This window comes from Thermococcus alcaliphilus (genome assembly GCF_024054535.1).
Taxonomy (GTDB): Archaea; Methanobacteriota_B; Thermococci; order Thermococcales; family Thermococcaceae; genus Thermococcus_A; species Thermococcus_A alcaliphilus.
In genome coordinates this window covers 1-55844 of record NZ_JAMXLV010000012.1, presented here as the reverse complement: position 1 = coordinate 55844, position 55844 = coordinate 1, and the positions used below count along the sequence as shown (strand labels likewise).

At 43.0% G+C, this 55844-nt stretch carries 58 protein-coding genes, 9 tRNA genes and 1 pseudogene (1 of these 68 running past the window's edge); 46 read left to right on the top strand and 22 right to left on the bottom strand.

The window, feature by feature from the left end:
* On the top strand, nt 1-2147 hold the 3' portion of the coding sequence (locus NF859_RS00985) for a PKD domain-containing protein (protein WP_289846368.1). Its footprint begins 994 nt before the window's first position; only the last 2147 of its 3141 coding nucleotides appear in the window; the start codon falls outside the window, past its left edge; it ends in the stop codon at nt 2145-2147.
* Nucleotides 2148-2222: 75 nt separating this feature from the next.
* Nucleotides 2223-2795 (top strand): PH domain-containing protein, encoded by a 573-nt coding sequence (locus NF859_RS00980; RefSeq protein WP_252742602.1) that lies wholly within the window; start codon nt 2223-2225, stop codon nt 2793-2795.
* 11 nt (nt 2796-2806) lie between these two features.
* Here the strand turns inward: NF859_RS00980 and NF859_RS00975 are convergent, their stop codons facing one another.
* Nucleotides 2807-3259 (bottom strand): GNAT family N-acetyltransferase, encoded by a 453-nt coding sequence (locus tag NF859_RS00975; RefSeq protein ID WP_252742601.1) that lies wholly within the window; start codon nt 3257-3259, stop codon nt 2807-2809.
* A 71-nt stretch (nt 3260-3330) separates the two neighbouring features.
* Here NF859_RS00975 and NF859_RS00970 point away from each other — a divergent pair, with 71 nt between their 5' ends.
* Nucleotides 3331-3504 carry a hypothetical protein gene (locus NF859_RS00970; protein ID WP_252742600.1) on the top strand — a complete coding sequence of 58 codons (174 nt, stop codon included), beginning with the start codon at nt 3331-3333 and terminating at the stop codon, nt 3502-3504.
* Nucleotides 3505-3526: 22 nt separating this feature from the next.
* On the opposite strand, the gene NF859_RS00965 is transcribed toward NF859_RS00970, so the two are convergent.
* Nucleotides 3527-4114, bottom strand: coding sequence for an RNA ligase partner protein (locus NF859_RS00965; protein WP_252742615.1), 588 nt, complete (start codon nt 4112-4114; stop codon nt 3527-3529).
* Between the two features lie 85 nt (nt 4115-4199).
* Between NF859_RS00965 and NF859_RS00960 the strand changes: the two genes are divergently transcribed.
* The 3 genes from NF859_RS00960 (at nt 4200) to NF859_RS00950 (ending at nt 5800) form a co-directional block, all read left to right on the top strand.
* Nucleotides 4200-5396: an L-arabinose isomerase family protein gene (locus NF859_RS00960; RefSeq protein WP_252742599.1), complete on the top strand. Its 1197-nt coding sequence runs from the start codon at nt 4200-4202 to the stop codon at nt 5394-5396.
* A gap of 67 nt (nt 5397-5463) precedes the next feature.
* Nucleotides 5464-5613, top strand: coding sequence for a hypothetical protein (locus tag NF859_RS00955; RefSeq protein WP_252742598.1), 150 nt, complete (start codon nt 5464-5466; stop codon nt 5611-5613).
* A 4-nt stretch (nt 5614-5617) separates the two neighbouring features.
* Entirely contained in the window at nt 5618-5800 is a 183-nt protein-coding gene (locus NF859_RS00950) for a class III signal peptide-containing protein (RefSeq protein ID WP_004066292.1), read from the top strand.
* On the opposite strand, the gene NF859_RS00945 is transcribed toward NF859_RS00950, so the two are convergent.
* Genes NF859_RS00945 through NF859_RS00935 form a run of 3 tightly spaced genes read right to left on the bottom strand, consistent with a single transcriptional unit; the run spans nt 5790 to nt 9530 of the window.
* The gene (locus tag NF859_RS00945; protein ID WP_252742597.1) at nt 5790-8090 is read right to left on the bottom strand and encodes a TRAP transporter permease; all 2301 of its coding nucleotides are present in this window, start codon (nt 8088-8090) and stop codon (nt 5790-5792) included. The genes NF859_RS00950 and NF859_RS00945 overlap by 11 nt on opposite strands.
* A 1-nt stretch (nt 8091) precedes the next feature.
* Nucleotides 8092-8541 carry a DUF1850 domain-containing protein gene (locus tag NF859_RS00940; protein ID WP_252742596.1) on the bottom strand — a complete coding sequence of 150 codons (450 nt, stop codon included), beginning with the start codon at nt 8539-8541 and terminating at the stop codon, nt 8092-8094.
* Nucleotides 8538-9530, bottom strand: a complete 993-nt coding sequence (locus NF859_RS00935; RefSeq protein WP_252742595.1) for a TAXI family TRAP transporter solute-binding subunit — start codon at nt 9528-9530, stop codon at nt 8538-8540. Before NF859_RS00935 ends, NF859_RS00940 begins: the two co-directional genes overlap by 4 nt.
* Before the next feature lie 313 nt (nt 9531-9843).
* Here NF859_RS00935 and NF859_RS00930 point away from each other — a divergent pair, with 313 nt between their 5' ends.
* The 8 genes from NF859_RS00930 to rpl12p all read left to right on the top strand — a co-directional run bounded on the left by NF859_RS00930 (nt 9844) and on the right by rpl12p (nt 15332).
* Nucleotides 9844-10662, top strand: a complete 819-nt coding sequence (locus NF859_RS00930; RefSeq protein WP_252742594.1) for a D-aminoacyl-tRNA deacylase — start codon at nt 9844-9846, stop codon at nt 10660-10662.
* A 133-nt stretch (nt 10663-10795) separates the two neighbouring features.
* Entirely contained in the window at nt 10796-11917 is a 1122-nt protein-coding gene (gene ftsZ / locus NF859_RS00925; RefSeq protein ID WP_252742593.1) for a cell division protein FtsZ, read from the top strand.
* Nucleotides 11918-12042: 125 nt separating this feature from the next.
* The gene (locus NF859_RS00920; protein WP_252742592.1) at nt 12043-12234 is read left to right on the top strand and encodes a protein translocase SEC61 complex subunit gamma; all 192 of its coding nucleotides are present in this window, start codon (nt 12043-12045) and stop codon (nt 12232-12234) included.
* Nucleotides 12235-12251: 17 nt separating this feature from the next.
* Nucleotides 12252-12707 carry a transcription elongation factor Spt5 gene (locus NF859_RS00915; protein ID WP_004066285.1) on the top strand — a complete coding sequence of 152 codons (456 nt, stop codon included), beginning with the start codon at nt 12252-12254 and terminating at the stop codon, nt 12705-12707.
* A gap of 13 nt (nt 12708-12720) precedes the next feature.
* Nucleotides 12721-13212 carry a 50S ribosomal protein L11 gene (locus NF859_RS00910; RefSeq protein ID WP_004066283.1) on the top strand — a complete coding sequence of 164 codons (492 nt, stop codon included), beginning with the start codon at nt 12721-12723 and terminating at the stop codon, nt 13210-13212.
* 82 nt (nt 13213-13294) lie between these two features.
* A complete protein-coding gene (locus NF859_RS00905) occupies nt 13295-13945 on the top strand; it encodes a 50S ribosomal protein L1 (RefSeq protein ID WP_004066281.1) in 651 nt (216 codons plus the stop codon).
* 5 nt (nt 13946-13950) lie between these two features.
* The gene (locus NF859_RS00900; RefSeq protein ID WP_252742591.1) at nt 13951-14970 is read left to right on the top strand and encodes a 50S ribosomal protein L10; all 1020 of its coding nucleotides are present in this window, start codon (nt 13951-13953) and stop codon (nt 14968-14970) included.
* Nucleotides 14971-15017: 47 nt separating this feature from the next.
* On the top strand, nt 15018-15332 hold the full coding sequence (rpl12p, locus tag NF859_RS00895; RefSeq protein WP_004066279.1) for a 50S ribosomal protein P1: 315 nt from the start codon (nt 15018-15020) through the stop codon (nt 15330-15332).
* Between the two features lie 82 nt (nt 15333-15414).
* Here the strand turns inward: rpl12p and dcd are convergent, their stop codons facing one another.
* A complete protein-coding gene (dcd, locus tag NF859_RS00890; RefSeq protein ID WP_252742590.1) occupies nt 15415-15888 on the bottom strand; it encodes a dCTP deaminase in 474 nt (157 codons plus the stop codon).
* Nucleotides 15889-15934: 46 nt separating this feature from the next.
* Between dcd and NF859_RS00885 the strand changes: the two genes are divergently transcribed.
* Nucleotides 15935-16010: transfer RNA gene (locus NF859_RS00885), tRNA-Arg, on the top strand.
* A 428-nt stretch (nt 16011-16438) separates the two neighbouring features.
* Here the strand turns inward: NF859_RS00885 and NF859_RS00880 are convergent.
* A tRNA-Ile gene (locus NF859_RS00880) sits at nt 16439-16516 on the bottom strand.
* Between the two features lie 8 nt (nt 16517-16524).
* Nucleotides 16525-16600, bottom strand: a tRNA-Asn gene (locus NF859_RS00875).
* A gap of 97 nt (nt 16601-16697) precedes the next feature.
* On the opposite strand from NF859_RS00875, the gene NF859_RS00870 reads away from it, so the two are divergent.
* From NF859_RS00870 to NF859_RS00815, 12 genes are all read left to right on the top strand, one after another.
* A tRNA-Thr gene (locus NF859_RS00870) sits at nt 16698-16774 on the top strand.
* A gap of 7 nt (nt 16775-16781) precedes the next feature.
* Nucleotides 16782-16859 (top strand) — tRNA-Pro (locus NF859_RS00865).
* A gap of 182 nt (nt 16860-17041) precedes the next feature.
* The gene (locus NF859_RS00860; protein WP_004068069.1) at nt 17042-17290 is read left to right on the top strand and encodes a DNA-directed RNA polymerase subunit H; all 249 of its coding nucleotides are present in this window, start codon (nt 17042-17044) and stop codon (nt 17288-17290) included.
* Between the two features lie 18 nt (nt 17291-17308).
* On the top strand, nt 17309-20665 hold the full coding sequence (locus NF859_RS00855) for a DNA-directed RNA polymerase subunit B (protein ID WP_252742589.1): 3357 nt from the start codon (nt 17309-17311) through the stop codon (nt 20663-20665).
* 4 nt (nt 20666-20669) lie between these two features.
* Nucleotides 20670-23387, top strand: coding sequence for a DNA-directed RNA polymerase subunit A' (locus tag NF859_RS00850; RefSeq protein ID WP_252742588.1), 2718 nt, complete (start codon nt 20670-20672; stop codon nt 23385-23387).
* Nucleotides 23388-23393: 6 nt separating this feature from the next.
* Nucleotides 23394-24578, top strand: coding sequence for a DNA-directed RNA polymerase subunit A'' (gene rpoA2, locus NF859_RS00845; RefSeq protein ID WP_087036732.1), 1185 nt, complete (start codon nt 23394-23396; stop codon nt 24576-24578).
* A gap of 13 nt (nt 24579-24591) precedes the next feature.
* Nucleotides 24592-24894, top strand: coding sequence for a 50S ribosomal protein L30e (locus NF859_RS00840; RefSeq protein WP_004068065.1), 303 nt, complete (start codon nt 24592-24594; stop codon nt 24892-24894).
* Between the two features lie 2 nt (nt 24895-24896).
* Nucleotides 24897-25334 (top strand): NusA-like transcription termination signal-binding factor, encoded by a 438-nt coding sequence (locus tag NF859_RS00835; RefSeq protein ID WP_087036730.1) that lies wholly within the window; start codon nt 24897-24899, stop codon nt 25332-25334.
* A 10-nt stretch (nt 25335-25344) separates the two neighbouring features.
* Nucleotides 25345-25788: a 30S ribosomal protein S12 gene (locus tag NF859_RS00830; RefSeq protein ID WP_004068063.1), complete on the top strand. Its 444-nt coding sequence runs from the start codon at nt 25345-25347 to the stop codon at nt 25786-25788.
* Between the two features lie 5 nt (nt 25789-25793).
* Entirely contained in the window at nt 25794-26441 is a 648-nt protein-coding gene (locus tag NF859_RS00825; RefSeq protein ID WP_087036728.1) for a 30S ribosomal protein S7, read from the top strand.
* 99 nt (nt 26442-26540) lie between these two features.
* Nucleotides 26541-26777, top strand: a complete 237-nt coding sequence (locus NF859_RS00820; RefSeq protein WP_252742587.1) for an AbrB/MazE/SpoVT family DNA-binding domain-containing protein — start codon at nt 26541-26543, stop codon at nt 26775-26777.
* Nucleotides 26774-27169, top strand: coding sequence for a type II toxin-antitoxin system VapC family toxin (locus NF859_RS00815; RefSeq protein WP_252742586.1), 396 nt, complete (start codon nt 26774-26776; stop codon nt 27167-27169). Before NF859_RS00820 ends, NF859_RS00815 begins: the two co-directional genes overlap by 4 nt.
* A gap of 99 nt (nt 27170-27268) precedes the next feature.
* Here the strand turns inward: NF859_RS00815 and NF859_RS00810 are convergent, their stop codons facing one another.
* The 3 genes from NF859_RS00810 to NF859_RS00800 all read right to left on the bottom strand — a co-directional run bounded on the left by NF859_RS00810 (nt 27269) and on the right by NF859_RS00800 (nt 30639).
* Nucleotides 27269-28399: an alkaline phosphatase family protein gene (locus tag NF859_RS00810; RefSeq protein ID WP_252742585.1), complete on the bottom strand. Its 1131-nt coding sequence runs from the start codon at nt 28397-28399 to the stop codon at nt 27269-27271.
* A gap of 45 nt (nt 28400-28444) precedes the next feature.
* The gene (locus NF859_RS00805) at nt 28445-29329 is read right to left on the bottom strand and encodes a DUF835 domain-containing protein (RefSeq protein ID WP_252742584.1); all 885 of its coding nucleotides are present in this window, start codon (nt 29327-29329) and stop codon (nt 28445-28447) included.
* Between the two features lie 80 nt (nt 29330-29409).
* A complete protein-coding gene (locus tag NF859_RS00800) occupies nt 29410-30639 on the bottom strand; it encodes an Nre family DNA repair protein (protein ID WP_252742614.1) in 1230 nt (409 codons plus the stop codon).
* Nucleotides 30640-30733: 94 nt separating this feature from the next.
* On the opposite strand from NF859_RS00800, the gene NF859_RS00795 reads away from it, so the two are divergent.
* Both NF859_RS00795 and NF859_RS00790 read left to right on the top strand, forming a co-directional pair.
* Nucleotides 30734-30820, top strand: a tRNA-Ser gene (locus NF859_RS00795).
* 22 nt (nt 30821-30842) lie between these two features.
* Nucleotides 30843-30917: transfer RNA gene (locus NF859_RS00790), tRNA-Cys, on the top strand.
* Here the strand turns inward: NF859_RS00790 and NF859_RS00785 are convergent.
* On the bottom strand, nt 30918-31964 hold the full coding sequence (locus NF859_RS00785) for a pyridoxal-phosphate dependent enzyme (RefSeq protein ID WP_252742583.1): 1047 nt from the start codon (nt 31962-31964) through the stop codon (nt 30918-30920).
* Between the two features lie 70 nt (nt 31965-32034).
* On the opposite strand from NF859_RS00785, the gene udp reads away from it, so the two are divergent.
* Nucleotides 32035-32868 (top strand): uridine phosphorylase, encoded by an 834-nt coding sequence (udp, locus tag NF859_RS00780; protein ID WP_252742582.1) that lies wholly within the window; start codon nt 32035-32037, stop codon nt 32866-32868.
* On the opposite strand, the gene NF859_RS00775 is transcribed toward udp, so the two are convergent.
* Nucleotides 32865-33566, bottom strand: coding sequence for a DUF257 family protein (locus NF859_RS00775; protein WP_252742581.1), 702 nt, complete (start codon nt 33564-33566; stop codon nt 32865-32867). The two genes, udp and NF859_RS00775, sit on opposite strands and share 4 nt — an antisense overlap.
* A gap of 313 nt (nt 33567-33879) precedes the next feature.
* Here NF859_RS00775 and NF859_RS00770 point away from each other — a divergent pair, with 313 nt between their 5' ends.
* Nucleotides 33880-34572, top strand: a complete 693-nt coding sequence (locus tag NF859_RS00770; RefSeq protein WP_252742580.1) for a DUF257 family protein — start codon at nt 33880-33882, stop codon at nt 34570-34572.
* A gap of 66 nt (nt 34573-34638) precedes the next feature.
* Here the strand turns inward: NF859_RS00770 and NF859_RS00765 are convergent.
* Nucleotides 34639-34726, bottom strand: a tRNA-Leu gene (locus tag NF859_RS00765).
* Between the two features lie 112 nt (nt 34727-34838).
* Here NF859_RS00765 and NF859_RS00760 point away from each other — a divergent pair.
* The gene (locus tag NF859_RS00760; protein ID WP_004068056.1) at nt 34839-34997 is read left to right on the top strand and encodes a 50S ribosomal protein L40e; all 159 of its coding nucleotides are present in this window, start codon (nt 34839-34841) and stop codon (nt 34995-34997) included.
* Nucleotides 34998-34999: 2 nt separating this feature from the next.
* Here NF859_RS00760 and NF859_RS00755 read toward each other — a convergent pair whose 3' ends face one another.
* A complete protein-coding gene (locus NF859_RS00755) occupies nt 35000-35323 on the bottom strand; it encodes a PadR family transcriptional regulator (RefSeq protein ID WP_087036713.1) in 324 nt (107 codons plus the stop codon).
* Between the two features lie 154 nt (nt 35324-35477).
* Here NF859_RS00755 and NF859_RS00750 point away from each other — a divergent pair, with 154 nt between their 5' ends.
* Together NF859_RS00750 and NF859_RS00745 are read left to right on the top strand one after the other, a co-directional pair.
* Nucleotides 35478-35777 (top strand): FUN14 domain-containing protein, encoded by a 300-nt coding sequence (locus NF859_RS00750; protein WP_252742579.1) that lies wholly within the window; start codon nt 35478-35480, stop codon nt 35775-35777.
* Nucleotides 35778-35802: 25 nt separating this feature from the next.
* Nucleotides 35803-37125, top strand: coding sequence for a lipopolysaccharide biosynthesis protein (locus NF859_RS00745; RefSeq protein ID WP_252742578.1), 1323 nt, complete (start codon nt 35803-35805; stop codon nt 37123-37125).
* Here NF859_RS00745 and NF859_RS00740 read toward each other — a convergent pair.
* A complete protein-coding gene (locus tag NF859_RS00740) occupies nt 37097-37852 on the bottom strand; it encodes a metallophosphoesterase family protein (protein ID WP_252742577.1) in 756 nt (251 codons plus the stop codon). The genes NF859_RS00745 and NF859_RS00740 overlap by 29 nt on opposite strands.
* A 292-nt stretch (nt 37853-38144) precedes the next feature.
* Nucleotides 38145-38222, bottom strand: a tRNA-Arg gene (locus NF859_RS00735).
* A gap of 74 nt (nt 38223-38296) precedes the next feature.
* Here NF859_RS00735 and NF859_RS00730 point away from each other — a divergent pair.
* Nucleotides 38297-39361: a M24 family metallopeptidase gene (locus tag NF859_RS00730; protein ID WP_252742613.1), complete on the top strand. Its 1065-nt coding sequence runs from the start codon at nt 38297-38299 to the stop codon at nt 39359-39361.
* Here NF859_RS00730 and NF859_RS00725 read toward each other — a convergent pair.
* Nucleotides 39347-40864 (bottom strand): amidohydrolase, encoded by a 1518-nt coding sequence (locus NF859_RS00725; protein ID WP_289846366.1) that lies wholly within the window; start codon nt 40862-40864, stop codon nt 39347-39349. The two genes, NF859_RS00730 and NF859_RS00725, sit on opposite strands and share 15 nt — an antisense overlap.
* A gap of 196 nt (nt 40865-41060) precedes the next feature.
* Between NF859_RS00725 and ftsY the strand changes: the two genes are divergently transcribed.
* The 5 genes from ftsY to rnhB are packed head-to-tail and all read left to right on the top strand — an operon-like array spanning nt 41061 to nt 44926.
* The gene (gene ftsY, locus NF859_RS00720) at nt 41061-41963 is read left to right on the top strand and encodes a signal recognition particle-docking protein FtsY (RefSeq protein ID WP_252742576.1); all 903 of its coding nucleotides are present in this window, start codon (nt 41061-41063) and stop codon (nt 41961-41963) included.
* Between the two features lie 2 nt (nt 41964-41965).
* Nucleotides 41966-42598, top strand: coding sequence for a neutral amino acid NAAT transporter SnatA (gene snatA, locus NF859_RS00715; RefSeq protein ID WP_252742575.1), 633 nt, complete (start codon nt 41966-41968; stop codon nt 42596-42598).
* Between the two features lie 36 nt (nt 42599-42634).
* On the top strand, nt 42635-43429 hold the full coding sequence (locus NF859_RS00710) for a metal ABC transporter ATP-binding protein (protein WP_252742574.1): 795 nt from the start codon (nt 42635-42637) through the stop codon (nt 43427-43429).
* Entirely contained in the window at nt 43426-44247 is an 822-nt protein-coding gene (locus tag NF859_RS00705; RefSeq protein WP_252742573.1) for a metal ABC transporter permease, read from the top strand. Before NF859_RS00710 ends, NF859_RS00705 begins: the two co-directional genes overlap by 4 nt.
* Nucleotides 44248-44251: 4 nt before the next feature.
* A complete protein-coding gene (gene rnhB, locus NF859_RS00700; RefSeq protein WP_252742572.1) occupies nt 44252-44926 on the top strand; it encodes a ribonuclease HII in 675 nt (224 codons plus the stop codon).
* Here the strand turns inward: rnhB and NF859_RS00695 are convergent.
* Nucleotides 44898-46445: a dolichyl-phosphate-mannose--protein mannosyltransferase gene (locus NF859_RS00695; protein WP_252742571.1), complete on the bottom strand. Its 1548-nt coding sequence runs from the start codon at nt 46443-46445 to the stop codon at nt 44898-44900. The genes rnhB and NF859_RS00695 overlap by 29 nt on opposite strands.
* Before the next feature lie 89 nt (nt 46446-46534).
* Between NF859_RS00695 and NF859_RS00690 the strand changes: the two genes are divergently transcribed.
* Complete coding sequence (locus NF859_RS00690) at nt 46535-47680, top strand: methyltransferase domain-containing protein (protein ID WP_252742570.1); 1146 nt, start codon at nt 46535-46537, stop codon at nt 47678-47680.
* Here the strand turns inward: NF859_RS00690 and NF859_RS00685 are convergent.
* Nucleotides 47677-47880, bottom strand: coding sequence for a PCNA-inhibitor (locus NF859_RS00685; protein WP_252742569.1), 204 nt, complete (start codon nt 47878-47880; stop codon nt 47677-47679). The genes NF859_RS00690 and NF859_RS00685 overlap by 4 nt on opposite strands.
* 254 nt (nt 47881-48134) lie before the next feature.
* Between NF859_RS00685 and glmS the strand changes: the two genes are divergently transcribed.
* The 5 genes from glmS (at nt 48135) to NF859_RS00660 (ending at nt 53777) form a co-directional block, all read left to right on the top strand.
* Nucleotides 48135-49940 (top strand): glutamine--fructose-6-phosphate transaminase (isomerizing), encoded by a 1806-nt coding sequence (gene glmS / locus NF859_RS00680; protein WP_252742568.1) that lies wholly within the window; start codon nt 48135-48137, stop codon nt 49938-49940.
* A gap of 10 nt (nt 49941-49950) precedes the next feature.
* Complete coding sequence (locus NF859_RS00675; protein ID WP_252742567.1) at nt 49951-52809, top strand: peptide transporter; 2859 nt, start codon at nt 49951-49953, stop codon at nt 52807-52809.
* Nucleotides 52810-52918: 109 nt separating this feature from the next.
* Nucleotides 52919-53290, top strand: coding sequence for a 50S ribosomal protein L7Ae (rpl7ae, locus tag NF859_RS00670; protein WP_004067237.1), 372 nt, complete (start codon nt 52919-52921; stop codon nt 53288-53290).
* 68 nt (nt 53291-53358) lie between these two features.
* Nucleotides 53359-53571 carry a 30S ribosomal protein S28e gene (locus NF859_RS00665; RefSeq protein WP_004067238.1) on the top strand — a complete coding sequence of 71 codons (213 nt, stop codon included), beginning with the start codon at nt 53359-53361 and terminating at the stop codon, nt 53569-53571.
* Between the two features lie 5 nt (nt 53572-53576).
* Nucleotides 53577-53777, top strand: coding sequence for a 50S ribosomal protein L24e (locus tag NF859_RS00660; protein ID WP_004067239.1), 201 nt, complete (start codon nt 53577-53579; stop codon nt 53775-53777).
* 73 nt (nt 53778-53850) lie between these two features.
* Here the strand turns inward: NF859_RS00660 and dnaG are convergent, their stop codons facing one another.
* Together dnaG and NF859_RS00650 are read right to left on the bottom strand one after the other, a co-directional pair.
* Nucleotides 53851-55245 carry a DNA primase DnaG gene (dnaG, locus tag NF859_RS00655; protein ID WP_252742611.1) on the bottom strand — a complete coding sequence of 465 codons (1395 nt, stop codon included), beginning with the start codon at nt 55243-55245 and terminating at the stop codon, nt 53851-53853.
* A gap of 6 nt (nt 55246-55251) precedes the next feature.
* Nucleotides 55252-55648 (bottom strand): annotated as a pseudogene (locus NF859_RS00650) (toprim domain-containing protein); the annotation flags it as partial.
* Between the last annotated feature and the right edge of the window lie 196 nt (nt 55649-55844).

Below are 55844 nucleotides of genomic sequence, written 5' to 3'. Positions count from 1 at the left end.
TTTATGACATGGAGGGAAACCTACTGAACGGACCTAACGGTTTGAAGACAGAATTCACATATGGTGCCGGTCTGGCCGTTGGGGACGTGAATGGAGACTCCATAGTTGTGGGCCCTCCTAATAAAGCCACCCTCCACGTTGTGAATCAGGTCATTGCGGTGATAAACTCTCCACCCGTGGACTATGACGCCATAAACGAGACCGGGAAGTTCTACGCCGAGTACACGAGCAAGCAGACGGAAGAGTCAGTTGCATCAATCAAATCTACCCATGACGTGAAGCTCACTATTGACCTCCGGTACAAGCAGGGAATGCCCGGTCTCTTAACTACCGAAGCAGGGCTGAAGACATCGCTTGGTTACAAGCTCCAGCGCGAGAGGGGGGAGGTGTATGAAACAGCAATAACCCAAAAGATGCTCGCGGACATGGCAGATGGTGCGATATACGTGAGCACTGACTACGATCTCTACGAGTTCCCCATAATCTCACCACCTGAGCTCGCTGTAGTAAACGGCAAGCGGCAGTACATTCTTGTGTCAATCCCTAAGGGACCACCCAATGTTCACTTCGAGAGTTACGACTCGGCCCTTCATGAGATAGGAGATATCAACACGTACCCCACTAGGATAACAGACCTCAAAAACTACGAGCCTGCTAATGTCCTTGGAATGTTCACGATAGAGGCAAGTGACGTTCAGAGTTCCTATGAACACTATACTAAGCAGCTCAATTGGGAAGGTAGTACAAACACGTTTTCAGTTGGAGTTTCTCTCTACGTGAAAGCTTCTCTTGGAAGCAGGGTTATAGCAGGAGTTGAAGGTTCGGTTCAGGGTGATTACGGCTACGAGAAAGTCACAACCCATGAGGTAAAGTTTTCGGATGAAACTTCGGTGCTGGTAGCGTATGGGGGGAGGATTGAGGACAGAAACAAATGGTACAACGCAACGGGGGTTATTTACACGGACAGCGAGGATGGACATTTAGTCCTCGACTTCTACGTTCCGAGCAAGGGGATCTACTACGAACAGAGGGAACAGAGCCCGATTTTCATAAACATGGGCTTTTTCAAGATAAACTTTGACGTGCTGAGGATGATTAACAAGCCGCCGGAGTGCTCTATAAATGCAACTCCCAGTACTGGTAAGATGCCCCTCCATGTTGGCTTCAACTTACACCTTAATGACCCTGAAAATGGCTCAATGAGATGGGAAATTAACTTTGGTGATGGTTACACTCTGGAGGGTAACTACACCGAGCTAAGGCATGTTTACGAAGATAAGGGGACTTTCCCCGTGACTCTAACGGTCTACGATCCATGGAATGCTAATTCGACGTGCACAGCAACGATCAATGTACAGCACAATGAAAAACCGAATGCCTTTTTCAGCTACTCACCGTCGGAGATAAAGGAAGGCGAGGAAGTGAGCTTCATGGACAGCTCCACAGACCCAGATGGGAGCGTTGCTGGCTGGAGCTGGAACTTTGGAGATGGAACTTTCTCTAGCGATAGAAACCCCAAGCATGTCTACTCTACACCTGGAACTTACACCGTCATGCTAACCGTAGAGGATGAGAGTGGACTTAAGGGGAGTTACACGAAGGAGATAAAGGTCGAGCCGAAGAACTACCTCCCAACCGCGGACTTTACCTTCCTGCCCAAGGAGCCGAAGGCCGGAGAGGAGGTAAGCTTCGCCGATAAGTCCACTGACAGGGACGGGAGCATAGTGAGCTGGAGCTGGGACTTTGGAGATGGGAGCACCTCAACGGATTCCGAGCCAAGCCACGTTTATGCGAACGGGGGCAACTACACGGTAACGCTGACTGTAAGAGACGATAAAGGAGGAGAGGACGTGAAGCGGGTTACGATTACAGTGAAAGAGGCTCAAGCCCCCACACCCACGGAAACGACGACAACCTCTACTCCAAGTGAGACCACAACTTCGAGCCCTCCTTCCCCAACCCCCTCTACTCCTGAGACCACATCAAGCTCACCATCTCCATCTACAACTTCTTCATCAACCACTCAAGAAACTTCAAGCACTTCACCAACACAAACCCAAACGTCAAGTGCAGCCGGGGGAACATGTGGTGTAGGATTACTTGCAATATTATCTCTTGTTCCCCTGCTTTTGAGGAGAAGGAGGTAACTGCCTTTTTATTTTATTTTTTGCAATGAACAAAGTTATATAGTTTCTAAGCGAAAAGTGAAGGAGGTGAGCTGCATGGAAGAAAAGCTTCCAAAGGGAATCTTGGAAAATCTTTCTCCCGATGAGAAAGTCCTGTATGCTATAAAAAAGAAGTTCAGCCTAGAGGCCAAACCAAAATGGCTTGTTGTTACAGACAGGAGAATAATGTATATCGATGAGAAAATCCTGGGGAGGTATGAACTAACGGCCATCCCCTATGAGAAACTGGAGCAAGTGTACGTTAAAGTCGGCAAGCTGTATTCCGAGTTTCTGATTAAAAAGGAAGATGGTAGCGAGATTAGACTTCAAAGAATGGATAAGGAAGAAGCGAGAAAAGCTATAGAATCGATAAGGGATGCATTAAACGAAGTTGCGGTTGAACCAGTCTCAATCGAAAGGAAAAAGCATTTGATGAGCGAAGAGTGGACTATTCACAAGCCAAAGGAAGTTGTGAGTAGAGGCATACGTATGGAAAGAGGAATTAAAGCCCCTAAATCTCAAGAAGATCCTCTAGAAAAACTCAAAAAGCTTAAAGAGCTTCATGATATGGGAGTTCTTTCCCAAGAGGAATATGAAGAGAAACGTAAAAAGCTTCTTGATCAGATTTGAGCTTTTCTTTTTCAATCCAAATCCATTTCTAATAAGATTCCAACCTCTTCGAAGCCCATGCTTTTGTAGAATTCCCTCGCCTTGAGGTTACTAATCTCCGTGCTCACTTCAATCTCGGCGCATCTCAGCTCTTTACATAGTTCCATAGCGGCTTTTATCAATTTTCTTCCTATTCCTTGGTTCCTAAGTTCTTTAGATACAACGAGTTCATCAATTAGTGCAGAAGGTGCAGAGTGGAGAATTGTTCTACGGATGTTTAAATGGAGAGCTCCTACCACCTTTCCGTTCAACTCTGCAACTAGTAAATATGCATTTGGAGTCGTTAGAAGTTTTTTGCAGTTCTCAAATACAGCATTTTCATCTATGCCCTCTTGGCTTTCTAGAGTTTCAATGAGTTCTATCATGAGGCTTTTGATTTCAGTCAAATCTGACTCTTGGGCTTTTCTAATAATGAGATTGCTCATTTTTTCACCTGAAGATGTTTTTTGCACTCCCTATAAAAACTTTCATATATCTAAAGATCTAATCTAAAATCATGAACGAAAAACAAAAGAAGATTCTGGTCTTTATCATGCTCCTCATTCTAACCGGCCCGTTTGCATTCTTATGGCTTGCTTTAATGAGCCATAAGGAAGAACCTAAGGTAGAGATTGATGAGATCCAAGAGAAAAAAGATGAATTTGAGTGGAAGAGCATCTGGGAGGAGTGATCATTTAGATTCTCTGGACTATTTACCCTATCTTTTCTACGAGTTCATCCAGAACCTCCTTAAACCTTGCCGCATCTATCCACTTAATCCCCATCTTTTGAGCCCACGTTAAGATTCCAATATCTGCAGAAACAATTGTGGCATCAAGTTCTTTAGCCAGAAGAATAAGCTCAAAATCTTCTTTACTATCCACAATTCCCTCTCGTAGAGCCCTTCTGTAGTTTCTCCTAAGTCTCTGGATTATTGCGTCCACATTTTGCGTGTCTATTACACTCTCTCTCACAGCCTTTTCAGCAACCCTAAGGCCTTTGTCTATCCTCCTTCTAATATCGTCAATGAGTTCATAAACGACAAAAGCAGGTATTTTAATGTCATGTACGTTGGGAGGCTTTTTGATTATATAAAGCTCAATATCGGGAGAAACTTCTTCGAGTTCAACAAAATGAGTTACCTCTTTGTAGATACCCGGAGGCATGTAGAATTCAACCCTACCAAAAAGCCTCTCCGCGTACTCTAAAAATTTTTTCATGGCCTCTGTAGGGTTTTCCCCAAACTTATTTCTAATATCCGGATTAACAAAGATGCTCGTGTCAAGCACAAAGCGGATCATTTTCACCACAATTTATTATTGTTCATTGACTTTAAAACGGTAACCTTAAATTTCAGTGCTCTCAACCTTTATTGGAGGTTGTAAAATGAAAGTGGGAGTAGCCTTTGGAATTAGTGAACTGGCAAATCCAAAAGCCTTTGAAAAGAAAGCTTCCGAATTTCTAATGAAGCTTGCCAATGAGTTTGAAATTGAGGGAGGAGCGTTTGTATCCTCAAAGTCAGAAACAAGGGAAGTAAACTTCAAGGACGTTGATGTTATAGTTTTGTATCCCCTAACTGGAGGTACTGAAAATGCTCTCAAAGAGTTTGCATACTATAGAAAACCAGTAATCCTCTTTGGAGATTCATTTAATAACTCAATTGCTGCGGCAATAGAGCTTAGGGAGTATTTTAGGGACAGGTTAATCCCAGCAACGTTGGTGAAAAGCTTTGATGAGCTTAAAGCCGCTATCCTTGGTTATGATGACATGAAAGAGATGTTGAGTAAGTTCCTAAACCTTAGGTTGGGATTGATTGGAAGAACCTCCGTATGGCTTATAAATGAAAAGTTTGAGCTTCCTTATGTGCATATAAGCCTGAAGAAGTTCTACGAATACTACGAATCGACAACAGAAGCTGAAGGATGGAAAGCCATTGAAGAAATAATTGCAAAAGCCAAGGAAATCAAGGAACCTCAGAGAGAAGACCTCGTGAAAGCAGGTAGGATATATGTAGCCCTCAGAAAGATAATTGACGACTATAACTTGGATGGATTTGCAATAGGATGCTTTGAGATGCTGAACAAGCTTAAAGCTACTCCATGTTTAGCTCTGGCAATGTTTAACGCTGAAGGAATTCCTGCTGCGTGTGAGGGAGAACTAAACTCATTATTGGGGATGGTATTAATAAGGAAATTCTTTGATAAGCCTGCGTTTATGGGCAATATAGCAGACTATGGAGAAAATCATATAATATTGGCTCACTGTACAGCACCCTTGATAGGTAATTACATTCTTAGATCTCACTTTGAGAGCGGAAAGGGGGTTGGAGTAGCAGTAAGCCTTCCCAGAGGAAAAGCATCTCTCCTGAAAATTAGGGGTAGAAAAGTTGTAGTGGCAGGTGTTGAAGTTGTGGAACAGGAAAAGAGCGAGCACAGGTGCAGAACTCAAATGAAACTCAAAATCATGGAAGCAAAAGATTTCATCGATGGAACCCTTGGGAATCATCATCTCCTTGCGTATGTAGACAGTGAAGAGCTTGCTGATTTGCTAAGTGAGCTCGGCTTTGAAGTCATGCTTTATTAACCTTTACTTCTTTCTTTAGCTAAAGATTTATTAGTCCTTTATGCATTATTCTAAAAGCGGTGGTCATATGGAATTCAGTGAAAAAGAGAAGAAGGTGCTCATGTATATTTTGGATAAGATAATTGAGTTTGTAATAATAACCTCTGCAGTCGCAATTGGCTTTATAATAGCCTCAGGCTTTGTTGCTAAGCAGATAGCCCAAGCTCTCGGAGGATGAAAGGATGAAAAGAAAGGCTCAGGCAGCTATAGAGTACTTAATGATGATAGCCATTGTCATGATTATAATCTTTGTTGTAGTTCAACTAATCAGAAGAACCGTTTTAAATGCTGCTCAGAACATTCAAAACCTCACTCAATCAATAATTGAGGAACTGCAAAAAACAAAAGAAGAAGTCAGCCCATGAGCTTTTTCCCAAAAAGCCTAAGCCCTACGACAGTTACTACTCCAATTGCAACCGGAACTATATGAAGGCTTGCTGCGGCAAATCCTATTGCTCCAATAACTGCTCTTATTTCCTTTCTGAGGTTTTTCTGGAACCAGCCAGTAAGTGCTATCGCCAAGAGATACATGACTAAAAGTGTAGCTCCGAAATCGTAAAGTACTTGGAGAGCTGTTGTTGCTGTCCACTTCTCCACAGTTATTAAGAACATTTCTGGATGGTTGAAATAAATGTATGGGCCGATGTATCCGGCTAAGGCATATTTCACGGCATTCATTGCTGTCTTCCAGAAATCTCCTCCCGCTAAAGCTGAACCTGCATAAGAAGCCAAAGCTACTGGTGGAGTAACATCGGCAAGTATTCCAAAGTAGAATACAAAGAAGTGTGCTGCCAGCAAAGCTATTGGAGTTGTAAATCCAGGGACGGGAGAGCTATAGGGCTGTAAACCTAAGACTGCATTATATATTGCTGGAGCAGCTACAAGAGATGTTATTATATAGTTTGCCGTTGTTGGCACTCCCATTCCTAAGATTAGGCTGAATATCATAGTTAATACAAGTAAAAGCCAAAGGTTTCCTGCCGTTAAGTCGATTAATCTGTACCCCAAGCTTGTTACAAGTCCTGTCATTGTAAGTACCCCTTGGATAAGCCCAGCACTTGCTGCTGCCAGCATTACACTTGTACTTGTTTTCCCAGCATCGATCATGGATTCGTAGGTGGCTGAGTACATTTTCTTACCATCTTCACTTTTTGAGATATACCCAACTATTAGCGAGAAAACTATCCCCATGACGCCGCTCATCAGCAGTATTTGCTCTTTTCTCATTCCCAGGTACTTGGTTAGGGCTATAAACAGAATGAAGAGCAAGCTTATGTACAGCTTTTCGTTAAATTCCAGCAGTTTGGTTGAAAAAGACAATACTATTAAGGATAATGCAAGCAAAATAAGGACTATTGTCACTGGCAATGCTATTTCTCTGCCGGTAAACATAAGGATCGTGGTTATTATTACTGAAGCTACGTAAATTCCCTCATGCCCTTTGATGTTGTCCTTTGATATCCAGGCAACCCAGATTGCTATCCCTAGAGAAGAAATTGCGGATATGTGCGGGGGAATTCCCCAAACTAACGCCACTGTAATAACGGCTATTGGGAGTAGTATGTAGAGCTTTCTAATGAAATAGTTAAGAGGTGCGAATTTCTCCCTCGGCATTCCTTTTAGTCCAAGTCTCTTTGTCTCTAGGTCTATGAACAGATAAACGCCCGAATAATAGACCAAAGCAGGGAGCACGGCTGCTATGATTAACTTGTTATAGGGAATTCCAAGAAATTCAGCCATAATAAATGCGGCTGCACCCATTATAGGGGGCATTAACTGTCCACCAGTGGAAGCAACAGGCTCAACGGCTCCGGCAACCTCGGGGGGATAGCCGGCTTTTTTCATTAGGGGGATAGTGAAAGTTCCCGTAGTTAAAACGTTGGCAACACTTGAACCGCTTACAGTTCCCATCAATCCACTTGAGACAACTGCAGATTTTGCAGGTCCTCCTGGACGGGAGCCAAAGAGAGATATCATGAACTCCGTTATGTAATCGCTTATCCCAATTTTTAGCAAAAATGCTCCAAAAAACACAAAAGCAAAGACATAAATTGTCATAACAAAGAATGGGATTCCGAAGATTCCCTCATCGAAATACAGCTGCTGGGTAAACCTGATCCAGTTAAACCCTATGTTGTTTATTCCATAAAGCAAAAACACAACTACAACAAGCGGAAGAACCCATCCAAGCACTCTTCTTGTTGCTTCCAGCACCAATATTATTGCCATCACGCCAAAAATAACATCGGTCATGTATACCTCTGCATATGTGGCGTACCTTTGATACACAAAGAACAAATACATTGAAGAGATAACTCCAAGTGCTGCTAGGATATAGTCATACCACGGAACTTTTTTGAGATATTGCTCCTTCTTCTTTACTGGATAGAGAAGGTATGTTATTAAGAGAATCATTGCAAGAACGAAAGCTTCTCCTTGCTTTGTCTGGAAGGTTATTTTTAATGGGGAAATACTTATCCCCATTTTCGAGAAGAGATCATAGAGGGTATAGTTGAAGTTAAATATGAAAAGGATTTCATAGATACCTATTAAGATTGCAGCTATTTTTATCACATTTTCGAGTTTTGGAGGGAGGGTTCTTGTTTTTTCTAGCACTATCTCCTCTGCTTTTTCAAATTTTTCTTCGATTTCCATATCAGCACCTCCTCATTATTACAAGTATAAGTGGACATTTCTTCACATTAAAATTCACAAGGGTTTCTTTGGTTGGAGACAATATAACTTCTTCGTTCACGCTAATTTTTGCATGATTCAAGGGAATAAACCAAAAGCTGAGACTTTTCCCAAGAAGAATATTGACTTTTTTGACATAATAGCCGTTTTCCAAGTATTGGATGTCCTCTGGAAGGCCCGCTCCGAAGTCCTTCCACCACATTCCAGTGACGTATAAGCCTGTTTTGTTGACTTTAAGCTCTTCTATGATTTCACTTCTCTGAACACTGTGGATGTAGGCGATCTTTATGTCCTTCTCACCAAGAAGGCTCACATACGAGTGAGTCCCATCGCTTATTACAAGAACATTTGCGGGAAAAAGGAGTATTATAAGAAAAGGAAGCAAAAAAAGAAACCTCTTCAAAAGATTCACCCTTTAAGCTCTTCTGGAATGCTTAGGCCTTTCTCTTCATAGTACTTTATTGCTCCGGGGTGAAGTGGTATGCTCATACCGTCAAGAGCTGTTTCTAGGCTTATAAGTTGGGCTTTCTGGTGAACTGCCCTAAGTTGGTCGACGTTTTCGAACAATATCTTAGTCATCTTGTAAACCGTGTCTTCTGAAAGGTCGGCACTCACGGCAAGCATTGCTTTAACGGCTAGGGTTGGAGTGTCCTCTTCAACACCATTGTAGGTTCCCTTTGGAACGACCTGTCTAACGTAGAATATGTACCCCTGTTGTTTGAGCTTGTTAAGAATGTCATCTGGAATTGGAAGGACTCTAACCGGTGTCTGGACGGCTATTTGGTTAACTGACGGGGTTGGAATTCCGGAGACTATAACGGCCGCGTCAACTTGGCCGAGCTTAAGGCTTTGTGAAGCCTCGCTGAACTTTTGGTTCACCTTTTCAATGCTGTCCCATACACCAGCTGCTCTAAGTACTTGTTCTGCAGCAACAGCAGTTCCGCTTCCTGGGGCACCTATGGCCACCTTCTTTCCAGCCAAATCTTGAAGTGTTTTAATATCGCTGTCTGCCCTAACAATAAATTGGACTGTCTCTGGATAAAGGGCGGCAACTCCTCTAATGTTCTTTATTGCTTGCCCTTCGAACATGTAGAGACCGTTGTAGGCGTAGTAAGCTACGTCGTTCTGGAGGATTGCTGCTTGGGCGGTTCCATCTCCAATTGCCTTTGCGTTTGCCACGCTTGCACCGCTTGTAACGGCCTTAGCTGGGACACCATTTTTAGTTAAGATCTCTGCATACTTGGAACCGAGGGGGAAGTAAACTCCTCCAGTTCCACCGGTATAGATGGTTATTTCTTGGGCTTGGGTTGTTGTCTGAGTTTGTGTCGCTTTTTGTGTACAGCCCGAAACAATCAAACCAAGGGCCAAAACCAATATCAAACCAATTGCTTTCCACTTCATTTTTCACATCTCCTTTTTTGTACATCCAAATAATTTCATATACATTACAGTATTTGTTTTGTATTTATGTCTCGTTATATACTTTACGGTCGTAAACTTTTACTTGTCCGTAAATCATTAGTTTTTGATTATTTTGGGCTGTGATTGAAAATTTTCTGGAAATATATTTACTTAAATCAAGGCAACACATTTGAGAGAGATTATCTTTGAAAGAATCTACATCTTTTTCTATGTCATATGTAGAGCTGAATGATTTTGATGCTAGAACGTTAAGGTTTTTATGCCAAAACTCAATGCCTCATAGGGGATAAGGATGAAGGTTATAATGACAACCAGTGTTGATTTAGCATCCATGAACATTAAGCATAAGTTGATTGAACATTTTGGGTTCAAAGAGACAGAGCAGGAATTCGATAAGAATCGGGTTTATCGTTGGGGAGATGCTCTCCTCCTGACAACAAATAGGGAAATGATATACTACGATAATCTAGACAGAGAGATAGCAAAGCAGCTTAACATAACTCCGGAGATAATAATCTTCGCATCTAGGCATTCAAGTCAGCAAAAGCTCCCGGCTTTAACGACCCATGTAACTGGAAACTGGGGAAAGGCTATGTACGGAGGAAAAGATGAAAGCTTAGCTATTGCAGAACCCAAGGCAATGAAGCTTGCACTTCTAAAGTTGCATGAATTAAATACCCTGGATTGGACTGTATGCTACGAGGCAACACATCATGGTCCGAGTGAGCTTGAAGTGCCTTCTCTTTTTATAGAGATTGGCTCCAGCGAAGAGGAATGGAAAAACGAGGAAGCCGGAGAAATAGTTGCAGAGACGATTTTATACGTGTTGGAAAATTATCAAAAAAGCAAATTCAAAACTGCAATTGGGATTGGTGGAGGCCATTACGCTCCCAAACAAACAAAAAGAGCACTGACTTCGGATATTGCTTTTTCCCATATAGCCGCAAAGTACGCACATCCCTTGTCGAGGGAAATGCTTGTTAGGGCCATAGAAAGAACATCAGGGAACGTTGATGCTATTTATGTTGATTGGAAGGGTAGTAAAGGGGAAACCAGGCAAATTGCAAGGAATTTAGCTGAAGAACTAGGCTTGGAATTTATCAAAGACTAACAAAAGAAGCGAAATGCTTAAAGCTTTAAAAGTACACATTTAAATATCGGCTGAACTAATTTGGCTAAGGTTTATATATGTAGAGAATGTGAAGAAACATTTAGAACTGTTATCGATATGGGAGGGTGAAAAGATGTTGAAACTAATTGAAAACGCGATAGAAAGAACCTCCGCCGAGGCAAATGCTCCAGTTGAAGTACAGGCCCCATCTTCTGACATTGATGAGGAGCTTAAGAAAATACTAGAGCAAGTGCAGGCAAAGATATATGTCATCGGTGTCGGTGGTGCAGGCTGTAACACCGTTAATAGAATGATGGAAGTTGGAATTCAAGGTGCCAAGATAATTGCTGTTAACACTGATGCTCAGGATCTTTTAAAGATAAAAGCTCACAAAAAGATACTCATTGGTAAAGAGCTTACAAGGGGGCTTGGTGCTGGAAACAACCCAAAAGTTGGCGAAGAGGCTGCAAAAGAAAGCGAGAGGGATATTAGAGATGCTCTTGAAGGAGCCGACATGGTCTTCATAACATGCGGTCTTGGAGGAGGAACTGGAACTGGTGCCGCTCCAATAGTTGCGGAGCTAGCAAAGAAAATGGGGGCGTTAACAGTTTCTGTAGTAACGCTTCCATTTACTGTTGAGGGAATAAGAAGAATTAAAAACGCTGAATATGGTCTTGAGAGGCTTAGAAAGAACAGCGACACTGTCATAGTCATTCCGAACGACAAGCTTATGGAAGTTGCGCCCAATTTGCCAATTCACATGGCATTCAAAGTTGCTGATGAAATTCTTGTTCAGGCTGTTAAGGGCATTACAGAACTAATTACAAAGCCAGGTCTAATTAACCTTGACTTTGCTGATGTAAAGGCGGTCATGAAAGACGGCGGCGTTGCAATGATTGGCATTGGTGAGAGCGATAGTGAAAAGAGGGCTTTGGAAGCAGCAACACAGGCATTAAACAGCCCATTGCTTGACGTCGACATAAGCGGTGCTAAAGGGGCTTTAATAAGCATTGCGGGAAGTGATGTTAAACTTGAAGAGGCACAACAGATAATTGAACTCGTGACAAGCAAGCTTGATCCAGAGGCTCAAGTGATATGGGGAATACAGCTTGATCCAGATCTTGAAAAGACAATTAGAGTAATGGTCGTTGTGACTGGAGTCAGCTCTCCATATGCAGTAGTTGAAGAATCTGAGATCTCATATTCCCCAGAGGAAGAAAAGAAAGTTATTAAGCTCGACTTAACCGAGCTTTAAATTTTGTTTTAATTTCTCTAGCTTTTTGTTCTCCCTTAACTTTATAAATAAACTGAGAGGATATAAGCATAACTTTTAAATAGTCGGGGAATAGTCAAGTCTGAGAGTCGTGAGGGGTGTTAAAAATGGCAGAGAGCTACACAGAAAAGTTTAAAAACTTCATATCTGAGTCGAAGAGAGTTTTCCTTGTGACCAAAAAGCCAAGTTGGAAGGAGTATAAGCTTGCTGCTAAGATAACGGGCATTGGGATTATTTTAATAGGCCTTATCGGCATGCTTATCCACATTATTGGTGCATTGATAGAAGGTGGGGCATAACTCCCTTGGTGATAGAGATGGAGTCGAAGATATTTGCAGTAAGGGTAACAGTTGGACAGGAAGAGAACACTGCCAAGCTCATTTACAGTAAGGCAAAGACCTACAACCTGCCTATTAGGGCAATTTTAGCTCCTTCCAAGGTTAGAGGATACATCTTTGTTGAAGCTGCAGAGAAAGCAGCGGTGGATGAGGCAATCAGGGGCATCAGGCATGCAAAAGGAACCCTACCTGGTGAGATAGCCTTTAGCGAGATAGAGCACTTCCTTGAAGAGAAACCCGCAGTTAGCGGATTTGAACCTGGAGATATTGTCGAGCTTATTGCCGGTCCGTTTAAGGGAGAAAAGGCTAAGGTTGTCAGAGTTGATGAAGCAAAAGATGAGATTGTTGTTGAGCTCATCGGAGCTATAGTACCAATCCCCGTTACAGTTAGAGGGGAATACGTTAGGCTTATAAGCAAACGCTCAGAGGAGTAGAGGGGTGAAGAGAATGGCAAAAAAGCAAATTGTTGAAGTGTTGGTTGAAGGTGGTAAAGCTACTCCCGGTCCTCCATTGGGTCCAGCAATTGGTCCACTAGGATTGAACGTTAAGCAAGTAGTTGATAGGATAAACGAAGCGACAAAGGATTTTGCGGGAATGCAGGTTCCAGTTAAGATCATTGTAGACCCAGTGACGAGACAATTTGAGATTGAGGTTGGTACTCCTCCAGTAAGCCAGCTTATAAAGAAGGAGCTTGGCCTTGAGAAAGGCTCAAGCGAGCCAACAAGAAACATTGTGGGAGATTTAACAATGGAACAGGTTATCAAGATAGCAAAGGCAAAGAAGCAGCAAATGCTTGCAGCTGATCTAAAAGCTGCTGCCAAAGAAGTCATAGGAACGGCACTGAGCATGGGAGTTACCGTGGAAGGTAAAGATCCAAGAGAAGTGCAGAAGGAAATAGACGAAGGAGTTTATGATGAAGTGTTTGCAAAGGCAGAGTGAGGGAAAAGTTTAAAAATCTCTCCTTTTACGAACTTTTGATTTTTCCTTCCGGCTTAAATAAAAAAAGAAGGAGGTCAGAAAAATGGCCTTTGACAGGCAAAAAATCGTGGAAGCGGTGAAGGAGGCTAAAGCCCGGGCTAAGCCGCGTAACTTCACACAGACCGTCGAAGTGGCAGTAAACCTCAAGGATATTGACCTTAAAAAACCTGAAAACAGGTTTAAGCTTGAGGTTGTTCTGCCACACGGTCGCGGGAAGGAGCCAAAAATCGCGGTCATCGCTGATGGTGCCGTTGCCGAGGCGGCTAAAAAGCTCGGGCTTGATGTGATTAGTGGTGAGGAATTGGAGGAATTGGGGAGCAACCCAAGGGCTGCGAGAAAGATAGCTAAGAAGTATGACTTTTTCATAGCAGCTGCTCCGCTAATGCCAAAGATTGGTAGATACCTTGGTAGGTACTTAGGTCCAAGAAACAAGATGCCCGTGGTAGTTCCACCCACAGTAACCGATCTTACACCATTTGTTGAAAGGCTTAAAAAGACTGTAAGGATACAGCTCAAGAACAATCCAGTAGTACATGCTCCAGTTGGCACAGAGGACATGGACGATGAAAAGCTTGCAGAGAACATTGAAACAGTGCTTAATGCAATAATAGGAAAGCTCGAAAGAGGAGAGAACCAAGTTAAGTCAGCATACGTCAAAACAACAATGGGCCCAGCTGTAAAAATAGAGGGGTGATATAGATGGCTCATGTTGCTGAGTGGAAGAAAAAGGAAGTTGAAGAACTTGCCAAGCTTATCAAGAGCTACCCAGTGGTTGCCCTTGTAGACGTGGCAGATGTTCCAGCTTACCCCTTATCAAAGATGAGGGAAAGCCTTAGGGGCAAAGCCGTGCTTAGGGTTTCAAGAAACACCTTAATCGAGCTTGCAATTAAAAAAGCTGCTCAGGAGCTCAATAATCCAGACCTTGAAAAGCTTGTTGATCACATCCAGGGTGGAGCAGGTATCCTTGTTACAGAAATGAACCCATTTAAGCTTTACAAATTCTTAGAAGAGAGTAAAAAGCCAGCTCCGGCTAAGCCTGGAGTTCCAGCTCCAAGAGACATTGTAGTTCCTGCAGGACCAACACCTCTCTCACCAGGACCTCTCGTAGGTGAGATGCAGGCTTTAGGAATTCCCGCAAGAATTGAGAAAGGTAAAGTTTCGATTCAAAAAGACACCGTAGTGCTTAAAGCTGGCGAGATTATAACTCCTCAGCTTGCTAACATTCTTAACCAGTTGGGAATTGAACCTCTTGAAGTGGGACTTAAGTTGCTCGCCGCTTACGAGGACGGCATTGTTTACACACCGGAAGTCCTTGCAATTGATGAGGAGCAGTACATCAGCATGATTCAACAAGCTTATATGCACGCGTTCAACTTGTCCGTAAACGTAGCATATCCAACAAAGCAAACAATCGAGGCAATCATCCAAAAGGCATTCCTTGGTGCAAAGAACGTTGCTGTGGAAGCGGGATACATTACCAAAGAGACTGCTGGAGACATACTTGGCAAGGCATTCAGAGTTGCATTGCTCATAGCCCAGGAGCTACCAGAGGAGTTGCTTGATGAGAAGACCAAAGAACTTTTAAACCAACAAGCACAAGTTATAGCGGCTCAGCCTCAGCCAGCTGAAAAGGCTGAGGAGAAGGTTGAGGAAGAGGAGGAAGAAGAGGAGAAAGAAGAAGAGGAAGCTCTCGCTGGATTGGGAGCTTTGTTTGGTTGATGCGCATCAAATAACAAAAAATAAAGATAACTCGGAGGTGTAAGGAGATGGAGTATGTATATGCTGCTTTATTGTTACACGCCGCTGGTAAGGAAATAACCGAAGAGAACATAAAAGCCGTACTCCAAGCTGCTGGAGTAGAGGTTGATGAGGCAAGAGTAAAGGCTCTCGTTGCAGCCCTTGAGGGAGTCAACATCGATGAGGTTATAGAAAAGGCTGCAATGCCAGTTGCAGTTGCAGCTGCTCCAGCTGCAGCCCCAGCTGCTGAGGCTCCTGCAGAGGAAGCTCCAGCAGAAGAGGAAGAGGAAGAAGAGGAGAAAGAAGAAGAGGCTCTCGCTGGACTTGGAGCTCTCTTCGGCTGAACTCCCTTCATTTCTTTATATTTCAGTTTTTCTGAGTCGATATTACAACCGGCTTTTGTTGTGGAAGATAAAAGAAAAGAAGCTATCTTTTGGACTTTCTTTTGGATAAAACTAAATGCTGGCTTCCTTGATAGCTACCCCTGTAGGGGTTGCTTGATGGCTCTTCAAGACGATGAAAAGCTATCTGCACAAACCTTTCTCCGTAGTGTAGGACTACTTCTTCTTCGGAACTGTTGAACAATGCTAACGTAAGGTTCCCATCCCACCCAGGGTCAACCCATGCAAAACTCCCCAAGAGGCCTTCTCTTGCAAAAGTGCTTCTTAATCTCATGTCTCCCATAACATCATCTGGAAGCTTTACTCTTTCTAGAGTCAGTATCAAGGCGTGCCCTTTGGGAGGAATGATCACTTTTCCCTCTCTTTCAACGTCTATAGATCTCCCATTGACCATGGCTTCTTTTCCGACCCTTAAATCATAGCCCGCTGGTTGGAGAGATTTTTCGTTAAACGGTTCTATTAATATTTCCTTTCTAATTTTATGGTCTGGCAGTATCATTTTATCACCGCAACTTTTATGTATGCATGCATTATAACTCTTTTGAGGGCCCGTGGCCTAGGGGATTGGGCGTCGGCCTTCGGAGCCGAAGGTCCCGGGTTCGAATCCCGGCGGGCCCGCCAAATAATGTTCCTAATTGTTCCTTGAGGGAGAATAACTGCGTATACTTCTGAAACTTGATAATGCAAGGAAATCATTCATGAAACTTTCGTTTCACCGAGTTCCTAAAATTATTGACTTCTAACATATTTTTGGTGATCTTTCATGGCATCAGAGTTAAAATCTCTTCCTGCTGAGGAATTTAGTAGGGTTGGGTACTACGAAGTGATAGATATTGACGGTTATTTATTCAAGAACCATCGTTTGATAGGAATCTATGTCGAGAATACCTTTGTCCCAATAGAACCAAATATCCTCCCCGAGTGGGTTCATAAAAAGCTGTTAATCAAGCGAAAGTGCATACTAAAGATGGAACTTAGAGAAGATACCCTTCGTGGATCTCTGCTGGATTTGGAGTCCAAAGAAGAATGGCTTATTATTGAGAGAGAAGTGGTGGGCCCGGGGGGCTTTGAACCCCCGACCACGCGGTTATGAGCCGCGCGCTCTGACCAGGCTGAGCTACGGGCCCACGAAGACTGGCGCCGCCGGCCCGACTTGAACGGGCGACCACCGGATTAACAGTCCGGCGCTCTACCGACTAAGCTACGGCGGCACGAACCCAATCATAGGGAGTATGAGTGAATTTATAAAGCTTACGGTGGTTCTAGGCGAAAAGTTTATATACTAACTTAAGCCTTTCTTCATTCGGTGCCCCGGTAGCCTAGCCTGGTGGGGCGGCGGACTTGTAATCCGCAGGCCGCGGGTTCAAATCCCGCCCGGGGCTCCATTGCAATGGGGCCGTGGGGTAGCTTGGTCTATCCTGCGGGCTTTGGGAGCCCGTGACCCGAGTTCAAATCTCGGCGGCCCCACCATAATAATGATCACGTAAGTACATCGATGGAATGTTAAGGCGTTCAGAAGAGTTCTTAAACTTTACGCAAACAATATAAACCCTCTTTCAGACTAAACTCACGAAAAGCTTATATACTCCAATTGAAAGCTGGAGGTAGTGAGAGGGTGTACCTTCTAAAAATTTTAAAGGGGGCAATTCTCTGTGACGGCGAAAAAAACCTTTACAATATTTGATCACGTGTTAGTTCCTGAGCATAGAATCCTCAGCGAAGAAGAAAAAGAAGAGTTGCTTAAGAAGTACAGGATTAAGCTTTCTCAGTTACCCCAAATCAAAGCAAGCGATCCAGCGGTTCAGGCTCTTGGAGCCAAGCCTGGGGATGTTATAGAAATAAAGAGGAAAAGCCCTACTGCGGGGGTTTATTACTATTATAGGATTGTTGTGGAAGACTGAAGTTTTTGAGGTGAGAAAATGAGAGGTCCTACTGTTGTTGAGGTTACTCCGGACGATCTTTGGGAAGTTATGAAAAGCTACTGGGACGAAAAGGGACTTGTAAGACAGCATCTCGATTCTTACAACGCTTTCATTGATCATGGGATGCAAGAAGTAGTTAACGAATTCGGTGGAGTCAAGCCAGACATCCCAGACTTCGAGGTCAAATTCGGAAGGATAAGACTTGGTGAGCCAGAGTTTCAAGAAGCCCACGGGCAGAGGAAGCCACTCTACCCAATGGATGCAAGAATTAGGAACCTTACTTACTCGGCGCCGATTTTCTTGGAAATGATACCCGTTGTCAAGGGGATTGAGCAAGAGCCTGTTGAGGTCAGAATTGGAGAACTGCCGGTAATGCTTAAGTCAAAAATATGCAGACTTTATGGATTAAGTGATGAAGAGTTAATTGCCCATGGAGAAGATCCCAAAGATCCAGGAGGATATTTCATAATCAATGGTTCTGAAAGGGTTATCGTCTCTATCGAGGATTTAGCACCGAACAGAACACTTGTAGAGATTGATGAAAGACAGAACAGATATATAGCGAAGTGTTTCTCCTACAGACACGGATATAGAGCTTTGATAACAGTGGAAAGAAGAAAAGATGGTTTGCTTTACGTTTCTATTCCAAATGTGCCTGGTGTCATAAAGTTCGTTTACGTCATGAGGGCCCTTGGACTTGAGAGTGATAAAGAGATTGTAGATGCTGTGAGCAACAACCCTGAGATCCAACAAGTCCTCTTTGACAATTTAGAGGATGCAAGTGATATACAGACTCAAGAAGAAGCGTTGGATTACATAGGAAAGAAGGCTATGCCAGGACAGCCAAAGGAGTATAGGTTGAGAAGAGCACAATCGATAATTGACAACAACCTTCTCCCTCATATGGGTGTTTCTCCAGAAGACAGAATAAGAAAAGCCTATTACCTTGGAATGATGGCTCTTAAGGTTATCGAACTCTCCCTCGGGCTTAGAGGGGAGGATGACAAAGACCACTATGCAAACAAGAGGCTCAAACTTGCTGGAGATCTTTTGAGAGACCTCTTTAGAGTTGCCTTTGGTCAGCTTGTTAAGGATATGCAGTATCAGCTCACCAAAACCTACCAGAGAAAGGGTGAGAAATACACCTTCCAAGATATTCAGAGGTTTGTGAGAAATTCTGTGAGACCGGATGTGTTAACGGAGAGAATTGAACACGCTTTGGCAACTGGAGCTTGGCCTGGAGGAAGAACCGGTGTCAGTCAGCTCTTGGATAGAACTAACTTTATGTCGACTCTTTCTCACTTGAGAAGAGTTACTTCTCCATTAAGCAGAGAGCAGCCCCACTTTGAAGCGAGAGACCTTCACGGTACCCACTGGGGAAGAATCTGTCCAACGGAAACCCCCGAAGGTCCCAACTGTGGTCTGGTTAAGAATCTTGCATTAATGTCTCAAATAACAACCGCAATTCCAGAAGAGGAAGTTTTGGAGTATCTGGAAAGCCTTGGCATAGTGCACATTGAGGAGAAGAGACCGGAGCCAGAAGACTGGAGGATATATCTAAATGGAGTTCTCATTGGGACGTACAAAGATGGTATTTCTCTGGTAAACAAGATAAAAAGCGACAGAAGAGCTGGAAGAATTAGCGATGTGATAAACGTTGCTTATTATGAAGACGTTAGGGAAGTGTACATTAACAGCGATGATGGTAGAGTCAGGAGACCTCTCATCATTGTTGAAGACGGCATTCCAAAGCTTACAAGAGAGCATGTTGAAGCAATAAAGAAAGGAACTCTCAAATGGAGCGATCTTGTGAGAATGGGGGTTATTGAGTATCTTGATGCTGAGGAAGAGGAAAATGCCTACGTGGCAACTTGGCCATGGGAAGTTACTAAAGAACACACCCACCTTGAGATAATGCCAGCTGCAATACTTGGATTGCCAGCATCGCTCGTTCCCTATCCAGAGCACAACGCCGCTCCAAGAAACACCTATGGGGCAGGTATGGCCAAGCAGAGCCTTGGTTTGGGCTGGGCAAACTTTAGAATAAGAGTGGACACAAGGGGTCATTTAATGCACTATCCGCAAATTCCTCTCGTCAATTCGAGGATTATGGAGGCAGTAGGTTTTGAGCAGAGACCAGCAGGTCAAAACTTTGTAGTTGCAGTTCTCAGTTATGGCGGATATAACATGGAAGACGCAGTTATCATGAACAAAGCCTCCATTGAGAGGGGATTAGCAAGATCAACGTTCTTTAGAACTTATGAGGCTGAAGAAAAGAAATACATGGGTGGGCAGACCGATAAGTTCGAAATTCCAGATCCAACTGTTAGAGGATTCCTTGGTGAAAAATACTATAGACACCTTGACGAAGATGGTATAATATTCCCAGAATCAAAGGTGGAAGGGAAGGACGTTCTGGTTGCGAGAACTTCTCCACCGAGGTTCCTTGAAGAGCAAGCTGGCTTAGGTGCTGGCATACTCCAGGGAAGGAGAGAAACTAGCATAACTATGAGACCTGGGGAGAAAGGAATAGTTGATAAGGTCATATTAACCGAAACAGGAGATGGAACAAAACTTGTTAAAGTGACGGTTAGAGACCTCAGAATTCCAGAATTTGGTGACAAATTTGCTTCAAGACACGGACAGAAGGGTGTTATCGGCCTTATAGTACCTCAAGAGGACATGCCATGGACAGAGAGCGGAATAGTTCCAGATTTAATAGTTAACCCACACGGTATCCCAAGCCGTATGACTGTCGGACAGCTTATCGAAGCAATAGGTGGAAAAGTTGCTTCACTCAAGGGAAGAAGAATAGACGGAACAGCTTTCATTGGAGAGCCGGAAGAGAAGCTTAGAAAAGAACTTGAGGAGCTTGGCTTTAGGCACAACGGAAGAGAAGTCATGTATGATGGAATTACTGGAAGAAAACTTGAGGCAGACATCTTTGTTGGTGTTATATACTACCAGAGACTCCACCACATGGTAGCAGATAAGCTGCACGCACGTTCAAGAGGTCCGGTGCAGGTTCTCACCAAGCAGCCAACCGAGGGTAGAGCAAGAGAGGGTGGTCTCAGGTTCGGTGAAATGGAGCGTGACGTTCTCATTGGACACGGTGCATCGATGCTCTTAGTAGAAAGACTGTTAGAGGAGAGCGATAAAACAGAGGTCTGGGTATGTGAGAGCTGTGGACATTTGGCAGTCGAGGACAAGCGTAGGGATAAGGTTTACTGTCCAGTTTGTGGAGAAGAGGAGAAGATAAGCAAGGTAGAGATGAGCTATGCCTTCAAGTTGTTATTGGATGAGATAAAGGCCATGGTTATTAGACCATCATTAAAACTCAAGGAGAGGGTGTAGGGCTATGCACTCAATGAAAAAGGTTATCGGAAGCATTGAATTTGGTATATTGTCTCCTCAAGAGATTAGGAAGATGAGCGCTGCAGAGATAACTGTGCCAGATACATATTCAGAGGACGGTTATCCAATTGACGGTGGATTAATGGATAGAAGGCTTGGTGTTATAGATCCAAACCTTAGATGTGAGACCTGTGGAGCAAATTATAAAGAATGTCCTGGACATTTTGGGCATATAGAACTTGCGAGGCCCGTCATTCACGTAGGGTTTGCAAAGACGATATACAGAATCCTTGAAAGTACTTGTAGGGAATGCGGAAGAATTAGGCTAACCGATGAAGAAATAGAGGAATATATGGCAAAGTTCAGTGTAAATGAAGCTAGGAAGAGCGAGATAGATGCCCTGGTGACTGAGATATACAAGAAGGCAAGGGAAAGAATGGTCTGTCCACACTGTGGTGCTCCCCAATACCAGATAAAGTTCGAAAGACCCACAATATACTGGGAGATAAGAAGGGACGAGGAAGGAAATGAGTATAGGCATAGAATGATGCCAAGTGAAATTAGAGACAGACTGGAAAAGATTCCGGATAAGGATTTACCTCTTCTTGGTCTTGATCCCGAGAAGTCAAGACCGGAATGGATGGTTTTGACAGTTTTGCCAGTTCCCCCGGTTACGGTAAGGCCCTCAATTACGCTTGAAAGCGGTATAAGGGCTGAAGACGACTTAACTCACAAGCTTGTTGACATAATAAGAATTAACGCTCGTTTGAAACAAAACATAGAAGCTGGAGCTCCGCAGCTCATTATCGAAGACCTATGGGATCTCCTTCAATATCACGTGACCACATACTTTGACAATGAAACTTCCGGAATTCCACCTGCAAAGCACAAGAGCGGAAGACCACTCAAGACGCTCGCTCAAAGACTTAAGGGTAAAGAGGGAAGATTCAGGAAGAACCTTAGCGGTAAGCGTGTTAACTTCTCTGCAAGAACTGTTATCAGCCCAGACCCAATGATAAGTATAAACGAAGTTGGCGTGCCACTAGTTGTTGCAATGGAGCTCACCGTCCCAGAAAAGGTAACCGAGTTCAACATTGAAAAGCTTAGAAAGATGATCCTCAACGGCCCTGAGAAATATCCTGGGGCTAATTATGTAATAGACCCACAGGGAAGAAGAATTCGCCTTATGGAAGGCAATAGGGAAACAATAGCCAACATGATCGACATTGGATGGACAGTCGAGAGGCACCTTCTTGATGGAGACATAGTTCTCTTCAACAGACAGCCATCCCTTCACAGAATGAGCATTATGGCCCACAGGGTTAGGGTTATGCCCTACAAGACATTTAGGCTTAACTTGGCAGTCTGTCCTCCATATAACGCTGATTTCGATGGAGACGAGATGAACCTCCACGTCCCACAAACGGAAGAGGCACAGGCTGAGGCTAAGATCCTTATGGAAGTACAAAATCATATTCTCTCCCCAAGATACGGAGGACCAATAATAGGTGGAATTCAAGATCACATATCCGGTGGCTATCTGCTGACAAGGGAAGGAGCATATTTCACGAAATACGAAGTTGAGCAGATGTTGATGTTTGCAGGTGTTGATGTGAAGGAGCTTCCAAAACCAGATAAAGTAGAAAACGGCGTTGAGTACTGGAGTGGAAAGACTATATTCTCCCTCTTATTGCCGGATGACCTAACAATCTGGTACCGCAACAAGCTTTGTGACGATCCATCTCAATGTGAGCCCATTGAAAAGCTCATTGAAGAGAAGCTGGTGCCCAGTGAAGAGGAAATTAGAAAAGTTGCCACAGATGGCTTTGTCTACATCCGCAATGGAAAATTGCTAAGCGGTGCAATAGACAAGAAGGCCTACGGTAGGGAGGATGGAAAGATCCTCGACATCATAGTTAGGGAGTACGGTGTCGAGAGGGCTAGGCAGTTCTTGGATCAGGTTACAAAGCTTGCGATATGGGTCATTACTCACAAAGGGTTCACAACCGGAATAGATGACGAAGACCTTCCCGATGAGGCGAAGGCAAGAATTAGAGAGATAATAATGGAGGCAGAGGACAAGGTTCAAAGGCTAATAGAGGCATACAAGAACGGTGAACTTGAACCATTGCCCGGTAAAACCCTCGAAGAGACCCTTGAGAGCAAGATAATGGCCGTACTTTCTGAAGCGAGAGATAACGCAGGTAAGGTGGCCGAAAAGTATCTGGGTATGAACAACCATACCGTTATAATGGCCAAAACTGGAGCAAGAGGTAAGATTCTCAACATCACTCAGATGGCCGCTATGCTTGGACAGCAGTCGATTAGAGGTAAGAGACTTTATAGAGGCTACAGAAACAGGGTTCTAAGCCACTTCAAGCCTGGGGATCTTGGAGCGAGGGCAAAGGGCTTCATCGTGAACTCCTACAAGAGTGGATTGACTCCACAAGAATACTTCTTCCACGCAATGGGTGGTAGAGAAGGTCTCGTTGATACAGCTGTTAGAACAGCCCAGAGCGGTTACATGCAACGTAGATTGATCAACGCACTCCAAGACCTCAAGGTAGACTACGATGGAACGGTAAGGGATCCAACTGGAATTATAGTGCAGTTCCGCTACGGTGAAGATGGAGTGGATCCAATGAAGAGCTGGGGCGGAAAAACAGTAGACGTTGATAGAGTGATAATGAGGACTTTAATAAAGCTCAGGGAAAAGGGGTGAGATGTTATGGTATCAAGCTCAACTATTAAAAAGCTTGTAGAGAGTAAAGCCTCCAATCTGCCGGAGAGACTTAAAGAAGAGCTCTTGGAGAAGCTCCTCACTTATAACGAGAAGTACAAGCTGAAGAAGGCAGAAATTGAGGCAATAATTGATGAAGTTGTGGGCGAATACGAAAAAGCTCTAATAGAGCCTGGAGAGGCTGTAGGAACTGTTACCGCCCAGTCGATTGGAGAGCCCTCCACACAGATGACACTTAACACATTCCACTATGCGGGTGTTGCTGAGATTAACGTTACCCTTGGTCTCCCAAGAATCATTGAAATTGTTGATGCAAGAAAGAACCCATCAACCCCAATTATGACCGTTTATCTCGACGAGGAGCATAGATACGACTCAGAAAAGGCTCGTGAGGTTGCGAGGAGAATTGAGGGAACAACTCTCGAAAGCCTTGCCAGAAGCATGACGCTTGATATACTCAACATGGAATTCGTGGTTGATGTTGACCCAGAACGCCTTGAGAAAAGCGGTTTGACAATGGAGAAGATTCAGGCAAAGCTCGAACGCTCATTCAAGTCGGCAGAAATAGAGGTTGATGGGAACACATTGATAATCAGAATGAAAAAGGCTAAGGGTGTTTCAACATTAAGAAGACTCGCCGATAAAGTTAAAAAGCATCGTCTAAAAGGACTGTCAGGCGTAGGAAAAACAATTATCAGAAAAGAGGGAGATGAGTACGTCATATACACAGAGGGATCAAACTTCAAACAGGTGCTCAAGGTTCCGGGCGTTGATCCAACAAGAACAAGGACGAACAATATCCATGAAATAGCTGAAGTACTTGGCATTGAGGCGGCAAGAAATGCTATTATTGAAGAAATAACAAGAACGATGCAGGAGCAGGGTCTTGAAGTAGATGTCAGGCATATCATGCTCGTCGCTGATATGATGACCCTTGATGGTATTGTGAGACCTATTGGAAGGCACGGTGTGGTTGGTACAAAGGCAAGTGTGCTCGCTAGAGCTGCATTCGAGATTACCGTTCAACACTTACTCCAAGCTGCCGAAAGGGGAGAGGTTGATCCCCTCAACGGTGTGGTCGAAAACGTATTAATCGGTCAGCCCGTTCCAGTTGGAACGGGAATCGTTAGGCTGGCAATGAAGTTACCGATTAAAAAATCCATAGAAGAGTAGGGAGGTGTAGGTAATGGATTTAGCATTTGAGCTTAGAAAAGCCCTTGAAACAGGAAAGGTTATCATTGGTTCAAACGAAACAGTTAGGCTTGCCAAGGTCGGGGGTGCAAAGCTCATTATCATAGCCAAAAACGCACCAAAAGAGCTTAAGGATGACATCAACTATTATGCAAAGCTCAGCAATATTCCGGTTTATGAGTTCGAGGGGACAAGCGTTGAGTTAGGCACAATGCTCGGTAAGCCCTTTGTAATCGCATCACTGGCAATAGTAGAGCCTGGAGAGAGCAAAATACTTGCACTGGCCGGAGGTAAGTGAGCATGCCACTCAAGCTAAATACTGACCAGATAAAGTATATAGCACTCTTTGAGAGCTTTACAGGAGCAACAGTGCTCGATTGCTTAATCGACTCACCAAGGAATCGCTTAATATTCGTCATCAAGAAGGGAGAAATGGGTTTGGCATTAGGCAAAAGAGGCAGCAACGTTAAAAGGATACAGGGGATGTTAGGAAAAGACATTGAGCTCATAGAACATTCAGAAAATCCGGAAGAATTCCTCAAGAACATTTATAAAACAATGGGCGTAAGGATTAAAAAAGTTCACATAACTGAAAAGAAAGATGGAAAAAAAGTTGCCCTCCTTGATGTGAATCAAAGGGATAAGCCTAGGGCGATAGGTAGAGGGGGGCAAAATATAAACCTCGTCAAAGAATTAATGGAGAGGCATCACGGGATTGAGGAAGTTGTGGTAATTTGAGGTGATGATCATGGCTGGAAAGAAGGCTCCTTACGGTGAATTTGCTGGAAGAAAGCTCAAGCTTAAGAGAAAGAAGTTTAGGTGGAGTGACATAACCTACAAGAGAAGGGTACTTAGACTCAAGGAGAAGAGCGATCCACTTGAAGGTGCACCACAGGCGAGAGGAATCGTTCTTGAAAAGATTGCAGTTGAAGCTAAGCAGCCAAACTCAGGTATGAGAAAAGCAGTTAGGGTTCAGCTCATCAAGAACGGTAAAGTGGTTACCGCTTTCACCCCCGGTGACGGTGCTATCAAGCACATTGATGAACACGATGAGGTTATCATAGAGGGAATTGGCGGTCCAAAAGGTGGATCCATGGGTGACATTCCAGGAATTAGATACAAGGTTGTCATCGTTAACAGGACTTCCCTTAAAGAGATAGTTAAGGGTAGAAAAGAAAAGCCAAGAAGGTGATGCTCATGGCCAAACCATTAGAAGAGAGATTTTTTGTCCCAAAGGATCTCAAGGTTTTCGGGAGATGGAGTGTTGAGGAAGTAGTCGTTGAAGATCCATCGCTCAGACCTTACATTAATCTTGAACCAAGAATTCTTCCCCACAGCCACGGAAGGCATGCTAAGAAGCAGTTCGGTAAGGCAAATGTACATATTGTTGAGAGGCTAATAAATAAGGTAATGAGAAGCGGTGCTTCAAGCTACAAAATCGGCGGACACTTCATGAGAAGAGAGCACCGCTCATTGATGAGCAAGAAGATGAAGGCTTATGAGGTTGTAAAAGAGGCTTTCAAGATAATTGAACAGAGAACAAAGCAGAACCCAATCCAGGTTCTCGTTAAGGCAATCGAAAACTCCGCTCCGAGGGAAGACACCACAAACATCATGTTCGGTGGAGTTAGATACCACCTCGCAGTTGATATCTCTCCAATGAGAAGGCTTGATGTTGCCTTGAGAAACATCGCCCTCGGTGCATCAGCAAAGTGCTACCGCAACAAGATTAGCTATGCCGAGGCGTTGGCTGAAGAGATTATTGCAGCAGCAAACAAGGATACAAAGAGCTTCGCATACAGCAAGAAGGAAGAAATCGAGAGGATTGCACAGTCCTCAAGGTGAGGACTGGGGTTTTCTATTTTCCTTATTGCTTTTTTACTGCGTTTTTTGTTGGAAACATTTTTATCCCCTTACGTGTAAAACTATTCTGGTGAAAGTAAGATGGTAACTGTAAAGGTTTCTTCAAAAGGTCAGATAGTCTTACCCAAGTCCATCCGCGAGAAGTTCGGTATCAAGGCGGGGGATGAAGTTGAGATACTCGACTTTGGGGACGAGATTGTGTTAATTCCGATTAAGAAGGGGGTAAAGCTTAGGGGGCTTGTCAAATTCGACAAGCCAGCGAAGGAGATACTTAGAGAGGTTCGGAAGGAAGAGGAGGAGCTGGAGGCAAGAAAATGAAGGTTGTCCTCGATAGCTATGCACTTTTGGTCTACATAAACAACGAACCTCCAGCAGATAGGGTCGAAAAGTACCTGAATTTGGGGAGAGAAGGAAAAGCTGACCTCTACATGAACGTGGTAAATCTGGGAGAAGTATATTATATTCTGGCAAGAAAAAAGGGAGTTGATACGGCGAATCTCGCTATGGCACTGCTCAAGGAAGAGCCGATTACATTTGTAGCCGCAGATGAAAGGCTATCTCTCCTTGCTGGAAGGATAAAAGCCTTTCACAAGCTAAGCTACGCTGATGCCTTTGCCGCGGCTACTGCAATAGACCTTAAAGCCACTCTCTTAACAGGTGATGAGGAGTTTAAAACCATAGAGGATAGGATTAAGATTGAGTGGCTTTGATTTATTGCCATATCTTGTCTTTGCTTATTGTAAATCTATTAGAAGAGAGAACTCTCAAAAAGACCTGGAGAAGATGTCAAAGGGTTGGATAGAGGCGGATTAATCCGCTCTTTTTAGTAGGCTCCTCCCAACCATCTCTTTGGACTTCTCAACTCCAAAAAACTCCAAGATTGTGGGTGCAATATCGTAAATGCTGGCATTTTCAGTGTCCACATTCTCAAAACCCCAGAGGACAAGAGGCACCTTCATCACGGGATCGTTCATCGAGCCGTGCATGCCTTTTACCCAGTAGCTTGACCCCTTTATTCCATCACAGAATCTGTGAGAGCAGAACCAGTAGCCTTTCTTGGCTGAGACTATAATCTCTCCGCTGTTTGGAGTATTTAGGTGCGGCAAGTCCTCTCTAAAAAAGACGTACTTTACACCAGGAGCCCTCCTTAATAGTGAATAAGCCTCCTCTGCTTCTTTTGGGTCTTTTAGATAAACGTGCACTCCTCCTCCAGATGAGACCCTTAGTGTTTCAATCTCGTGTTTTTTGAGATAAGCCTTGAGGTTTACCCACGTGTGGACTTTTTCCTGTCCATGGTCTGCAAAGATTATAAATGCGTATTCATCCCTGAGCCTCTCCCACAAAACGTTTAATGCTGTATCCACTGTTTCAACAGCTTTCATGGCTTCATCGCTCAGGGGCCCATAATCGTGTTGCATGCCATCAATCGAGCAGAAGTGAACTAAAAGCAAATCCGGTTTGCACTCTTCATATAGATACAGAGCCGAATTTAAAACCCATTTATCTTTTCTCCAGTCTCTTCCGTGTTCTCTATAGAGGTTATCGTCGCTAAAAAACGGGGGAAATATTCTAACGTGGGTACCACTGAAGGGAGGCATTGTATAGCCGCTAACGGAAGCACTCCTTATCCCTTTTTCCCTTAGGATGTCAACTACCGTTCTTGCCTTTATGACTTTGTGCGGATTAAAAGCAACTTCGTAGTCGTAGAAGTTTACCTTTCTGTCGGCTATTCTATCATAATAGCCGTTTTCCACAACGCCGTGAATCTTCGGAGGAACTCCAGTAACTACACTCGTGTGAACCAAATCCGTGAGTGTAGGAAATATTGAATCCACAACTTCAAAGAATCCTTCATCCACTAGCTCACTTAAGAACGGCATGTGTTTTAAATTGTAAACCCCATTGCCGTCGATGCTTATGAGCGCGAGTTTTTTTCTCATAGACTAAGCTACGGAAGGTTGGTTAAAAAGTTTAAGTTTAGAATGCTAGATTGGAAGAAGCTTATTATTGATGTTGCCGCTCTCGTCTTTTTCTTTTAGCACCTCTGCCTCCTCTAATTTTTGGAACTCTCTCAGAAGCAAAGCATACTGTTTTTCGTCAAGAGCTTCTTTCATTATAGGCACTACGATAACAGTATCTGTGAGGAGGGCATGGTCCTTTAGTGACGTAAGGAACTTGAAGACAGAGTCAAATCCGTTTTCTACAACAAGGTATTCGAAACCATCAATTACAATGCTTTTTGGCCCTTTCTCAGATCTCATGAATGTAACAAGTTCATGGGCTAGGCGTTCAAGGTTTCGCGGATAAACCGTTCCGGGTTTATCAATCTTTGCAAGCCATAGGATCGGAACGTTTGATCCAAACTTAGCCCTTAGTCCCTCTGGATTTTGTCTTGTTATTATTATAGCTTTTCTTCCTTGTAGGAGAGGTTTACATCTCTCACAGATTCCGCCCGAAGACTCTGCTATGTATAATCCCGGAGGAAGACTTTTAGCGATCTCGCCTGGAATCGTTGGAACGACGGGAATTAGCCTATACCTCTGGGTTAGAGTCCTAAACAGCTTTATCCATGCGTATACCAAAAGAACTCCGAAGATGTTTATTAAAAAGTTGGCAATCCTATTGAGTGTCCTAGCGGTGCTATCACTTATATCGATAAAACCTGCTCTATCCAAATTTAAGGGCAGGAAGAATATCTTCGACACAGCATAAAACACAAAGCTAATCACCAGAAGATCATAAAACTTTAAAATTGACATGGGTGTCTCTCTTCTTTTTAACTCCCTTCGTACTAGGATAGCCAAGATAATTACTACAAACCGGAGTATCAGATTCCCAACGGCATTGGCCGCACCTATCCAGTCTGGCATGTGGCTTCACTTCCCTTAGAATGTGAAAAACTCCATATGTGATTAGACAATCGCATTATATAAAAGTTACCTTATGGTAATTAATGAGGATTAAAGTAATAGTCGAGTGTCCTCTGCTTTCTCATCCTCAGAATCCAGCTTTTTTCTAGGTATTTCTCAAGCTTTAGCTCAAGGAATTTTCTGAGTTCATTGAAGGCTTCCTGAAGTGTGCTAAATCTTCCTATCGGGTTCTCCATAGCTTTCTTTACTCCCACCCTTATCTGCCACACACCTACGGGAGCGTAGTACTTTGGAGTTACTTCCCTGAACACTATTATTCTTGCCTGCCTTCTTCTTTTCCTAAGGCTTTCAAGAACACTCAAACGGGCGGCATAATACGCTCCTGTGGTCTCTTCAGCGTACCCCTTAATACCGCGAAAGTCCTCATAGTCATGGATTACTTCGGGTTCGTCGCTTCCAAACAAAGAGCCTTTGAGCCATACCTCCAAAAGTTCAAAGGCGTAAGTTTCGGGCATCAAAAGCACAGCATATCTGTTCCCCAAGAATTCGTAAAAGTAGAGCTCAAATTCGTTTATGGGCTCATAATGCAGGATTTCTTTCCTTAGTTTTTTACCTATGGTATCCTGCACAGCTGTGATGCTCCACCTTGTCGGAACGAGCTTTCTGTTAATGCCCAAAAGTCCTGCAGAGAGGAGTCTTATTATGTAGTACTCATCAAAGCCCCAGTTGTAGAGTCGCATTATTGCCTGTTCGGCTTTTAGTTCATCACTAACTACGTAATCCGTTTTCCTCGGTATTTTTGGGTTTTCCGTGAGCTCAAAGTCTAGGAGCTCTGCCTTTGGCCCTACTGGGGGAGCAAATTCACTTGGAAGAACTTTTAGAACTGGTCTCTTTTTGAGGAGAATCTCGCTGTCCACGGGCTTTACCGACATTGCCAGCTCTTGAACTTCTTCAAGGATTCTTTCGCTTTTTCTCACGTTAACATCTGCTTTCATCTCCCCCATGACAAGAAGAGAGCGATAGTAGAGGATATCCCTTATTGTTTTGTTCTCCCATTTTAGAGGACTGTCGAGATGGGAAGTGTTTCCCTCTATTGGAGGAACGAGGGGCCCGATACGGACTTTGGGATAGCCGTATTCGCCAACAAATATGCTTGGGGGAGATGAGCCAAAAATCTCTCTACGGTTTATCTTATGTTCTACATTCTTGACTACCCTAAAGCGTTCGAGAATTGGGCACGTAGGCCTTCCACACAGGAGTTTCCTCCCTTTGCATAAAGCACACAGCTTTGAGTTAAAGAGCTCCATCAGTTTTAAATAGAGAGCAGAGGTATTTATATCTATCCTCGGCGTTGCCTTTTGCGAAAGATTTAAATACCCTCCCAAACTCCTTAATGTTGGACGTGCCGCGGTAGCCTAGCCTGGTAGGGCGCCGGCCTGCTAAGCCGGTGGGCGTGGTCCCTCCGGGGTTCAAATCCCCGCCGCGGCGCCAAAATATCTTCTTCGGGTAAAATGCCGGGATAGCCTAGAGGTGAGGCGGCGGACTGCAGATCCGCTTTACGGGGGTTCGAATCCCCCTCCCGGCTCCATTAAACGCTTTTCAGCCCAGAACCGGTAAGGGGAATGAGCACTTTTGTGCCTTTTTCAAAATAACCCTCCTCTAAGAGTAACTTAAATGCAGCATAGGCTGTTGCTGACGTTGGTTCGACTAAAAAGCCCATAGAAATAAGCTCTTTTATAGCCTCTGCTATCTCTTCGTCTCCCACAGAAACACATGCTCCATTGCTCTCTTTTAGGGCTTTGAGCATCTGTTCCCTTCTGGGGGGTTCTGGAATAGCTATCCCTTCTGCAAGTCTGCTTTTTTCTTTACTTCTCTTGCATAGGCTTTCATATCCTCTTCCTTGGACGGCGATCATTCTTGGAATTCTTGCTTCTTCAAATGCCTCCAAATCTTTAAACCCTTTATAGAGACCCAAAAATAGAGTCCCACTTCCGGTGGGTGCTAACGCGTAGTCCACACTTCCTATCTGCTCATAAACCTCATAAGCTATTGTTTTTGTGCCTTCAATGAAATAGGGGTTGTACCAGTGCGATATGTAAATTCCCTCCCGAAAGCTTCTTGCCCTTTCATGCACTTCCATTCGTGATCCCTCAACCTCATGAACCTCTGCCTCTAATAGTTTTAGAAGTCTCTTTTTTCCTTCACTTGTGTGTTTTGGAATGAAGATATGGGCATTTATCCCTTCACTTTTTGCGAAGAGCGCCAAACTCAACGCTGCATTTCCTGAAGAGTCAAGTGTTACATCCCTTATGCCCTCTTCCTTCAGCTTTGCAAGGGTTACGTAAGTGCCCCTGTCCTTGAAGGAACCGCTGGGCATTAGGTATTCAAGCTTGAAGAAAACGTTGACCCCTTCGATTTTTCTCCCAACTATTGGAGTTATTGGGAGCGTCAACTTTGGCAAAAACTCCTCTTTTAGGGGTAAGAAACTGAGGTACCTCCTCACGTCTAGGAATTCTTCTCTCAGCAACCCCTTAAAACTACCTTCCCTTTCCTCAATGTATTCAAGAACTCCTCCGCATTCGCACATAATTTTAAAGCCTTCATAAGTCCTTCCGCATCTTAGACACTTTAGCATCTTCTCACCCTTTGCAGTAGGGATTTCATTTATATATCCCTTTTCCAAAATTCATGTGGGGGTGAGGGAAATGAAAAAGTTTATGCCCGCTGATAGGCCTCAAACGGAAGAGGGGTACCAATACCACATAGCCTGTAAGCCCGGTGATGTTGCTCGCTACGTTCTCCTCCCAGGTGATCCTGAGAGGGTGCCCAAGATAAGCTCTCTGTGGGATGAAGCAAAGGAAATAGCATTCCACAGGGAGTACAGAACCCACACGGGTAAGTATAAAGGCGTTCCTATAAGCGTAACCTCAACGGGAATAGGAGGGCCTTCAACGGCAATAGCAATAGAGGAATTAGCAGCAATAGGCGCTGACACTTTCATTAGGGTAGGCTCGACGGGAGCAATCCAGCCCGGGATAGAGATTGGTGATTTGATAATAGCGAAAGCAGCTGTTAGACTTGAAGGGACGTCGAAGCAGTATGTTAGAGTTGAATACCCAGCAAGCGCCGATATTGAGGTTACCTTAGCCTTAATCGAAGCTGCGGAAACATTGGGAGTTAGATACCACGTTGGAATTACAGCCTCTACTGACAGCTTTTATGTGGGTCAAGCAAGGCCCGGGTTAAATGGCTACTTCCCGAGCTTTGCGAAGCACCTCATAGACGACCTGAGGCAGGCTAAAGTTACGAACTTTGAGATGGAAGCGGCTACCCTTTACACCCTCGCGAACATCTATGGTCTTAGGGCAGGTTGCGTTTGTGCGGTTTTTGCGAACCGAATAACCAATGAGTTTGGAAAAGCCGGAGAAAGGGAGGCGGCATTAGTTGCAAGCGAAGCTGTCAAAATTCTACACGAATGGGACGAGGAAAAAGAGAAGAAGGGCAAAAAGTACTGGTTCCCAAGTTTGAGGAAGCTTTAACCTCTTTTTAATTTAATTAGAGAATCTTGGAGCTCTTGAGCTTCGATGCTGAAGGTTTTTCCATAATCCTCAAAATCAACTGACCTTATTACTTGGAAGTGTATCCTCTTTTCCGATAGCTGAACGAGGAAGCTTCTGCTTGAGTGCTCTCTGAACTCCTGGAGAATTTCTTCGTTTAGGAGGGATGTGTTAACCAACGTCACCAGCACTCTCTTCTCATCCCCAAGGAAAGGCCGTATTATTGTTCCGAAAAACGTTTCCAATGCTCTGGGATCATCTTCATAGAGCCTTATGAGTTTCTCTATTCCCACAACAATTCTTATAGCGAATTCGCTCTCTTCTTCTCTTTGAAACTCCGTGAGGGCTTCCAGATACTGCTCTCTCCATATGGAGATCTCGCTTTTTAGCTCTATCCTCTTGAGGATTTTGCCCGTTTTCATAACTCCACCAAACTTAATTACCGGCAGGTTTTCTATAAAAGACGAGTCAATACCTGCAAGCTCAAGATGAGCCTTTAAGAGGTGGAGCTGGTCGAGTATATCCACCAGAAGCACCTTAGTATTGCTCTGCTTTGCATAGTTAATGGCGGTACAGAATATAAGATGGATTGGTTCGGAAGAGGTATATTCCACCAAAACGTCTTCTCCCCTTCTTATTTTTCTAAGCTGATTGAAAACATCTCTCTCAAAAGTTTCCATGTTTCTCACTCTCCTGTTGGATTTTGTCATATGAACATTCTTAAAATTGAAAATTGAAATAATTCATCCTATATATGAGTAGTTGTGGAACTATAAAAAGCTTCTCACGAATATTTTTAGTTTGTATCTTGAACTTATTAAACTTTATCCTCTTTACACGTTTCTATCTCGAAGTCTCGAACTCTCTGCAAATTTCTGGAATATCTTTAATCTGGTTGTACGAAATTCAAACCTTTGAAGGCATGTTTGGAAAAATTTTTAACCTTAAGTTACCTAAATTTCTTAATAGAACAGAGAGCTGGGGATGATTGTGATGTCCAAAAAGTTTGAAGAGACGGTATTTGAATACAATAAAACAATTCAAAGGGGAGAGCTGATTCTCGTTGAGTACACCTCAAGCGAGCCAATTCATTTAGTAGTTTACCTCCTCCTGCGGTATTTAAAGAAAGAGAACATTCCCTTCATCATAATAGACATAGCGGATCAACTTCACGTGCTCAAAGCTCATTTGAAATTTGCTGGAATAAACACCAAGTTGATTGATGAGGCGCAGGTAATAAAACTTGGTGGGGCAATAACTACTGGAAGCGTACTCGAGAGAATTTCCTTAACCTTAGAACCCTCTGTCATGAAAAATGAATTTGTTAAAATACTAAAACAGCTTGCAGAGAAGCATGATTACTTTGTTAGAATAGGACTCGGAACTGAAAAACTCATAAAGCTCTTATCAGAAGACCCGGCAACGTTGGAGGCATTTTTCGGGAGCATGGTTAGACCGCTTTTGGGATATGAGAAAAGCACAGGAGTTGTGTTTATGAACACGGGCATCATCAGAGAAGATATTGTTCAAGAGGCGGAAGAGATCGCAAGTAGGGTTTTTGAAGTTAAACTAGAAGAGGGAGAGATTACCTTTAGAGTTGTCAAGTCAATAAACTTCAATGAGCATGGAAAAACACTTTCAATTAAAGCCCAAGAACTCCAGGAGTACTTTGCCTCTGTTGAGTAAGTCCATAAGTTTTCTATTTGTTTTTTTGGTTAAAATTTTCTTAAAAAAGTCCGCTTTTTTCAGATATGGTGCGGGGGACGGGATTCGAACCCGCGTAGCCCTACGGCACCGGATCTTAAGTCCGGCCCCTTTGGCCAGGCTCGGGCACCCCCGCTCATAAGTGAAAGAGCAAAGTTCGAATAAAAAGCTTTCGGTAATTCAAAAAAGGTAAAGCTTAAAAAGAAATGCTTGTAAGTGAACACAGTCAAGATCATGGAGGGATTAAAATGGCGAGGTTTCCTGAAGCTGAGGCAAGAATATTTAGGAAGTACATATGTATGAGATGCGGTGCCACTAACCCATGGAAAGCAGAGAAGTGCAGGAAGTGCGGATACAAGGGACTAAGGCCAAAAGCTAAAGAACCAAGAGGAGGAGCAGGACGTTAGAACTACTTAAGCTTGTTTAATGTTTCTTCTATAAATTTTATTCCATCTTCGAGGAGTTTTTCTCCCTTTTCTGTAAGCTTGTAGTATTTCCTTGAGGGTTTTCCGGTTTCGCTTTCGTGCCATTCTGAAGTGACGTATCCATCGTGTTCAAGCTTGTAAAGCACCACATAGCTACTTACAGTAGCGGGCTCAAATCCAAATCTCTCTCTTATTTCATTTTTGAGTTCATATGCGTACATAGGCCTGTCTTTTAGCAATCTCAGTATGTAAATCCACAGAACTTCCTTTGTCATCTTCTCTTTAAGTCTCTCCATAGGAGTTGTCATATATATCACCCTCAATGATACATATTATTCATCTTTAAAACTTTTATGCTTTATAAATATTGGGTTTTCATATAATTTAAACATTTTGTCGCTATAAAATCCAAAAGCAAAAGGGTTTTAATTGCAAAAACTCAAAAACAAATGGTGAGCCACCATGAACCTTGACTTTGGTGGAATAATGGGAGATATGGGAATTGGAGCCGTTGTTGGCTTTATAACAGGTTATGCGCTTAAAAAGTTCATAAAAATAGTGCTTACCTTGATAGGTGCATATCTGTTGAGTCTCTTCTGGCTTCAGCAAAAAGGAGTTATAACAATAAACACCGATGCTCTCTTCAACCTTGCAGAAAGCGCAACTACCTCAACTTTAACTTTGGCCGATAAAGTAGTGGGGATTTTACCAGGTACTGGAGCATTTGTTGCAGGCTTCTATTTAGGGTTCCGCAAAGGTTAAATTCTGCTCTATTTATTTTTCTTTCATGAGTTACGAGAAGAAGGTCATGTTACGGCATTCGATAGCTAGTATAGTGGCTCTTGCCCTCTTTGGTCTCAGCAGGCTTATCTACAGCATAGTTATCTCAAGAAGATTTGGCGTTGAAGTTCTGGGAAAAGTGAATTCACTCATATCGCAGGCGTTCTTATTGGCCATTCCGTTAAGCTTTTTTGCTGTTGCTTTGGGGAAGTACGCCTCCGAGTTTCTGGGAAAAGGGGAAATAGAAAAAATAAAATCCATAGCAACGTTGGGATTTTCTTTTCCTTTTATTGGCTTGGTTTTAATTCCCTTCAACTTTTATTTGGCCCTTCTGGCGGTTTTAAGGGCGCTTCAGTTAACGTTTCGTAGCTTTATTTATGGTCTCCATCGAGGTGAGATTTACGCTTATGCAATGCTGGGAGCGTTTGTGCTATTTATTGGCGGATTTCTGTCGGAAAACTATTATCTACCCTATATCAGCCTTCTTTCTGGTGTAGTTCTCTTCGGGTTTTTATATCTCCTTAAAGAAAAGCTCTTTGGAAAACCTACCTCCGAGACTTTTAAAATTCTCCTAAGGTATTCCAGCTTTGCATTCCTTGGAACAATTTCAGGAGTTTTTCTTGTCCAAGCTCCGTATTTTCTAAGCGAGAGGCTTGCTTCTCCCAAAGTTGCCGGTGTGGTTTCCGCCTCGCTCTCTGCGGCATTTTTGTTGACTTACATGCCCCAGGTGTTTCAATCAGCGATAATGCCTCTGTATTCCTATAAATACGGAAAAGATGAGATGGAATATGTAAAGTGGCTTGCCGAGGAATCTACAAAGTTGCTATCCCTTTTAGTGGCTTTGGTGATTTTTCTCCTTCTACTTGTAGGTAGGGAGATTTTGTCGCTCCTCTTTGGGTTTAGTCTGGGCAGTGAGTTCTACCTAGCTCTTATAGCTGTAGAAACGTATATTGCCTATAACCCCAGCATAGTAGCACTGAATTCAACAAGGTATGTGAAAGAAGGGACTATCATTGCACTCTTGGGCGCTGTGGTTTCTCTCGTTGCTTGGTTGCTTTTGATAAGTTCCTTTGAAGAATATGGAACTGTCTCCGGGCTCTTTTTAGGATATCTCTCGATACTAATTGGCACATCAATCGTAGCAAACAAGAAGTTAGGGGTTTCGTTCACCTCTTATGCTCAATTTGTTGTGGCTGTTTTACTGCAGTTCACGATATTCCTATCAAAAACTCTCTTGCTGTTGGTTTTTGTAGTATACGTTGGAATGTTCAGAAAAGAAATAAAAAGGGTGTTCAAGCTCTTTAAACCTTTCCGTGATAGAGGATTTTAATGAGCTCCTCTGGCAATCCTTCTGCTTTGATTTTGTCCTCTATGATTTTCTTGTCATATTCAACTTCTACGAATTTTGTGTGCAGATTGTCAACATTTATGAGGGCAAAAGTTGCCTTATGCTCTTTTCCTGGTGGGAATCCAATGCTACCGGGGCATACTACCCTTCCGTACCTCGTCATGGCATTAACGGGGAGTTTTGGGGATGCTACTAATAGAAGTTCGTAGTCTTTTACCGGTCTCATGACGGCTTCATAATATGAGGTGGGCTGTTCTGGAAGAACCTTACCCTCGAAGGGATTTAATGGGCTTCCATAAACTCCGAAAATGTCGTTCTTGCCTATTTTGTCAACTAGATATATAGGCAAATCTCTTATGAACTCCCTTCCTTCATGGCCAAGCTTCTCCCATGTGTATTTTAATGCCTCTTTTATGTATGGCTCAAGGGCAAGTTCGTCGATGTAATCTGGCCCTTCAGCGTGTGGATCGCTCATAGCTATTATCTGGTCGAATTCTCCGCGAATTATCTTTACATGGTTGTCCTTCATCAGATCATCGAGAACATCGAGAACTTCCTTTGGATAGGGGAACAACCCAACTATATTTCCGAGGATGTAGTATTTTTCAATGTCATAACCTTCTTCCTTAAGCTCCTCAATTCTTCCGAGGGCTTTTACAAGGGCAGGGAAGTTCCCATTGATGTTTGCCAATACTGCCACGTATGTCATCTTATCACCCCCTCAATTTTTTCTAACTTTAATTTACTAAAAGAGGTATTTAAGCTTTTCGAAATTTAGGGGATCAAGAGGACAAGAACTTTCTTTTCTTTCTCCTCTCTTGTTTAGTCCTTGCATTGCTGAGCAGGTAGAGTATAAGTGCATCCTCTATCACTGCTATCACCTCCCGTCAAAACAGTGCTGTGTTCTAGTGGGTGAGAAACGTTCTGTATTTTAATTACCAAGAGTTATTTAAAAATTTTTGGTTTACCTTTTAAGTACGGGTTGTTCAAGAACAAAGATGTGGCGCCCCGGCGGGGATTTGAACCCCGGACCTCGAGGTCCGCAGCCTCGCGCCCTATCCAGACTAGGCCACCGGGGCATCCAAGGGAACTTTTGGGAGAGACCTTATAAATTTTGCTCGCAAGTTTCTCTATGGTGGTATATGTGAATAGAATGGAGAAATTCCTAGGACTCCTCAGGGAATATGATTATGACGGTGCATTAATAACTCCCAGTAGCAACCTCTATTACCTGACTGGAATGGCTCCTCAAGCAACTGAAGAAAGGCTTTTTCTCCTTGTAGTCAATAAAGAAGGAGAAAGCGTTCTAATAGCACCCAAGCTCTATGAAAATGAGGTTGAGTGGGAAAATTCAGTATTCTGGAGTGATGAAGAGAACCCCTATGAAATCCTTGAAAGAGTGTTAACTTCTCTGAATTTGAAGAGCGGTAAGATTCTGGTGGAAGATACGATGAGAGCAAGCTTTCTAATCCACATTGAGCGGCTTTTGGAAGATTACACTCTCTATCCGCTGAGTGGTATTACAAGAGAACTAAGAATGCGCAAAGACGAAAAGGAACTACGCCTGATGAAGAAAGCTGCTGAAATTGCAGATAAAGTTTTCTACGAAATAATAAGCAGGGAATTGATTGAGAAGAGTGAAAAGCAGGTTGCACTGGAAATTGAGTTTCTCATTAGAGAACTGGCAGACGGTGTCTCTTTCTCTCCTATAGTAGCTTCTGGGAAAAACGCTGCAAATCCTCACCATACGCCGGGTAACAGAGAAATAAGACCCGGAGACTTCGTGATACTTGACTTTGGGGCAAGATATAAAGGATACTGTTCCGATATTACGAGAACTATAGCCATAGGCCACCCGAATGAAAAGCTCAAAGAAATCTATGAGGTTGTCAAAGAAGCTCAAGAAAGAGCTTTTCAGAGTGTCCGCGAGGGAATAAAGGCAAAGGAAGTTGACAAAGCAGCGAGAGAGTACATATCCGAGAAAGGTTATGGAGAGTACTTTATCCACAGAACGGGGCATGGGCTTGGGCTTGAAGTGCATGAAGAGCCCTATATAAGCCAAACAAATAATCGGATTCTTGAGCGCGGCATGACGTTTACCATTGAGCCGGGCATTTACATCCCCAATCTAGGAGGCGTGAGAATAGAAGACGATGTGGTTGTGGAGAAAAAAGGAAAGAGGCTTACAAACGCCGAAAGGGAGCTAATAATACTTTGAACCTCCTACGTAGACCTCGAGAACCTTTATGTTCTTCAACCCTTTCTCTTCAACTTCAAACGGATTTCTGTCCACTACAATGAAGTCTCCGAATTTGCCCTCTTCGAGGCTTCCAAGCTCATTTTCGGCATGCATTATGTAAGCTGAGCCATATGTGTAGCTGTGGAGGCTTTCCTCTAGGGATAGGCATTCTTCTTTTGTATAGTGATAGGTCTCAACATTCTCAAATTTTCCTCTGGTGACTGCAGCGTAGATTGTTTCCCATGGATTTACGGGCTCTATTGGTGCATCAGTTCCAAAGCCTATCACAATTTGCTCAAGCATGCTCTTGAAGGGGTAAATCCACTTTGCTCTCTCTTTTCCGACCCTCTTCACTGCCCACCAGTCGCTTATTACGAACCTCGGCTGAACCGAGGCAACAACCCCAAGCTCTTTCATCCTTTTTATTTGATCTTCCCTCAAAATTGATGCGTGTTCTATACGGTTTCTCTCACTCTTGAATTTTTCATAAACGTCTAAGACCATATCAGTTGTTTTATCACCTATTGCATGGACAGCCATCTGGAGATTCAGCTTATGGGCTTCTCTCACTATTTCTTCAAGCTCTTCCTTGCTTATGTTAGGATGCCCAGTTGTTGAAGCGTCTGCATAGGGCTTGGAAAGCCATGCCGTTCTAGCTCCGAGGCTCCCATCTGCAAGAACTTTTATTCCCATGATCTTTACCCTATTACTTCCAACCTTTTTAGTAAGCCCCAAGCCCTTTAGCTCCTTGAGAAGGGAGGGGTTCAGATACACAAAAACTCTAATGGGAAGCCTTCCTTCGCTGTCTAACTCTACGAGAGCCCTGAGGCTTTTCTCATTTACACTCACAAAACCAACAGCCGTGACGCCCTGAGAAAGAACGAACTTGGCCCCTTCTTCGATAAAGTGTTTGTAGTCGTCGAGCGTTAAAGTTTTGTTGATAACCTCTCTCACCTTTTCTAGGGCGTTTTCTTTTATTATCCCGGTTTCAGGGTCTGCGTCTTCATCCTTTTCCAAACCTACAATTTCTATAGCTTTCGTGTTCAGTACAGCTGCATGGAAGCAGGTTCTATACAAAAGCACCGGTTTGTCATTAACAACTTCATCTAAATCTTCTCTCGTAGGGTATCTTCCGAGTTCTTCCTGATCCCATCCAAAGCCAAGAATCCAGCTTGTGCTTGTTTTTTCTGCGTATCCTTTGAGCTTCGTCTTTAGTTCCTCTATGCTTTTTGTTCCCTTTAAATTGAGCATTTTCAAAGATTGTCCAAGGGAGTTTAGATGCATGTGTGAATCAATAAAGCCCGGCAGAACAGTTTTTCCGCCTAAATCTACTACTTCTCCTCCAAGCTCTTTGGCAATTTTTTGGGCTTTCTCGCTCTCTCCTGCGTAAATAATCTTTTCGTTGGCTACCACAATCGCTTTTACAATTTTTATTGGCTTAAAAGAGACGTATATTTTTCCGTTTACAAAAGCCCTGATCAATTTACCTCCCCTCTCTTAGTTTGTCGATACTCTTTTATATTTCCTTTGGTTGCCTATCAAAAAGTCCTTAAGTGGCAAAGCGTAATGCTCAATAGCCGATGAAGAACGGTTTCGGAGCTGAGATGTGATGTAACCAGCTATCGCTGAGGCTCATATTTATAAATTCGTTTAGTGATCATAACCCCGGTGAGGGCAAATGTTTGGGAAACTCAAGGAAAAATTAAGCTCATTTGTTGACAAGGTTGCTCAAACCGAAATAAGCGAAAAAGACGTTGAGAATGCACTCTGGGATCTTGAGTTGGAGCTTTTAGAGGCGGATGTGGCTTTAGAAGTTGTAGATGAGCTTAAGGAAAAAATAAAACAGAAGCTTGTTGGACAAAAGGTTAAAATAGGCACAAATAAGAGGGATATTGTAGAAAAAGCTGTTAAAGAGGCTGTTCTTGAAGTTTTAACACCTGAAAGACACATAGACCTCCTAGAGAAGATCAAATCAAAAAAAGAAAAGCCGTTCGTGATAGTTTTTGTTGGCTTTAACGGAAGTGGAAAAACCACTACAATAGCTAAGCTTGCCAACTGGCTTAAGAAAAATGGCTTAAGCGTTGTTATAGCCGCTAGCGATACCTTTAGGGCAGGAGCAATAGAGCAGGTAGAGGAACATGCGAAGAGAGTGGGGGTTAAGCTCATTAAACACGGTTACAAATCTGATCCAGCTGCTGTGGCTTACGATGCCATAGAGCATGCAAAAGCGAGAGGAATCGACGTGGTTTTAGTTGATACAGCCGGAAGAAACGAGCTTAACAGAAATCTCATGGATGAAATGAAAAAAATAGTCAGGGTTACAAAGCCGGATCTTGTTATATTTGTAGGAGATGCACTTGCTGGAAATGCGATAATAGAGCAGGCGAGGCAGTTTAATGAGGCGGTTAGGATTGACGGAGTTATTCTAACAAAGCTTGACGCAGATGCAAGGGGAGGTGCCGCATTAAGCATAGCCCATGCCATTGGCGCGCCAATACTTTTTGTTGGAGTTGGTCAAGGATATGGCGATTTAATGCCCTTTGATGAAAAATGGATGCTGGAGAAAATTTTTGGTGAGTGAAAATGTTCTTGTTTTTTAAGACATTTCTTTATGTATTTGGAACTCTTTTTGCAGTGATGAACCCCATTGGAGCTGTCCCGGTGTTTCTTTCTATTGCCCAGCACTGCAGATCTTATGAAGGAAGGATCAGTCTGGCAAAGAGAACATCAGTGGCCGTTTTTATAACCTTGATAACCTTTGCACTCTTAGGAGAGTGGATATTCAAATTTTTTGGCTCCACAATAGATGCATTTGCAATCGCAGGAGGAATTTTGCTCTTCAGAATGGCATTGGAAATGTTAAGTGGTAGTCTCTCTACTATAAAAATAACCCATGAAGAGGAGGAAGAGGCTGTAAGTTTAAGCGAGATTGCCATAATTCCCTTGGCAATTCCTTTGATCTCTGGTCCGGGTTCAATAACAACTGTGATGATACATATGGCAAAAAACAGCGACTATTTGGGAAAAATAGCCGTGATTCTTGCGATTTTTGTGGCAAGTCTTTCAGTTTACATGGTGCTCATGTCTGCAGAAAAAGTGCAGCGGAGACTTGGTAGGGTTGGCATAAGGCTTATTACAAGAATGATGGGGCTTATACTGGCTTCAATGGCCGTTCAACTTGTAATCAACGGAATTAAAGGGGCTTTTGGACTTTAATAGTAACATTTTTAAATTTTTTAGGGAACCCTAATTGTGGGTGAGAAATTGATACTAGCTGAAAACCTAACAATTTACTACGACAACTATAAAGCAGTTGAAGATATCACTTTTAAGCTGGATAGTGGAGAGACTCTTCTTTTGCTGGGTCCAAATGGTGCAGGAAAAACAAGTCTTCTTAGAACGATTGCAGGGCTTCATAAATCCTATGAAGGCAAGCTTCTTGTTTTTGGAAAGCCCCCTGTTGAAGTGAAGGATTTAATCTCATATGTTCCCCAGAGTCATTCTTTAAACGAACGTGTGCCTTTGAAGGCTATTGAAGTAGTTGCAATGGGGGCTCTCTACAAAAAGGGTCTCATTCACTTCAATATTCCGAGGTCAATCCTAAAAGAAGCTGAAGAAGCCTTGGAGTTCGTGGGACTTGGAGAGATAAAAAACAAAAGGTTTGCAGAGCTTAGCGGTGGACAAAAGCAGAGGGTTCTATTGGCCAGAGCACTCGTTTCGAAACCCCAACTTCTCCTTTTGGACGAGCCGTTGTCTGCCCTAGACCCCAGTGCCAGGGTTGAGGTGGTTTCCGTCCTTGCAAAAATAAAGCGCGAGATGGGGTTAACGATGATAATAACAACTCATGATCCTAATCCATTAACGGAAATAGGGGATAAGATAATGCTTATCAATAGAAGACTTATAGCCTTTGGAGCTCCAGAAGAAGTTCTTAGGGATGAAATTATAACCAAAGTCTACGGACCTCTGTCCAAAGCGGTTAGAGTGGGGAAGAGAATGTACTGCTTTATAGGAGACGTTCACCTTCACGGGAGGGGAGAAGTTTGATCCCCGAGTACTTGCTCAGGGCTCTCTTAGGTGGTGTAATGGTCAGCGTTTTACTGGGTATGCTGAGTCCCCTGATAAACATGAAGGGCTTAGCTTTTCTTACCCATGCTACTTTCCACTCCTTGCTCTTTGGAGCTGTTTTGGGAATGATACTGGGGCTGATATTTTCAAACTTTTCTCTGATTCTGTGGGTGGCTCTAATAATCACGATTTTTGTTGTTATCTTAATAGCTCTTCTCGAAAATAGAGGATTTAGCAGTGACACTGCAATAGGAGTAATAGCGAGCTTTATAGCTGGCTCTACCGTACTGGCTTTTGGAGTTCTGTATAAGGTTATGGCGAACAGACCCTACTTTGCCCTCTCCCAAAGCATAGTATCCTATTTAACTGGGGAGCTTTTTCTGATAACACTCAACGACTTGATGTTTTTGGTCTTGGGAGGTGCCTTGATATTCTTTGTGATGCTTGCATTTTACCGTGATTTCCTATACGTCAGTTTCGATGCTGAGGGACTTGAGACCTATTCGGGTAATGCGAGGTTTTATCTCACTTTGCTCTACGTTCTCGTGGGCGCTACTGGTGCGTTAATAGTTAGAACCGTTGGATTGATAACCCTCCAAGTTGTGGCGGTTTTGCCAGGTACAATAGCCATGATGCTCAGCAATGACTTGAGAAAGATTCTTGGAATAAGCTTAGGTTTAACTCTCTTAGTGCAGATACTCTCGATAGTGCTAGCTTACTTAACAGACATCCCTCCAAGCGGAATAGCTACGATAATGCTAGGGCTTGTCTATGGGTTCTTAGTCTTGAGGAGGTAGGGATATGAAGCTGGGAGGAATAGATGAAGCCGGCAGGGGACCAGTTATAGGCCCTCTTGTAATTGCAGCGGTTGTTGTCGATGAATCCCGTATGCAGGAGCTTGAAGCTTTGGGAGTCAAAGATTCAAAAAAGCTAACACCAAAAAGAAGAGAAGAGCTATTTGAGGAGATTGTGCGGATAGTTGATGACCACGTTATCATTCAGCTTTCCCCAGAGGAGATAGACAGCAGAGATGGTACAATGAACGAGCTTGAAATTGAAAAGTTTGCCAAAGCGTTGAACTCCCTTAAAGTTAAGCCGGATGTGCTCTACATAGATGCGGCTGATGTCAAGGAAAAGCGCTTTGGTGACATTATAGGCGAAAGGCTTTCCTTCTCTCCAAAGATAATCGCCGAACATAAGGCAGATTCAAAGTACATTCCAGTGGCTGCTGCATCAATACTAGCTAAAGTTACTCGTGACAGGGCAATAGAGAAGCTCAAGGAGGTTTATGGGGAGATAGGCTCAGGATATCCAAGTGATCCAATTACAAGGAGGTTTCTGGAGGAGTATTACAAGGCTCATGGGGAATTCCCCCCAATAGTGAGGAAAAGCTGGAAGACCCTTAGAAAGATAGAAGAAAAACTAAAAGCTAAAAAGACTCAGCCCACTATCTTGGACTTCTTAAAAAAGCCTTAATCCTTTCGAAGGTTTCCTTTATCCATGTTGAGATGCTTCTCATCCACTCCCAGTACATTCTGATAGACCTTTCGAAGTACTCCCACTTTATTATGTCGTATGCCATTACCCCAAGTGTCACCGCTCCCGGAGGAACTAACGGAGTGGCATAAAAGCTGAACTGGGTTTTTCCACCTAAAATCCACTGGAGAGCATAAAAAGCTATTGTGCTCCAGAATATCCCAAAAGGCACCAAAAGCTTTCTTCTTCTTGTCGCAGCATAGGGAATTGCGAATATAAACACTACCATAGAGAGCATCAAAATTGGGTCTGTTGCCGCGAAGATATCTGGGTTGTAGTGAAAGGGAAATGGCTTAAGGCTTAGGAACCACTCCCAGAAAGGTGAATTCGCCGGGTGATCTCCTTTGTAACTGAGATGCCATCCAAAGCTTCCAATGAACTCAGAAAGCCATGGGAAGAATCCTATTGCCTTTATTATCGTAATCTGTGGTAGTAAAAATCCGAGGGCAGGTAAAATAAGTGCCGAGAGCAGAATCTCCCTAATTCTAATTTTATCCCTTAAGCTTTTCATGAGCAAAACTGGGTAAGGAAAGGCACCGTTTAGTTTTGTGGCTGCAGCGAGACCTATGGAAAGACCGCTTGAATTGTATTTCTCAGAGATCAGGAAGTACATGAAAACCGCAGTGAAGAACGCCACGTGTATATCAAGCATTGCAGCAAGGGACGTTGCGTATAGGAGGGGATCAAAGGCAGAAAATATCAACGCTATGAAAGCTGCAAGATAACTCTTTGAGATTTTATATGCAGCTAAGAAGACGAGAATGTTTATTATAGCGTGTTCTATCAGCCCTGGCAAACGCCAGAAGATAGGCTTGTCCTCTATCAGCATTCCAAGCATTATTATATCCTTCCCCAAAAATGGATGCTCCGTGTTCAGGTAGTTTTGGATGTTCTCCTTATCAGGATAGCGGAACCCCTTTACGATTTCAACTCCTTCTATACTTTTGACTTCTTCTATGAAGGCTTTGAGGTTTTCGCGGGGGATTTCATAGTAAATACCGTCAAAATTAGAATAAGGCTTGTAATAAGTGTAGTTGTATTTTCTCGCTATTGTTTCAATTTTAAATTTGATCTCACCAAAATCAGAAGATGGGGTTTTGTTTAAGGGTATGAATTCTACTCTTATTCCCAACTTTGAGAGAATTGCTGGCGTTTGAAGGTTTACGTTTCTCGTATAAGGTCTCGTGAATTCAAATCCAAAAGCAGAGACTTTTACATGCCCCTTAATAATTTCTCCACTTGCAATTATATTCACCCCTTCTGAATTTGTTGTATCGTTTACGTAATGAAGTTCAGCTCCAAGCTTGTGGAGAACGTTCCTAGCTGCTGGGATGTACCATACCTCATCTCCAATGTAGTCATAGAGCTCTGAACTGGAAGCTTTCTCATATGAGTACCAGAAGGTTCCAACTATTATTGCAGCCACTGCTACAAAATAAAGCTTCTTTCTAAGGTTCATACTCTCCCCCACTAAGTTTCACCCGCCATCTTTAAATTATTTCCCATAAACCTTTAAAAATTGAATGAAAATGGAACAACGGTGAGAGAATGGAAGAGATGGAAGCGCTTATTGAGCAAACTGTTGAGATGATAAAGCGAGGTCTAGACGAGAGAAAAATACGGGCGAGACTTCCTAGAGAAAAAGCTGACGAGATAATCGAGATAGCGAGGGCAAGGATAAGGGCAAAGGATAAGTTCTCAAGAACTGATCTGTGGATGGACTTGGAAGGCCTTAGGTATGCCACTCACGAGGTTGTGGCTGAATATAGGGCAAAGAGAGTCAAACCAAAAAGCATAGCAGATGTGAGCTGTGGAGTTGGAATCCAGCTGATATTCTTCGCAAAATATGCAGAAAAAGCCTATGCTATAGACATCGATGAGAAAAAGCTCTTCTACGCAATGAAAAATGCCGAGAAATATGGTGTTAAAGATAAAATAACCTTCATTCATGGGGACAGCTTAAGTAAGGAAGTTGTTGATCAGATAGATGCTGATGTAGTATTCTCCGATCCCGCAAGACCTCCGGAGATGCCTGAAAGGAGACTTGAGGATCTCCTCCCGAGTCCTCTTGAAGTTTATGAGGCTTATAACCACAAGACCGATGCTTTTATCTTTGATCTCCCACCTCAGATAAGGAGAGAAAAAGTCCCGTGGAGAGGTGAATTTGAGTACATTGATTTATATGGAGCACTCAACAGGCTGACTTTCTATTTTGAGCCCTTAGCTAAGGCAGAGCGTTCTGCAGTTATGCTTCCTAAGGGGGTTAGACTTGAAAGCAACCCCAATCTTGAAAACATCGTCGAGTGGAGTGGAGAAGTGAAAGATTATTTGTATGAAATCCCGCAGAGCATTGACTATGCTGACCTAATAAACGAGCTCTTCCATGCCGTAAAGGGCAACTTATGGATGCTCATTCGGGAAAAACGCAGGGCAGTCGCAACAAGCGATGAAGAAGTTAACAGCGAATACTTCAAGAGACGCTACATCGTAAGAAAGGTTCTCGACTTCCATCCAGTGAGAATAAACGACTTTTTAAAGAGGGAAGGATATGGCAGGGTTACCCTAAAGATTTCAATTCCTGACAAAGAATACTGGCAGTTCAGAAGGAGAGTTGAACAAGGTCTGAAAGGAGAGAAGAGGGCTTACCTATTCAAATTCAAAGACAAAGCAATAATAGCTGAGCCCCTCGATTAATCTTCCTGAATTTCGACTATTTTTGCTCTCTGTATCCTTTTTGAGCCGATGCGAAGGGCTTTAAAATAGTTTATGTGCTCATCAGGTAGAAACCTGTCCAGTTTGGTTGATTTAAGTCTCTTCTTCTTGGAGGTTTTGGCTTTATTTTCGCTTCTTATTTTAATGGAACCGTTTATGAATTCATCCAGCTTTTTCTCCATTGACCCACCCAAGATACTAAGGTTGTTTGGAATATATAGGTTTTTTGGAAACCTTTCTTGTGCTATTCTGCTTCTTCTGATACTTAGTCATAACTGCAGGGCTTAAAAACCAAAAGAAAGTGTTTTGAACAATATCTCAAAAGAAACACCGAAACGGAGTAAAGAACACAACGGTTGCGGTAACAGTTTTATGGAAATCCTTTTAATTAGTTTGAACCATTACGATTTACAGTACAAAGAGCGGAGGCAGCACAATGTGCGGTATAATCGGGTATATTGGAGATAGGGAAGCTGCTGAAATTTTAGTGGAAGGGCTTAAAAGACTGGAATACAGGGGATATGACTCAGCTGGAATTGTAACTGAACAGGGAGAGCTTTTTATAAAAAAAGGAGCCGGGAAAATAGATGAGCTTAAAGAAAAGCTTAAACTTCACGAAATGCCTGGCAACAGGGGAATTGGGCACACGAGATGGGCAACGCATGGGATTCCTAACGATATCAACGCCCATCCTCATACCGATTGTACTGGAAAAATAGCGGTTGTTCACAATGGAATAATTGAAAACTACCTTGAACTTAGAAGCGAGCTTGAGAAAAAAGGGCACACGTTCAAGAGCGACACTGATACAGAAGTGATAGCGCATCTAATTGAAGAAGCTTTAAAGGATTCATCTACCTTTGAAGATGCCCTCCGCAAGGCGTTGTTAAAGCTTAGAGGTTCATTTGCACTTGGAATAATGTATGCTGAAGATAAGGAACGCCTATATTTTGTGAGAAATGAAAGTCCGCTCGTCCTTGGAATCGGAAACGGGGAGATGTTTGCTGCCTCCGATATTCCTGCGTTTTTACCTTACACGAATAAAGTTGTGTTCCTGGATGATGGAGAGTATGCAGTGGTTAGCAAAGATGCATTCACAGTGAAAGACCTTGGGACAGGAAAAGAAAAGAAAAAAGAAATCCACGAAATTAATTGGACTCTTGAAATGGCTGAAAAGCAGGGTTATCCCCACTTCATGCTTAAGGAAATCCATGAACAGCCAAAGGCTGTAAAGGAAGCAATTTACGGCAACTTGGAAACAATAGATCAAGTTGCTAAGGAGATAGCCAAATACGAGAAGATATTTGTTGTGGGTATGGGGACCTCTTATCATGCAGGAATTGCCGCGAAATACCTCTTCCAAAGACTGGCAAACAAACCTGTCCTTGTTGAGGAGGCTAGTGAGTTTAGGTATGAGTTTGAAGACATAGTTGACGAGAATTCCCTTGTAATCGCCATTACTCAGAGTGGGGAAACTGCCGACACTCTGGCGGCAATAAGATTGGCTAAAAAGAAGGGCGCAAAAGTTCTAAGCATTGTTAACGTTGTTGGGAGCATGGCTACCAGGCTGAGCGACCTTGTAATATACACCCATGCAGGCCCAGAAATAGGGGTAGCGGCAACAAAGACGTACACAACCCAGCTTACCGTTTTGACAATGCTTGCAATAGCACTAGCCAAGATACTCAACAGAGTTGATGAGGATTATCTTAAGAAACTAGAAGCTGAGCTTTTGGAACTTCCGAGGTACATTGAGGCTGTGCTTGGATATGAGAACAAGATAAAATCCCTTGCTGATGAGCTGGTAGACAGAAGAGATTTCTTCTACATAGGACGGGGGATAAGCGTTGCAACAGCTCTTGAGGGTGCTCTAAAGCTTAAGGAAATCAGCTATATCCATGCGGAGGGTCTTTCTGCTGGAGAACTTAAGCATGGTCCCCTAGCTCTGATTGAAGAAGGTGTTCCAGTTGTTGCCATTGCCCCAAGCGGAAAGACATTTGATAAGATGGTCTCCAATATACAGGAGGTCAACGCAAGAAAAGGGCTTGTAATTAGCTTGGGAGACAATGAAGAGCTGGAAAAAGTTAGCGAAGTCTTTTTGAAGATGCCAAAAATAGATGAGCTTTTAAGTCCTATTGTGTATATAGTACCACTTCAATTGCTTGCTTATCATCTGGCTGTGTTGAGGGGTAACGATCCCGACAAGCCGAGAAATCTGGCAAAATCTGTAACCGTAGAGTGAGGTGGTATAAATGGTTGAAACAAAAGTTAAGGAAAAACCAAAAACTAAGAGTGAGAAGCCTTCCTCTTTAGATTTTTCAAAAATCAGGCTTTACCTTTTCCCTATAGTGGTTGTTATCGTTGCTTTTATTGGTTACAAGATTAGAGCAGCAACTGGGCAAACAAAATACTTCATAGATCCAGATACCTTTTATCATTTTGAAATATACAAGCTCGCGATAAAGGAGTGGATTCCTAAGTATTACCCCTTGGCTGACGCACCCTTTGGTTCTCTCATTGGGGAACCCCTTGGTTTGTACATAATTCCAGCTTTGCTCTACAAGCTCCTCTCTGCATTTGGGTTTGAAGTGATAAAGGTCTTCAAGATGTGGCCTCCGCTTGTTGGATTTTTCAGCATAGTTGGAGTTTACCTCCTAGGGAGAAAACTCCATTCAGAATGGGCAGGACTTTGGGCAGCTTTGGTGATGATGTTTTCAGTTGCCCACTGGACAAGAACCTTCTCGGGAAACGCCAGAGGAGATGGACCGTTTTTGATGTTCTTCATCTACGCAGTTCTGTTCATGTTCTACTACCTTGAAGCCACAGAGGTCAAGAGAAAATCCCTTTTTGGCGCTCTATTTGTGCTCTTTGGAGTTTTGATGCTCTCAGTATGGAACGGCTCCCCATTTGGTCTTATGGTTCTCTTGGGCTTTGCAAGCTTGTACGTGATTGTATCATTTATTTTTGGAAAAGTTGAAGACGTCAAGAAGTTTGCCATGGAATTTTACCCAGTTTATGTTGCAGTATTGTTCATTGGCTACGCATTGACTCCAAGTGGAATTGTAAGAGTTGGAGGGCACATAAAGTTCGCCTTTGAAGTTTTCCTTGGACTGGCACTACTTACGACGATAATGCTCTACGGTGGCAGATACCTAAATTACTCCGACAAAACACATAGGTTTGGAGTTGTTGCAGTGATAGTACTCCTAGGCTTTGCTGGAGCTTATCTTTACGTTGGCCCCAAGCTCTTTTCCCTTATGAGTGGAGCATACCAATCCACTCAAGTTTATGAAACTGTTCAAGAGCTTGCAAAGACGGAATGGAACGATATACAGAGGTATTACTCGGTCAAGGGAACCGATGGGATAATCTTTCTCCTCTCACTTGTCGGAATTGCAATAGTTGCGTTTAGATTTTTGAAAGCCTTAAACCAAAACAAAGTCGATGCAAAGAATTTGTTCCTCTTGGTGTTTTACGGACTTTCAGTATACCTAATGTGGACAGCGGTGAGGTTTTTATTCCTTGCTTCAGGCGCAGTTTTGCTAACCTTTGGAATTCTCGTGGGGGAGCTCTTTAAAATAGTGGAGAATATGCAGGAAAAGGTTTCAACAAAAGCTCTCTATGCTTTCTTGTTGGTCCTCCTCTTTATTCCGATTCCAATAGTGGGAGCAAACACAACTTACAACTCGGCAAAGGTTAGCGGTGAAGCTGTAAGCCCGAGCTGGGAAGAAACCCTTAAATGGCTTAGAGAAAACACAAACGAATACGATACGGCAACTTCTTGGTGGGACTACGGTTACTGGATTGAAAGCTCTCTCCTTGGAAACAGGAGGGCAAGTGCGGACGGTGGTCACGCAAGGGACAGGGACTATATAATTGCCCGCTTTTTGGCAAATGATGGCAGCAAAAGTGAAGTTGACTTCGAGAGCTGGCAGCTTAACTATTTCATTGCTTGGATTCAAGATTGGGCCAAATTTAACGCCATAAGCTATCTTGGAGGGGCAATAACAAGAGACGAAAGAGATCATCGGGGTATGATACTTCCATTTACTCAAAAAATAGGTGATAATGCTTTTTACAGTCCATATGGCATTCAGCTTCAGATAGTGGAACAAGGAGGACAGAAAAAGGCGATAATCGTAGCGGGTAACCAACAAGGGGAGCCAGTGCAGACAATAATCATGCAAACTGGGGAAGTCATAAACGGAAAGGGAGACTTTCCATATGCAGCTTATGTCTTCCCCAACTATGCAGTGGCAGTTTACTACAAAGTTGCAGCAAGCAACTTCCTAAAGCTTGCATTTGGTATACCTATCAGCTCTGAAGCAGATTTTGCACAAAAGTTGCTCTCAAACTTTAGGCTTGTAAAGAATACTGGAGATCTGGCAACTTATGAATTCGTTCCATTTGGAGTATATAGAATTGAAGTTTACAAGAATGATACATGGATGCCAGTGTCAAAGCTTATTCCTGGGGAATACAAGGCTAAGCTCTACATATCAGCGTTCGGAAGAGACGTTAAAGATGCCACCATAAAGCTCAGGGCTTACAATGGAGATAAGCTCATAAGTGAGCAGATTATAGCGCAAAACGTTAACATCGATCATTTAAACGAGACGCCGGTAGAAGTTAGTCTCAAAGTCCCAAACGCTACAAAGTATCAGCTTGTCCTTGTGCAGAAAGGCCCCGTTGGGGCCCTTACAGAAGCTCCAAAATTAAATGGCAGGCTTGTCAGCCCAATAAGAGTTTTAAACGATGGCCAAAGTGGAGAACTTGAGTTAAGGGCTGGGTTCAGAAAAGACTACTCCAACTTAGAGCTTTACCTTAGGGCTACAGTTATATATCTTATCAGAACCGAGGGAGAAAACAGGGATGATCCAAAAGCCGCATTTGAGCCTCACATGGATATAATCCATTATGAAAAAATTGCCAGTGGCTTAAGCACATCAAACAGGGAACTTTACTTCAAAGGTCAAGCAAGCTTTCCAGAAGTTATCCAGCCTTATATAGAGAAGCTCAAGAATGAATATGGAAATAAGGTGGAAATAAGGGGAATAAGAGTCGAACCGGTGTTTATAGCAGACAAAGAATACATAATATACGAGGGGTGATTTTTGCTACTTTTCTTATTTTTGCTAGTTTGGAAGGAAAGATTTAAAAAGCAAGCATCCTTCCCTAACTTGATGACTCGATGAACGATGAAGTTTGGAGGGATGTGAAATGGCAAAGCCAAGTTACGTGAAGTTTGAGGTTCCAAAGGAGCTTGCTGAGAAAGCCCTTGAGGCTGTTGAGATTGCAAGAGATACTGGAAGAATTAGGAAGGGTACAAACGAGACAACAAAAGCCGTTGAGAGGGGCCAGGCAAAGCTTGTAATAATCGCTGAAGATGTTGACCCGGAGGAGATCGTTGCTCACTTGCCACCCCTCTGTGAGGAGAAGGAGATTCCCTATATCTATGTTCCAAGCAAAAAAGAACTTGGTGCTGCCGCTGGTATTGAAGTTCCAGCTGCAAGTGTTGCTATAATCGAGCCGGGTAAGGCTCGTGAACTCGTTGAGGAAATTGCGATGAAAGTAAGGGAGCTCGCCAAGTGAGCTCCCTTTTCCTCACTCTCATAACTAGGCGAGCTTTCATGATTATAATTGAATTAGAGGTGTGAGAGATGTCAGATGAGGGATACCCTGCAGAGGTCATCGAAATTGTAGGAAGGACTGGAGTTACCGGTGAGGTTACTCAAGTAAAGGTTCGCGTTCTTGAAGGAATGGATAAGGGTAGGGTAATTAGAAGAAACGTTAAGGGACCAGTCAGAATCGGTGACATAGTTATCCTCAGAGAGACAGAAAGAGAAGCAAGAGAGATCAAAGCAAGAAGGTGATGTAAATGGCAAGATGGAATGTCTGCTCATATTGCGGAAAAGAGTTCGAGCCAGGAACAGGGAAGATGTACGTCAGAAACGATGGGAGAGTCTATTTCTTCTGCTCAAGAAAATGCGAAAGATACTTCTTTATGGGTAGGAACCCAAGAAAGCTCAAATGGACAAAGGCTTTTGAAGAAGCAAGGCTCCAGAGAGCCAAAAAGTGACTCTTTTTATTTTTTAACCTTCGTCAGAAGTTTTAAGCAGAGATTGTACAATATTAAAAAAGAAAAGAAACTTTCACTCTGCAAAGGTTATTATTTTAAGATCAATAGGCCTTCTAACCACATTGCTCTTTCTTGCTCCGATTAGGTACTTGATTCCCTTTTCACTCACTATGTCTATTAGCCTCTGAGTTATGATTCCGTTAAATATTATTGTGTGTACATTTTCTTTGTCGTTTAGAGAGGTAAGTAGATCCCTCACTGGTATCTCTGCGATTACGTTCTTGTTTTCATCTAGGAGAATTGCTGTGGAATCTTTTTTCACTTTTTCAATCCACTCTTTAAATTCATCAAGCTCAGGAGCCTTAGGCGGCTGTATTGGCTTTACAAACTTTTCTTCTCTTGCTGGAGGTTTCACTTCGACTTTTGTCTCTCTTATGGTTTCTTTTTGAGGTTCAACGGCTTTTTCTATTTTTGGCTCTACATGTTGGGGCTGGCTAGCCTTTTGGTGTTCTCTCTCCTTAACAAGTTCGTAGAAACTCTTTCCTTTAGCAAAGAGCTCGTTTATAACCTGCTCTGCTGGAACTTTGCTCCTTAGGGACTTAATTATCTCTTTCTTTGTCAGCTCCTCGACTTCTTTTCCTTCTGGAGCTCTGGCAACATAATCAATGTCTGCAACTTGAAGGAGTTCTTTAAGTATGAGCTCTCCTCCCCTATCTCCATCGGTAAATGCGGTTACGATTCTCTCTTTGCTGAGTTTTATTATCGTCTCCGGCACTGAAGTTCCTTCAACGGCTATGGCGTTTTTGATTCCATGTTTTAGAAGGTTAAGCACATCCGCCCTTCCTTCAACAACGATTATCGAATCTGAAAACGGCACATGTGGGCCAGCCGGGAGTTTTTCTGGACCATATTCAATAAGCTCCTTAGCCCTGACTTCCTTTTTAACTTCTTCAGTAATCTCTTGTGTTTCTGGAATTTCTTCCTCCATAAGGGTCTCAAGTATCTCTTTAGCTCTCTCTATGATGTATTTTCTCTTCGTTGCCCTGACGTCCTCGATTCTTATTACCCTAATTCTGGCCTCAGAAGGTCCTATCCTGTCTATTGTTTCTAGGGCAGCTGCTAGTATTGCCGTTTCTACCCTATCCAAGCTAGAGGGTATTGTTATTGTTCCATAACTTTTTCCAGCTCTTGTGTGAACGTCAACCTTGATCCTTCCTATCCTTCCAGTTTTTTGAAGCTCCCTTAAGTCCAGGTCATCTCCAAGTAAACCTTCAGTCTGCCCAAAAATAGCACCTACAACATCAGGCCTTTCAACAATTCCATTTGCTTCAAATTCTGCGTGGATTACATATTTTGTTGTTCCAAAATCATCCTTTGCAGCCATGCTATCACCTTCTATTCCTTTCTTTTTTAACATTCTTTGCTTTTCAAGCAAAATCTGCTGGATTGTAGTCTTTTTTCTCTTCAATCCATACCCCTCCTTTTGGGGGTCAGAAACGGAGATTCCTAACACGGGTGTAAAGGGAGTACAAGTCTTCAATGCCCTTAATGTCTTTTTTTGCTATTTTTTTGAGCTCTCTTCGTGTTTCTGTATCTACTTTGCACTTATACCCTTCCAAATATCGGGTTAGTTTTTTTGCGAGCTCTTCACCCTTTCTGTCGAAATCTGTCAATATCATGACATCATGATAGTGAGAGGCTATTAGAGCAATCTCCGCCAGTGGTAAGCGGGAAAGTCTAATTATCTCCGTTTCGACCCCCAATTTTCGTAAGGCCACCTCGTCTCGCATTCCCTCTACGAGGATAACACCCTCAAACTCTCGCAATTTGTCTATAAGTTGTTCGAATCTTTTATAATTTTCGGCGTACATATTGCCGTCATGATGATGAGAGCTCGATAGTATTATAAAGTTTTGGGAAGTGAAGACGATACTGTCAGGATAAGCAGTGAGGCGTCAGGTTTAAATCCCAGACACTACCACAGAAAAAGAAAGGGGGGAAACATGCAAGCTGAAACCATTATTCACTGGATGGTTTCAGCCTTAAAACCTTTTCGCCGAAACAAAA

Coding starts and splice junctions, on each gene's coding strand:
- NF859_RS00980 (WP_252742602.1), top strand. CDS start 2,223: ATGGAAGAAAAGCTTCCAAAGGGAATCTTGGAAAATCTTTCTCCCGAT.
- NF859_RS00975 (WP_252742601.1), bottom strand. CDS start 3,259: ATGAGCAATCTCATTATTAGAAAAGCCCAAGAGTCAGATTTGACTGAA.
- NF859_RS00970 (WP_252742600.1), top strand. CDS start 3,331: ATGAACGAAAAACAAAAGAAGATTCTGGTCTTTATCATGCTCCTCATT.
- NF859_RS00965 (WP_252742615.1), bottom strand. CDS start 4,114: ATGATCCGCTTTGTGCTTGACACGAGCATCTTTGTTAATCCGGATATT.
- NF859_RS00960 (WP_252742599.1), top strand. CDS start 4,200: ATGAAAGTGGGAGTAGCCTTTGGAATTAGTGAACTGGCAAATCCAAAA.
- NF859_RS00955 (WP_252742598.1), top strand. CDS start 5,464: ATGGAATTCAGTGAAAAAGAGAAGAAGGTGCTCATGTATATTTTGGAT.
- NF859_RS00950 (WP_004066292.1), top strand. CDS start 5,618: ATGAAAAGAAAGGCTCAGGCAGCTATAGAGTACTTAATGATGATAGCC.
- NF859_RS00945 (WP_252742597.1), bottom strand. CDS start 8,090: ATGGAAATCGAAGAAAAATTTGAAAAAGCAGAGGAGATAGTGCTAGAA.
- NF859_RS00935 (WP_252742595.1), bottom strand. CDS start 9,530: ATGAAGTGGAAAGCAATTGGTTTGATATTGGTTTTGGCCCTTGGTTTG.
- NF859_RS00930 (WP_252742594.1), top strand. CDS start 9,844: ATGAAGGTTATAATGACAACCAGTGTTGATTTAGCATCCATGAACATT.
- ftsZ (WP_252742593.1), top strand. CDS start 10,796: ATGTTGAAACTAATTGAAAACGCGATAGAAAGAACCTCCGCCGAGGCA.
- NF859_RS00920 (WP_252742592.1), top strand. CDS start 12,043: ATGGCAGAGAGCTACACAGAAAAGTTTAAAAACTTCATATCTGAGTCG.
- NF859_RS00915 (WP_004066285.1), top strand. CDS start 12,252: ATGGAGTCGAAGATATTTGCAGTAAGGGTAACAGTTGGACAGGAAGAG.
- NF859_RS00910 (WP_004066283.1), top strand. CDS start 12,721: ATGGCAAAAAAGCAAATTGTTGAAGTGTTGGTTGAAGGTGGTAAAGCT.
- NF859_RS00905 (WP_004066281.1), top strand. CDS start 13,295: ATGGCCTTTGACAGGCAAAAAATCGTGGAAGCGGTGAAGGAGGCTAAA.
- NF859_RS00900 (WP_252742591.1), top strand. CDS start 13,951: ATGGCTCATGTTGCTGAGTGGAAGAAAAAGGAAGTTGAAGAACTTGCC.
- rpl12p (WP_004066279.1), top strand. CDS start 15,018: ATGGAGTATGTATATGCTGCTTTATTGTTACACGCCGCTGGTAAGGAA.
- dcd (WP_252742590.1), bottom strand. CDS start 15,888: ATGATACTGCCAGACCATAAAATTAGAAAGGAAATATTAATAGAACCG.
- NF859_RS00855 (WP_252742589.1), top strand. CDS start 17,309: ATGAGAGGTCCTACTGTTGTTGAGGTTACTCCGGACGATCTTTGGGAA.
- NF859_RS00850 (WP_252742588.1), top strand. CDS start 20,670: ATGCACTCAATGAAAAAGGTTATCGGAAGCATTGAATTTGGTATATTG.
- rpoA2 (WP_087036732.1), top strand. CDS start 23,394: ATGGTATCAAGCTCAACTATTAAAAAGCTTGTAGAGAGTAAAGCCTCC.
- NF859_RS00840 (WP_004068065.1), top strand. CDS start 24,592: ATGGATTTAGCATTTGAGCTTAGAAAAGCCCTTGAAACAGGAAAGGTT.
- NF859_RS00835 (WP_087036730.1), top strand. CDS start 24,897: ATGCCACTCAAGCTAAATACTGACCAGATAAAGTATATAGCACTCTTT.
- NF859_RS00830 (WP_004068063.1), top strand. CDS start 25,345: ATGGCTGGAAAGAAGGCTCCTTACGGTGAATTTGCTGGAAGAAAGCTC.
- NF859_RS00825 (WP_087036728.1), top strand. CDS start 25,794: ATGGCCAAACCATTAGAAGAGAGATTTTTTGTCCCAAAGGATCTCAAG.
- NF859_RS00820 (WP_252742587.1), top strand. CDS start 26,541: ATGGTAACTGTAAAGGTTTCTTCAAAAGGTCAGATAGTCTTACCCAAG.
- NF859_RS00815 (WP_252742586.1), top strand. CDS start 26,774: ATGAAGGTTGTCCTCGATAGCTATGCACTTTTGGTCTACATAAACAAC.
- NF859_RS00810 (WP_252742585.1), bottom strand. CDS start 28,399: ATGAGAAAAAAACTCGCGCTCATAAGCATCGACGGCAATGGGGTTTAC.
- NF859_RS00805 (WP_252742584.1), bottom strand. CDS start 29,329: ATGCCAGACTGGATAGGTGCGGCCAATGCCGTTGGGAATCTGATACTC.
- NF859_RS00785 (WP_252742583.1), bottom strand. CDS start 31,964: ATGCTAAAGTGTCTAAGATGCGGAAGGACTTATGAAGGCTTTAAAATT.
- udp (WP_252742582.1), top strand. CDS start 32,035: ATGAAAAAGTTTATGCCCGCTGATAGGCCTCAAACGGAAGAGGGGTAC.
- NF859_RS00775 (WP_252742581.1), bottom strand. CDS start 33,566: ATGGAAACTTTTGAGAGAGATGTTTTCAATCAGCTTAGAAAAATAAGA.
- NF859_RS00770 (WP_252742580.1), top strand. CDS start 33,880: ATGTCCAAAAAGTTTGAAGAGACGGTATTTGAATACAATAAAACAATT.
- NF859_RS00760 (WP_004068056.1), top strand. CDS start 34,839: ATGGCGAGGTTTCCTGAAGCTGAGGCAAGAATATTTAGGAAGTACATA.
- NF859_RS00755 (WP_087036713.1), bottom strand. CDS start 35,323: ATGACAACTCCTATGGAGAGACTTAAAGAGAAGATGACAAAGGAAGTT.
- NF859_RS00750 (WP_252742579.1), top strand. CDS start 35,478: ATGAACCTTGACTTTGGTGGAATAATGGGAGATATGGGAATTGGAGCC.
- NF859_RS00745 (WP_252742578.1), top strand. CDS start 35,803: ATGAGTTACGAGAAGAAGGTCATGTTACGGCATTCGATAGCTAGTATA.
- NF859_RS00740 (WP_252742577.1), bottom strand. CDS start 37,852: ATGACATACGTGGCAGTATTGGCAAACATCAATGGGAACTTCCCTGCC.
- NF859_RS00730 (WP_252742613.1), top strand. CDS start 38,297: ATGGAGAAATTCCTAGGACTCCTCAGGGAATATGATTATGACGGTGCA.
- ftsY (WP_252742576.1), top strand. CDS start 41,061: ATGTTTGGGAAACTCAAGGAAAAATTAAGCTCATTTGTTGACAAGGTT.
- snatA (WP_252742575.1), top strand. CDS start 41,966: ATGTTCTTGTTTTTTAAGACATTTCTTTATGTATTTGGAACTCTTTTT.
- rnhB (WP_252742572.1), top strand. CDS start 44,252: ATGAAGCTGGGAGGAATAGATGAAGCCGGCAGGGGACCAGTTATAGGC.
- NF859_RS00695 (WP_252742571.1), bottom strand. CDS start 46,445: ATGAACCTTAGAAAGAAGCTTTATTTTGTAGCAGTGGCTGCAATAATA.
- NF859_RS00690 (WP_252742570.1), top strand. CDS start 46,535: ATGGAAGAGATGGAAGCGCTTATTGAGCAAACTGTTGAGATGATAAAG.
- NF859_RS00685 (WP_252742569.1), bottom strand. CDS start 47,880: ATGGAGAAAAAGCTGGATGAATTCATAAACGGTTCCATTAAAATAAGA.
- glmS (WP_252742568.1), top strand. CDS start 48,135: ATGTGCGGTATAATCGGGTATATTGGAGATAGGGAAGCTGCTGAAATT.
- NF859_RS00675 (WP_252742567.1), top strand. CDS start 49,951: ATGGTTGAAACAAAAGTTAAGGAAAAACCAAAAACTAAGAGTGAGAAG.
- rpl7ae (WP_004067237.1), top strand. CDS start 52,919: ATGGCAAAGCCAAGTTACGTGAAGTTTGAGGTTCCAAAGGAGCTTGCT.
- NF859_RS00665 (WP_004067238.1), top strand. CDS start 53,359: ATGTCAGATGAGGGATACCCTGCAGAGGTCATCGAAATTGTAGGAAGG.
- NF859_RS00660 (WP_004067239.1), top strand. CDS start 53,577: ATGGCAAGATGGAATGTCTGCTCATATTGCGGAAAAGAGTTCGAGCCA.